This window comes from Vibrio mytili, from assembly GCF_000830505.1.
GTDB classification, from domain to species: domain Bacteria; phylum Pseudomonadota; class Gammaproteobacteria; order Enterobacterales; family Vibrionaceae; genus Vibrio; species Vibrio mytili.
In genome coordinates, this window is sequence record NZ_JXOK01000068.1 from 1 (window position 1) to 57,671 (window position 57,671).

55 protein-coding genes, 1 tRNA gene and 4 pseudogenes (1 of these 60 running past the window's edge) are annotated in these 57,671 nt (G+C 42.8%); 22 read left to right on the top strand and 38 right to left on the bottom strand.

The window, feature by feature from the left end:
- Positions 1-302: 302 nt before the first annotated feature.
- Positions 303-1,556, bottom strand: coding sequence for an HD-GYP domain-containing protein (locus SU60_RS17325; RefSeq protein ID WP_041156635.1), 1,254 nt, complete (start codon positions 1,554-1,556; stop codon positions 303-305).
- 223 nt (positions 1,557-1,779) lie between these two features.
- Here SU60_RS17325 and SU60_RS17330 point away from each other — a divergent pair, with 223 nt between their 5' ends.
- Positions 1,780-2,454, top strand: a complete 675-nt coding sequence (locus SU60_RS17330; RefSeq protein WP_041156636.1) for an SDR family oxidoreductase — start codon at positions 1,780-1,782, stop codon at positions 2,452-2,454.
- Between the two features lie 127 nt (positions 2,455-2,581).
- Here the strand turns inward: SU60_RS17330 and SU60_RS22035 are convergent, their stop codons facing one another.
- From SU60_RS22035 to SU60_RS17355, 6 genes are all read right to left on the bottom strand, one after another.
- Entirely contained in the window at positions 2,582-2,827 is a 246-nt protein-coding gene (locus SU60_RS22035) for a hypothetical protein (RefSeq protein WP_164833054.1), read from the bottom strand.
- A 972-nt stretch (positions 2,828-3,799) separates the two neighbouring features.
- A complete protein-coding gene (locus SU60_RS17335; protein WP_041156637.1) occupies positions 3,800-4,735 on the bottom strand; it encodes a helix-turn-helix transcriptional regulator in 936 nt (311 codons plus the stop codon).
- A 17-nt stretch (positions 4,736-4,752) separates the two neighbouring features.
- The gene (locus tag SU60_RS17340; RefSeq protein WP_041156686.1) at positions 4,753-5,334 is read right to left on the bottom strand and encodes a hypothetical protein; all 582 of its coding nucleotides are present in this window, start codon (positions 5,332-5,334) and stop codon (positions 4,753-4,755) included.
- Positions 5,335-5,336: 2 nt separating this feature from the next.
- On the bottom strand, positions 5,337-6,059 hold the full coding sequence (locus SU60_RS17345; protein ID WP_041156687.1) for an SDR family NAD(P)-dependent oxidoreductase: 723 nt from the start codon (positions 6,057-6,059) through the stop codon (positions 5,337-5,339).
- An 864-nt stretch (positions 6,060-6,923) separates the two neighbouring features.
- Entirely contained in the window at positions 6,924-7,619 is a 696-nt protein-coding gene (locus SU60_RS17350) for a hypothetical protein (protein WP_041156638.1), read from the bottom strand.
- Positions 7,620-8,375: 756 nt separating this feature from the next.
- Positions 8,376-9,935, bottom strand: coding sequence for a sensor domain-containing diguanylate cyclase (locus tag SU60_RS17355; protein WP_128814717.1), 1,560 nt, complete (start codon positions 9,933-9,935; stop codon positions 8,376-8,378).
- A gap of 168 nt (positions 9,936-10,103) precedes the next feature.
- On the opposite strand from SU60_RS17355, the pseudogene SU60_RS17360 reads away from it, so the two are divergent.
- Positions 10,104-11,126 (top strand): annotated as a pseudogene (locus SU60_RS17360) (IS110 family RNA-guided transposase).
- Between the two features lie 285 nt (positions 11,127-11,411).
- Here SU60_RS17360 and SU60_RS17365 read toward each other — a convergent pair.
- Positions 11,412-12,324 (bottom strand): annotated as a pseudogene (locus SU60_RS17365) (IS5 family transposase); the annotation flags it as partial.
- A gap of 367 nt (positions 12,325-12,691) precedes the next feature.
- Between SU60_RS17365 and glgC the strand changes: the two are divergent.
- A complete protein-coding gene (gene glgC, locus SU60_RS17370) occupies positions 12,692-13,948 on the top strand; it encodes a glucose-1-phosphate adenylyltransferase (protein WP_041156639.1) in 1,257 nt (418 codons plus the stop codon).
- 976 nt (positions 13,949-14,924) lie between these two features.
- Here the strand turns inward: glgC and SU60_RS17375 are convergent.
- The 7 genes from SU60_RS17375 to SU60_RS17400 form a co-directional block, all read right to left on the bottom strand.
- Positions 14,925-15,545: a helix-turn-helix domain-containing protein gene (locus tag SU60_RS17375; protein ID WP_041156640.1), complete on the bottom strand. Its 621-nt coding sequence runs from the start codon at positions 15,543-15,545 to the stop codon at positions 14,925-14,927.
- A 98-nt stretch (positions 15,546-15,643) separates the two neighbouring features.
- A complete protein-coding gene (locus SU60_RS17380; RefSeq protein WP_041156641.1) occupies positions 15,644-16,312 on the bottom strand; it encodes a ribonuclease H family protein in 669 nt (222 codons plus the stop codon).
- A gap of 169 nt (positions 16,313-16,481) precedes the next feature.
- Positions 16,482-19,175, bottom strand: a complete 2,694-nt coding sequence (locus tag SU60_RS17385; protein ID WP_041156642.1) for a hypothetical protein — start codon at positions 19,173-19,175, stop codon at positions 16,482-16,484.
- 67 nt (positions 19,176-19,242) lie between these two features.
- A complete protein-coding gene (locus tag SU60_RS17390; protein WP_041156643.1) occupies positions 19,243-19,668 on the bottom strand; it encodes a hypothetical protein in 426 nt (141 codons plus the stop codon).
- A gap of 378 nt (positions 19,669-20,046) precedes the next feature.
- Positions 20,047-20,226: a helix-turn-helix domain-containing protein gene (locus SU60_RS17395; RefSeq protein ID WP_005484891.1), complete on the bottom strand. Its 180-nt coding sequence runs from the start codon at positions 20,224-20,226 to the stop codon at positions 20,047-20,049.
- 10 nt (positions 20,227-20,236) lie between these two features.
- Positions 20,237-20,395 (bottom strand): hypothetical protein, encoded by a 159-nt coding sequence (locus SU60_RS22675; protein WP_280806733.1) that lies wholly within the window; start codon positions 20,393-20,395, stop codon positions 20,237-20,239.
- Positions 20,335-21,393 carry a tyrosine-type recombinase/integrase gene (locus SU60_RS17400; RefSeq protein WP_280806734.1) on the bottom strand — a complete coding sequence of 353 codons (1,059 nt, stop codon included), beginning with the start codon at positions 21,391-21,393 and terminating at the stop codon, positions 20,335-20,337. Before SU60_RS17400 ends, SU60_RS22675 begins: the two co-directional genes overlap by 61 nt.
- Before the next feature lie 184 nt (positions 21,394-21,577).
- Between SU60_RS17400 and SU60_RS17405 the strand changes: the two genes are divergently transcribed.
- The gene (locus SU60_RS17405; RefSeq protein ID WP_041156644.1) at positions 21,578-22,885 is read left to right on the top strand and encodes a hypothetical protein; all 1,308 of its coding nucleotides are present in this window, start codon (positions 21,578-21,580) and stop codon (positions 22,883-22,885) included.
- A gap of 94 nt (positions 22,886-22,979) precedes the next feature.
- Here the strand turns inward: SU60_RS17405 and ltrA are convergent, their stop codons facing one another.
- The 4 genes from ltrA to SU60_RS22680 all read right to left on the bottom strand — a co-directional run bounded on the left by ltrA (position 22,980) and on the right by SU60_RS22680 (position 25,437).
- Positions 22,980-24,272 (bottom strand): group II intron reverse transcriptase/maturase, encoded by a 1,293-nt coding sequence (gene ltrA, locus SU60_RS17410; protein ID WP_209419719.1) that lies wholly within the window; start codon positions 24,270-24,272, stop codon positions 22,980-22,982.
- Positions 24,273-24,873: 601 nt separating this feature from the next.
- Complete coding sequence (locus SU60_RS17415; protein WP_041156645.1) at positions 24,874-25,071, bottom strand: hypothetical protein; 198 nt, start codon at positions 25,069-25,071, stop codon at positions 24,874-24,876.
- Between the two features lie 91 nt (positions 25,072-25,162).
- A complete protein-coding gene (locus SU60_RS22040) occupies positions 25,163-25,300 on the bottom strand; it encodes a hypothetical protein (protein WP_005484894.1) in 138 nt (45 codons plus the stop codon).
- Positions 25,301-25,314: 14 nt separating this feature from the next.
- The gene (locus tag SU60_RS22680) at positions 25,315-25,437 is read right to left on the bottom strand and encodes a hypothetical protein (protein ID WP_256096208.1); all 123 of its coding nucleotides are present in this window, start codon (positions 25,435-25,437) and stop codon (positions 25,315-25,317) included.
- Positions 25,438-25,720: 283 nt separating this feature from the next.
- On the opposite strand from SU60_RS22680, the gene SU60_RS22480 reads away from it, so the two are divergent.
- The 4 genes from SU60_RS22480 (at position 25,721) to SU60_RS17425 (ending at position 27,731) form a co-directional block, all read left to right on the top strand.
- Positions 25,721-25,879 (top strand): DeoR family transcriptional regulator, encoded by a 159-nt coding sequence (locus SU60_RS22480; protein ID WP_245228437.1) that lies wholly within the window; start codon positions 25,721-25,723, stop codon positions 25,877-25,879.
- Between the two features lie 11 nt (positions 25,880-25,890).
- A complete protein-coding gene (locus SU60_RS17420; RefSeq protein WP_245228431.1) occupies positions 25,891-26,520 on the top strand; it encodes a helix-turn-helix transcriptional regulator in 630 nt (209 codons plus the stop codon).
- 396 nt (positions 26,521-26,916) lie between these two features.
- Entirely contained in the window at positions 26,917-27,042 is a 126-nt protein-coding gene (locus SU60_RS22685; RefSeq protein ID WP_256900693.1) for a hypothetical protein, read from the top strand.
- Between the two features lie 230 nt (positions 27,043-27,272).
- Positions 27,273-27,731, top strand: a complete 459-nt coding sequence (locus SU60_RS17425) for a hypothetical protein (RefSeq protein ID WP_041156646.1) — start codon at positions 27,273-27,275, stop codon at positions 27,729-27,731.
- Positions 27,732-28,260: 529 nt separating this feature from the next.
- Here the strand turns inward: SU60_RS17425 and SU60_RS17430 are convergent.
- The 8 genes from SU60_RS17430 to SU60_RS17455 form a co-directional block, all read right to left on the bottom strand.
- Positions 28,261-28,692: a DUF2787 domain-containing protein gene (locus SU60_RS17430; protein ID WP_041156647.1), complete on the bottom strand. Its 432-nt coding sequence runs from the start codon at positions 28,690-28,692 to the stop codon at positions 28,261-28,263.
- 100 nt (positions 28,693-28,792) lie between these two features.
- Positions 28,793-29,293, bottom strand: coding sequence for a hypothetical protein (locus tag SU60_RS17435; RefSeq protein WP_041156648.1), 501 nt, complete (start codon positions 29,291-29,293; stop codon positions 28,793-28,795).
- 44 nt (positions 29,294-29,337) lie between these two features.
- The gene (locus SU60_RS17440; RefSeq protein WP_041156649.1) at positions 29,338-29,721 is read right to left on the bottom strand and encodes a hypothetical protein; all 384 of its coding nucleotides are present in this window, start codon (positions 29,719-29,721) and stop codon (positions 29,338-29,340) included.
- A 102-nt stretch (positions 29,722-29,823) separates the two neighbouring features.
- Positions 29,824-30,063, bottom strand: coding sequence for a tyrosine-type recombinase/integrase (locus SU60_RS22690; RefSeq protein ID WP_250157993.1), 240 nt, complete (start codon positions 30,061-30,063; stop codon positions 29,824-29,826).
- On the bottom strand, positions 30,024-31,058 hold the full coding sequence (locus SU60_RS17445) for a tyrosine-type recombinase/integrase (protein WP_245228432.1): 1,035 nt from the start codon (positions 31,056-31,058) through the stop codon (positions 30,024-30,026). The genes SU60_RS22690 and SU60_RS17445 overlap by 40 nt, the downstream gene beginning before the upstream one ends.
- 255 nt (positions 31,059-31,313) lie before the next feature.
- Complete coding sequence (locus SU60_RS22485) at positions 31,314-31,520, bottom strand: LysE family transporter (RefSeq protein ID WP_245228433.1); 207 nt, start codon at positions 31,518-31,520, stop codon at positions 31,314-31,316.
- The gene (locus SU60_RS17450; protein ID WP_245228434.1) at positions 31,510-31,941 is read right to left on the bottom strand and encodes a LysE/ArgO family amino acid transporter; all 432 of its coding nucleotides are present in this window, start codon (positions 31,939-31,941) and stop codon (positions 31,510-31,512) included. The genes SU60_RS22485 and SU60_RS17450 overlap by 11 nt, the downstream gene beginning before the upstream one ends.
- Before the next feature lies 1 nt (position 31,942).
- Positions 31,943-32,647 carry a B3/B4 domain-containing protein gene (locus SU60_RS17455; RefSeq protein WP_041156650.1) on the bottom strand — a complete coding sequence of 235 codons (705 nt, stop codon included), beginning with the start codon at positions 32,645-32,647 and terminating at the stop codon, positions 31,943-31,945.
- Positions 32,648-32,692: 45 nt separating this feature from the next.
- On the opposite strand from SU60_RS17455, the gene SU60_RS17460 reads away from it, so the two are divergent.
- On the top strand, positions 32,693-33,259 hold the full coding sequence (locus SU60_RS17460) for a helix-turn-helix domain-containing protein (RefSeq protein WP_245228435.1): 567 nt from the start codon (positions 32,693-32,695) through the stop codon (positions 33,257-33,259).
- A 255-nt stretch (positions 33,260-33,514) separates the two neighbouring features.
- On the opposite strand, the gene SU60_RS17465 is transcribed toward SU60_RS17460, so the two are convergent.
- A complete protein-coding gene (locus SU60_RS17465) occupies positions 33,515-35,077 on the bottom strand; it encodes a sensor domain-containing diguanylate cyclase (protein WP_041156690.1) in 1,563 nt (520 codons plus the stop codon).
- A gap of 599 nt (positions 35,078-35,676) precedes the next feature.
- On the opposite strand from SU60_RS17465, the gene SU60_RS17470 reads away from it, so the two are divergent.
- Positions 35,677-37,137, top strand: coding sequence for a putative bifunctional diguanylate cyclase/phosphodiesterase (locus tag SU60_RS17470; protein WP_245228436.1), 1,461 nt, complete (start codon positions 35,677-35,679; stop codon positions 37,135-37,137).
- A gap of 514 nt (positions 37,138-37,651) precedes the next feature.
- Here SU60_RS17470 and SU60_RS17475 read toward each other — a convergent pair.
- The 5 genes from SU60_RS17475 to SU60_RS17485 form a co-directional block, all read right to left on the bottom strand.
- The gene (locus tag SU60_RS17475; protein ID WP_041156651.1) at positions 37,652-38,212 is read right to left on the bottom strand and encodes a hypothetical protein; all 561 of its coding nucleotides are present in this window, start codon (positions 38,210-38,212) and stop codon (positions 37,652-37,654) included.
- Between the two features lie 205 nt (positions 38,213-38,417).
- The gene (locus SU60_RS17480) at positions 38,418-39,089 is read right to left on the bottom strand and encodes a GGDEF domain-containing protein (RefSeq protein ID WP_084735948.1); all 672 of its coding nucleotides are present in this window, start codon (positions 39,087-39,089) and stop codon (positions 38,418-38,420) included.
- Between the two features lie 69 nt (positions 39,090-39,158).
- Entirely contained in the window at positions 39,159-39,329 is a 171-nt protein-coding gene (locus SU60_RS22935) for a PAS domain-containing protein (protein WP_128814718.1), read from the bottom strand.
- Positions 39,330-39,451: 122 nt separating this feature from the next.
- Positions 39,452-39,610, bottom strand: a complete 159-nt coding sequence (locus tag SU60_RS22045) for a hypothetical protein (RefSeq protein WP_023585693.1) — start codon at positions 39,608-39,610, stop codon at positions 39,452-39,454.
- Between the two features lie 217 nt (positions 39,611-39,827).
- Positions 39,828-39,912: transfer RNA gene (locus tag SU60_RS17485), tRNA-Leu, on the bottom strand.
- A 380-nt stretch (positions 39,913-40,292) separates the two neighbouring features.
- On the opposite strand from SU60_RS17485, the gene SU60_RS17490 reads away from it, so the two are divergent.
- Complete coding sequence (locus SU60_RS17490) at positions 40,293-41,561, top strand: DUF2254 domain-containing protein (RefSeq protein ID WP_041156653.1); 1,269 nt, start codon at positions 40,293-40,295, stop codon at positions 41,559-41,561.
- Between the two features lie 202 nt (positions 41,562-41,763).
- On the top strand, positions 41,764-42,243 hold the full coding sequence (locus tag SU60_RS17495; RefSeq protein WP_041156654.1) for an RDD family protein: 480 nt from the start codon (positions 41,764-41,766) through the stop codon (positions 42,241-42,243).
- Positions 42,244-42,345: 102 nt separating this feature from the next.
- Here the strand turns inward: SU60_RS17495 and lptG are convergent, their stop codons facing one another.
- The gene (gene lptG, locus SU60_RS17500) at positions 42,346-43,416 is read right to left on the bottom strand and encodes an LPS export ABC transporter permease LptG (protein ID WP_041156655.1); all 1,071 of its coding nucleotides are present in this window, start codon (positions 43,414-43,416) and stop codon (positions 42,346-42,348) included.
- A gap of 3 nt (positions 43,417-43,419) precedes the next feature.
- Positions 43,420-44,520, bottom strand: a complete 1,101-nt coding sequence (lptF, locus tag SU60_RS17505) for an LPS export ABC transporter permease LptF (RefSeq protein WP_041156656.1) — start codon at positions 44,518-44,520, stop codon at positions 43,420-43,422.
- A 199-nt stretch (positions 44,521-44,719) separates the two neighbouring features.
- On the opposite strand from lptF, the gene pepA reads away from it, so the two are divergent.
- The 5 genes and pseudogenes from pepA to SU60_RS17530 form a co-directional block, all read left to right on the top strand.
- Positions 44,720-46,228, top strand: coding sequence for a leucyl aminopeptidase (gene pepA / locus SU60_RS17510; protein ID WP_041156657.1), 1,509 nt, complete (start codon positions 44,720-44,722; stop codon positions 46,226-46,228).
- A gap of 102 nt (positions 46,229-46,330) precedes the next feature.
- On the top strand, positions 46,331-46,780 hold the full coding sequence (locus tag SU60_RS17515; RefSeq protein ID WP_041156658.1) for a DNA polymerase III subunit chi: 450 nt from the start codon (positions 46,331-46,333) through the stop codon (positions 46,778-46,780).
- Positions 46,781-46,876: 96 nt separating this feature from the next.
- Positions 46,877-49,735: a valine--tRNA ligase gene (locus SU60_RS17520; protein WP_041156659.1), complete on the top strand. Its 2,859-nt coding sequence runs from the start codon at positions 46,877-46,879 to the stop codon at positions 49,733-49,735.
- Between the two features lie 260 nt (positions 49,736-49,995).
- Positions 49,996-50,400: a DUF2061 domain-containing protein gene (locus SU60_RS17525; RefSeq protein WP_041156660.1), complete on the top strand. Its 405-nt coding sequence runs from the start codon at positions 49,996-49,998 to the stop codon at positions 50,398-50,400.
- A 66-nt stretch (positions 50,401-50,466) separates the two neighbouring features.
- Positions 50,467-50,940 (top strand): annotated as a pseudogene (locus SU60_RS17530) (GNAT family N-acetyltransferase); the annotation flags it as partial.
- Positions 50,941-50,956: 16 nt separating this feature from the next.
- Here SU60_RS17530 and SU60_RS17535 read toward each other — a convergent pair.
- Together SU60_RS17535 and rraB are read right to left on the bottom strand one after the other, a co-directional pair.
- A pseudogene (locus SU60_RS17535) lies at positions 50,957-51,756 on the bottom strand (glycosyl hydrolase 2 galactose-binding domain-containing protein).
- 136 nt (positions 51,757-51,892) lie between these two features.
- Positions 51,893-52,306, bottom strand: coding sequence for a ribonuclease E inhibitor RraB (gene rraB / locus SU60_RS17540; RefSeq protein WP_041156662.1), 414 nt, complete (start codon positions 52,304-52,306; stop codon positions 51,893-51,895).
- Positions 52,307-52,852: 546 nt separating this feature from the next.
- On the opposite strand from rraB, the gene arcA reads away from it, so the two are divergent.
- The 5 genes from arcA (at position 52,853) to SU60_RS17570 (ending at position 57,427) form a co-directional block, all read left to right on the top strand.
- Complete coding sequence (arcA, locus tag SU60_RS17545; protein ID WP_041156663.1) at positions 52,853-54,076, top strand: arginine deiminase; 1,224 nt, start codon at positions 52,853-52,855, stop codon at positions 54,074-54,076.
- A 145-nt stretch (positions 54,077-54,221) separates the two neighbouring features.
- Complete coding sequence (locus SU60_RS17550) at positions 54,222-55,226, top strand: ornithine carbamoyltransferase (RefSeq protein WP_041156664.1); 1,005 nt, start codon at positions 54,222-54,224, stop codon at positions 55,224-55,226.
- A gap of 272 nt (positions 55,227-55,498) precedes the next feature.
- The gene (pyrB, locus tag SU60_RS17560; RefSeq protein WP_041156666.1) at positions 55,499-56,428 is read left to right on the top strand and encodes an aspartate carbamoyltransferase; all 930 of its coding nucleotides are present in this window, start codon (positions 55,499-55,501) and stop codon (positions 56,426-56,428) included.
- 17 nt (positions 56,429-56,445) lie between these two features.
- Positions 56,446-56,907: an aspartate carbamoyltransferase regulatory subunit gene (gene pyrI, locus SU60_RS17565; protein WP_041156667.1), complete on the top strand. Its 462-nt coding sequence runs from the start codon at positions 56,446-56,448 to the stop codon at positions 56,905-56,907.
- 130 nt (positions 56,908-57,037) lie between these two features.
- A complete protein-coding gene (locus SU60_RS17570; RefSeq protein ID WP_041156668.1) occupies positions 57,038-57,427 on the top strand; it encodes a RidA family protein in 390 nt (129 codons plus the stop codon).
- A gap of 117 nt (positions 57,428-57,544) precedes the next feature.
- Here the strand turns inward: SU60_RS17570 and SU60_RS17575 are convergent, their stop codons facing one another.
- Positions 57,545-57,671: the end of a 1-acylglycerol-3-phosphate O-acyltransferase gene (locus SU60_RS17575; protein WP_041156669.1), read on the bottom strand. It continues 602 nt past the right edge of the window; only the last 127 of its 729 coding nucleotides appear in the window; its start codon lies beyond the right edge, outside the window; it ends in the stop codon at positions 57,545-57,547.

Here is a 57,671-nt window from a genome sequence, read left to right on the forward strand (position 1 = left end):
GCTTCGCTTTTCGAGATAACTCTCTACAAAGCGGAGGTGAATTCTAGCGAGATAACTGAAAGTGTCAAACACTTTTTTCAACTAATTTTTCTAGAAGATTTTCACCTTACCCAACATTGCTGAAGCCTTATAAGGTCTGCCGTGTCGGTGGATGCGCATTATAGGGAGCAGAATTGTTTTAGCAATAAAAAATCGATTTTTTCGTAAAAAGAACTCAACCGAACACTTTACGTACAACTTAAAAAATACCCCTATATAACCCTCAGCATTTATACAGCTTACCCACAAATACCTGTGGATAATTAGTCATCACTATCAAAAAAGTAGGAAATTCTAGAGCGCGGGTTAAGATACTCTTTTATCTGCTCAGGCAATTTGGCCGGATGAATAGCATTAACTATTTTCAGGCCCTTCTCTGCTAAATTAATAATTGGGGCTTGTGTCCTTGGAACCGATGGGTCATAGACCAACACATTCGGGAATAATAAATTAGAAGCATTAACAGATATGACTAAACCAATCATTTTGTTCGACAGTTGTACAACCGTCCCCGGAGGGAAAACCCCCATAAACTTAATTAAGATATTGAGGTTCTCTTCTTTATATAGGTGTTTACAGTTCTTGTACAAATGAGAAAGTGCAGTGTAAGGAATCTTTTGTTCGGCTAAAACCGAGGTATGACACAAGTTATCGAACGCATTAGCAACGATAATAACTTGTGCAAGCTCATCGATTTCATCCCCTCGGAGTCCCACAGGATAACCAGAGCCATCTCGAAGTTCATGATGCTGAGCTATGACAGTTTTTGCCTCTTCTGGAAACCCTTCAATTTGATTGGCAAGATCCAAACCATACTTTGTATGTAGCTTTAGATAGTTTTCTTCAGGCGTGGTTAGTGCAACTTGTTTTCTTAAAATGGCTGTTGGGATCTTGATCTTACCCATATCATGAAAAAGCGCGGCAAAAGACAGTGCTTTTAACCGTTCTGAGGAATATCCCTTTGCTCGGCCAACCATCATCGCAATGACTGCAACGTTCAACGAATGAAAGTAGATGTCTTCAAATTCATTGTTGCCATTCATTAGATGGAGTGTGACGTTATCATCACTCATTAACTTTTCAACAATATCATCGACCAGCATTTTTGCTTCTTCCACCGCGGCTGCTGGACGATTACGAATTTTAGTCATTACAGCTCGCATACGAGCAAGTGAACGCTCAAACTCCTTTTCACATTGAATAACTCTACGTCGATAGGCACTCAAGCTTTCAATCCGCTTCTGTTTTTCGTTCCACAGCTTCTGAGCCTCCAAATTTAAAGACTCTTCGCTTTTAGAGTGAGTCTCAGACGAACCTTTGGCAGGCAGAGGCTGCGCATCACTTTGCTCTGGGTTGAAGTAGACAAACTTAATACCTAGATGCTTGATTATATCGATCTGAGTTTGATCTTTAATCTTAAAGCTATTAAGTAAGAACGGGTGATCGTTCCACTTTAACGGAAGGCGAATGTGTAGTCCGGGCTGAATACGATCCACTGTAAGTTTAATTGCTGCCACTGTTTTATTACATATAAAGTCATCACTGTAAGTCACGCATAGTAGTCGATTTTAAATGCAAATTCATCAGTAAACTTGGTGCATAAAGACACACTCATTGACCGAATAACCCGTTTGGAAAACATCGTACGCGTGTAGAAAAATATACATAGTTCCTTTTCGAGTTCGAAAACCTAGGCATAATGATATGACAGTGTGTTTAAGATCATCATGGAGTAAAGAAATGAAAGTTCTTGTTACAGGAGCAACAAGCGGTATCGGGTTTGAACTAGTAAAACAGTTGCGAGCTGAGCAACACGAAGTATTTGCTACGGGTAGAACAACAGAAAAGTTAATTGAACTTAAAGACATTACAGGATGCCACATTGGCGCTTACGATCTTTCTGATTCACAACATGTTATTGATATGTTTAATGATGCCACAAACACCTTGGGCGGATTAGATGTACTCGTCAACAACGCAGGCATGAACAGTGCTAAACGTGCAATTGACGAGATCTCAGTAGAAGAGATCGATTTACAGTACGCGATTAACTTGAAAGCACCGATGATACTTTGTAGAGAAGCGCTTTCACTCATGAAAACTCAGCAGTCCGGTTATATCATTAATGTCACCAGTACCGTTGCAAAACGAGCCAGTGAAACAATGTCAGTTTACACTTCAATGAAACAAGGCCTATCAGGGTTCACTGGTGTACTGATGAAGGAAGCCCAACCACACGGCATAAAAGTCACCAACTTACTGCCTGGAGGCACAGATACGAACTTCAGAGAAGCAAGCCGTCCACAATATATGAAGCCAGAGAGCGTTGCTCGAACAGTTATTGGACTACTAAAATTACCAGACGATGTCATCATGCATGAAATGGTATTCAGACCACAGGTAGAAGTAGAGTAACAATCAACAAGCGAGGTGTATTGCGCTACATATCGAGAAACAATGGGCGTACGAGATAATAACTGTGAAAACAGAATGCTCTATAAAAAAGCGGGGCCGCATTGGGCCCCGCTTATTTTGCTGACTATTAACCATGTCTGTGATGGCTTGATTTATAACAGTGATCACCATGGTGACACTTATGATCGTGATGATGACGATCCCCATGATGTTTGTGATGATGCTCACCATGATGTTTATCAACATGATGTTTATCAACATGATGATGCTTATTGGTTTTAACCGCGTGGTGGTTATGATGGTGGTGAAGTGATTTACAACCCGTTAAACTTGCCATTGTAACCAACAAAGCTGCCATTAATAATTTCTTCATGATGTTTCCTATTAATAAAGTTAGTAAATTAGTTCGCGTGTTTAATCTTTTCGTAGTTGTTTATTCAGATCACTTTTTAGCCGAATGATAAGCACGCATTTAAGCCATTTATTCGTTCAACACATAGCCTGTATTGACGGTTAGAGAATCCATTTATGATTAGATTACTAATATTGCAGTTACATTTAGCTTGTTAGATAAATGACATGGCGATATCAGACAAAATTCATTTAGCAATACTCGACTCATTAAGATTCGTCATCGCTAACCTCTGAGCTCCATTAAAGATTGCTTCCTTTCTTTTACCCAAGTGCAACCGGATAACTCTTCGGAACAGCAACAACGATACGCACTCACATCACGTTTTAGAAATTATTAAAATTAATTAACGTAAAAATCATAGAGAAACAAATAAAATCCATATTAATCAATAAAAAGGGATAGATTTTAAAATCTATTTTAAAAATAAAATTATCTTGTTCTGTCAGTTTTTGTCATCAAACATCAAGCATCATTAACCGAAAGCTTCCAACGGGCTGTGCTAAACTGCAGGCGGACCAACAAGGTACTCACAGAGCACATAGAGGATAACGAGCACAAAGAAAAGAATTAAAAATATCATTCTAAAGAAAAGTCTTGGTATTTATAAAAAGAAAAAGTGATAAATATACAGGAGGGAATCTTAAACCATTGCAGAGTTTAATCGATGATGATGAGTTGCTTACCAATATAGATGCTATCCAAAATTAATCATTGCAATTTATTGATAAAAATCTGGTGAATTCATATAAATCAGAGGAGAGGAATAATGTCAAAAACTAACTTGATTTGATAGTACCGGTTATTTATCTAACACTAACTAAGCGGTATATTACTGATAATTTCTGGTTTTTAGGATTGTTTGCTTGCCCAATCCTCTGCAGAGTGGATCCTAAAATATTAGGCTAAACCCAGAATGCTCTCCAAAGAGGTCTACTGGATAATCGCAAGATAAGCCTTAGGCGACATCCCATTCCATTGAGTAAACACGCGAGTGAAATGTGCTTGATCACTGAATCCACATAGAAAACCAATCTCAGCTAAACAAGAGTCCCCCTCCAGCATCATCTTTGCAGCTTGGTTCACTCGCATATTCTGCACCAACTGGGCAAACTTAATCCCTTCAAACGCTAAGTGTCGTTGTAATGAACGCACCGATGTACAGAGATGCGTCGCAACATTCTCTAGACTGCAATCGAACAGCCCGAGCACTCCAATACTTTCTTGAACTCTATATTTCCACGTTTGACCCATTTCTTTCGGCACATCGAAACTTAATTCTTGATCATCGGTATTTTGCCACCTAATTTTCCAATATTTATTAGGTTTTAATGCTTGAGGATTAACTTGATTACTAGTGTAGCTATAAACAAGTTGCTCTAAATTATCTCCAGTAAAAAGCTCGACGTCACTAGCGCCCGATTGAGCGACTAAAGCACATATCAGTCCGAGCACCGCGAGATCCTCTTCCAAGTGTGGTTCTTCTTTGGTTCGAGAAAGATGTTGAACAATCGCATATCTGTCATGCAACTCAATCTCCGTGTAATGATTAGCATGCACATAACGCTCTAGTCTTTGCCATCTAGCAAACAAGCTTGATATTGTCTTTTGCGATAGCAATACACGCCCCAGCGGTTGTTCCAGATGCAAAACAACTCCACGACCAAGTTTTACACTAACATCTAACCCAAGTTCATCACTCACTTTACGTAAAAACTCGCGCTTCGTGGCGAGAGGGACTTTGGCTAAGTTTTGTTCAAATGAAACGCCACAACCATTTAATTGGTGAAGTTTCAGCCCAGATAACATGATGTCCATCATGACTCGACTGGCAAACGGCATAGCGCTGGTAGAGTTAGCTGACCCCATATTGTCTACGGAACCTCCTAGCGAGTTAAGATTGCCTGCAATTTCAGCCCAATCCACGGTAATGACATTAAAAAAGAAGGTGTTTTGATCACTAACATCACCACTAAGCTATACCAAGCTAGCTTTCCAAGGAATACGGTCGCTGCAATATTCAGCCAAGCAATCCCTGACAACAAACTCAAAATAATCAACAACCTTGGTGGCGTTGGTAGCATAGACATAACCAGCAATGTCCATAACCCGTATTGTTCGAGCCAGTTTTGTAGTCGCAACCTATGTTGATATAAATCAGAATCGGGCGGTGAAATTCCAGCTATCAAGTAACCATCAACCGAATAAGCAATCAGTGACAAGACACCAGCCCCTGCCGTTGCAGCAATGGCAAAGGTTAGAATGATCCAAATAGCTCGCTTAGGCTGACACCAAGCCAACAAGATCACAGAGGTTTGCGTAGGTAAAGCTGGAATAAAAAAATCACCAATCGAGAGTCCACCAAGAATGGGCAGAGCTTTCGGCTTGGTAGCGTTTTCACTTATCCAGTTCAAAATACGTTGTGTCAGCGTCGACTTTTTAGAACCTACCTTCGTCCTGTGATTCATCGCTATATCCTCAACATCAAGCTTTCTGCAAAATTGGGAAACCACTTTCTTAAACTCATAAGAGCTTTAGTTTTTCCAACTTGAATTTCCGGCTTCGCTCTATCAACCCCTGCAATAATCTGCCTTGCTGCTTCTTGAGCAGTTATCTTGCCTTTACCTCGCCCACGAACCATATCGGTATCAACCAGTGGCAGAATTGCTTCACAAACATGAATAGGATGCTTCCCCATTTTAGCTTGCGCCCGAAATGACTTAGTAAAAGCTCTCAATCCTGCCTTATTGGCGCAGTACACAGGGGAACTCTGTTTAGGCGCAATAGCCAGACCCGATGTAACATAAACCCATGTGCCTTTATTCGACAACACGTTATCAGATAACTTCTCTGTTAAAATAATAGGTGCGATTAAGTTAATCATAGTCTCATCGTGGCTAGATATTTGCGTTGGTTGTTTATCAAAGTAGTTTCGTAATTGTTGAACCCCTGCATTATGAATCACGAAATGCAAGGGTTTATTCACCAAGTGTTGGCATAGTAGATCAATACTCAAATCACTAGACAGATTACACACGAGCCAATCGGCTTCAGGGGTCTCATTGCGAGCCTTATCTACTGTTGCTTGGCAACTACCAGTTGCAATCACGTTGAACCCCCTCATCAAATACTGCTCCACCAGTGCTGCCCCGACACCTCGCGTTCCACCTGTTATCAGTACTGTTTTCAACATAACCATTCCCCCAACACTTTCACCTGTACAAGCACTGTTCATTAACAGTCATTTTTGTTTACTTGGATAAGTAGATTAGTGATGAAAACAGAAAAAGAATTGAATATTTACGCCAATGTACCCACAGGGTGAAGATTGTGAAAGAAAGGAGGTTTCTACTAGGTTGATTTTAATTTCAAAGATCTGACTTTAAACCAGAATGACAAATTGGAAGTGTGGTAGCTGGTATATATCCCGGTGCACAGAGTCGTCATATGATGCACCATATATGAACCATGAGAGAAATATAAAGGCAGATAAAGCGAGTCTCTTGGAGCGAGAAAAGCGTCGATAACAAGCAAGGGAAACTGAGGTAGCAACCTGAAAAATCGAATATTTTCAAACACCTAAAACGACGAAAGGCCGCTATAAAAGCGACCTTTCTATGTATGGTACCGGTGGGCGACTTGACTGGGCTTGCATCCAAGCCGCCACGCTGGATTTGAATTCACAAACACCAGAAACAACAAAGCCCCGACTTACGTCGAGACTCTGTCTTAAAATATGGTACCGGTGGGCGGACTTGAACCCCCACGCCCGAAGGCAACGGATTTTGAATTCCTCTTAAGCACTTGTAATTACTTGCATTTAAGAGGATTTTTTTGGATATCAAGGACCATGAAATAGGATTTTATTGGATCTTTTTAGCACGCGTTGAGCACAGATTTAAAATTGTGCACAACTAGACCACTCTTTGTAACACGTTTCTGGACAGAAATCATTTAGAGTCAATATACTAGATTTCAGCCTCTGCAGTACTTTAGGTAAGTGTTATTGATAAAAAGAAACATGTTTAGTTCTTGTAAATCTCCACCTAGTAGCTTGTTAGTCATTAATTGAGATAGAAATCGATTGCTTGATGTCACCCGTAATGTACTTTGGTGCAATAGAGAATAAGAGCATTTCAGACCAGTATGGTTCGTGACGTTCGTAGATAGCTTTAGAGAGTTCAATCATCAGGTCACAATATCTATGGTATGCATCTTTATAACTTATTTTGTCAGAATCTCGGCCAGTGAGATTAATGATTGTATCTAGGTCTAATTTGATTAAATCTTTATTTCGACCCGAAGGCATCGGATAGAACTCATTAGTATCAGTATGTTTGAGCAATAGCCAATTAAGTGAGTAGATGACCCTTGAGTCGTAAATAGCATACTTCGTATGATCGAGAAAAGAGGCAACTTTAGACATTGATGAAATTACATCGAATGTATTTTTATCTAGAGCGCCTTTGCTGAGACGAGCATCTAGCTTCGACAATATATCATCATTTTTTTCTGTCGATTTGAGACTTCCAATCCCTCCCCATTTCTGAATAACCCAGTAGCGATTGGTTAAGTCGTTAACTAACAAAGAGCTCAAGTTGTGCTTCATGAAAATATTTCGGTCATAGTTTGAAGTAATTTCGCTTGGAAAATCTAACGGGCAGTCCTCTGGCATCATCCATGTAAAGTATTCTTTGAGAGGAAATTCTTCAGCGATTGATTTTAGTTCTTCTATTAGGGGTTCAAGGTTCATGGTATATAAAATTAAGATTAAGTTTTCTATACGTTATCAGATCTTGAGTTGATGTGCTTAATTTATCGCAAATAAACTGAAAAACCACTTCTCTCACTCGTACTTCAATACCAAGTTACTCTGAAGGAGCGTAGCTATATTCTGGAATTCATCTGACCTTTTAAACTCACTCCGGTGCATTTTCATGCTAGAAGTTTGAGACCTATCTGACACGATGATGGACAAAAGTGTTTTAGCTATTTTACTAACTTAGCGATTCATGATTAGCTCAGGTATGCCAAATGGTCTGCAGTGTTAGTGCATAGCTTAGGTTCCTGACATTGTGTGTTAAAGCATGTGTTTAGTCGACGTTCTGGTGATTTCGCTTTCAGGATGGGAGGCGAAGAGTTTTAGTGGTCATATCTGGATCATCTAGTTTTGAAATCCTTGAGCTAGCGGAAAGAATTCGAAGGAATATTGAAACCATCGCTATCTCTTGTGAAATCATTGGCATCTCCCATCAAATCACAGCTTCTGTCGAAGTATACAGTTAGGTTCCTCAACGTAGAGTACAATTGAGTTTTATTTAGAGCAGGTCGACTCTGCTCTGTACAAAGCAAAAAGTAGCGGTCGCAATAATTATTTATCACCAAGTAATTGTTTTCATTGATTTAAAAAGCACTAATAACTTCAGGCACTGAACGATCGCTCGATGATGTATCCAATCAAATTGGCACATGTCATATGCCAATTTGGTCTGATTTTAGGCGATTAAGATTAAGACTTAATCACACTCCAGCGTGTCGCTTGGTTCCTGCCATTTTCTTTCGAGTGATAAAGTGCTGTATCAGCTCTTTCTATGGCATCTTCTAGACTACTGTCATCTAATTGGAACTCAGAGATACCGATACTTACAGTTATGTTTCTAGGGCCAGAAAAAATATACTGTTCTATTAAACTTCGCAATTTTTCGGCAACTAGCATCGAGCTGTCTTCATCTGTGTTGGGAAGCAATAGAACAAACTCCTCACCGCCCCAACGAGCAAAAGAGTCACTAATTCTTATGTTTCTATGGATTAATTTACTAAACTGAACTAGATAATCATCGCCAACAGCATGACCAAACTCGTCATTGATGCTTTTAAAGTAGTCAATATCAAACATCATTACGGTATATATGGAATTATACCTTTTTGCTTTAACGTATTCCTGTGACAATAGTTCAACCATCTTATTTCTATTTAGCACTTGAGTTAGAAAGTCTATGGTTGACATTTTAAGTAGTTTATTTTGATTTCGATAACTTTGAAAAACAATTACAAAAAATGAGATTAACACTATAAATATCATAAAATTAAACAACAGATAGTTTCTTTTCATAAGCATTAATGTATCGTCTTCTGATATTGAAATTAAATAGGCCACGTGCTCTCTTTTAAAATTTTCAACTGATAAGAAAGATACAATCAGATATTTTCCATTCACATTGAACTCTTTTGAAAAAGTATTACCAGTTTTAATATGAGGATCAAGCTGTTTTTTAAATAGTTCAGTATAACCCTCAAGTTCAGTAAACTTCATGTTTTCCAGGCTTTTATTTAGCACATCTTTATCTACATAGTAATCACTGGCTATTTTACTATGTATGTAGTTATTCTTCGTATCATCAAACACTTTGTAATTCACAACATCCTTATTCATCAAGAAGAAAAAATCTTGTTCAGGATATAGATTAAACAATAAATTGACGATACTACCCATTGATAGGGATACTTCTAAAGTGCCTATCTGAATGTCATTATATACTACTGGATAAACGAATCGATAACCGTTATATATTCTACCTTCTTCAAACCCCTGTACAAATCGCTTTTCTTTATTGGATATCCTTACCGATTCTCTTATAGAGAATAAATTATCACCAAATTTTTCAGGTTTATGGACACGTAAAAAACTATCACCATTTTCAAAGTGAAAATGTAACTGTCGAAAGTTAAAACCTGTAAGAGTTTTATACTTTTCTTCCAGCATCGAGTATATTGAATTTCTATTAGATGTTCTTATGCTCTCATCACCAAAATAGGCTTCACTCATCAACCTAAAAATATCTTGGTCATCCTCAATTTCTTTAAATACGTAATTTGAAAAATCTTTATAAACGCCTAAGCTAGACTCAACTTTAGAACGTAGTTCATGAGAAGAACCAAGTAAAATTCGTTCTCTTTGAGTTTGATATTCATTAAATATGAATGTTATTGCCATCACGACTACAAAAGCTAGTAACAAGCATGAATAAAGCATCTTTTTTATATTTGATTCTCTTGTTTGAGTTATCATTTTATCCACCAAGCCCACGTCTTCAACAAATCATAATTGCACAAATACTTATACGCTTAAAGGATTGAATTGACTATGCATATCGGCTTTGATGTGATGGACGCACCTCCTTTCTAACATTGCTGTACCACACTACAGGTACAGCCATTAAGATCAGGAGTAACAGCCATGTCCATTAAAGTTGTCGGTATCGATTTAGCTAAGAACTACTTTCAAGTGTGCGTATTGAATATTGACGGTACTATCTCGTCAAATCGTAAGGTTGCTGGAGTTAAACTGCTCCATACAATCCGTCATCTTCCAGATAACACTCCACTGGCTATGGAGTCATGTGCTTCATCACACTATTTTAAGGCTTGGTTTTAAGGTATCACTCATTCCAGCACAGCATGTTAAGCCTTTCGTCGGTAGACAAAAGAACGACGCAAATGATGCAAGAGCCATTTGCGAAGCTTATTCGAGACCTGATATTCATTTTGTGCCAGTTAAAACTATCGAACAACAGGACCTGAAAGCTTTGCGAAATGTTCGCTCTCGCTTAGTCGAACAAAGAACTGCTCTTGCTAACCAAATCAGAGGTCTAACAGCTGAATATGGGATAGTTTTCCCAACATCAATAAGAGCATTGCGTAATCACTTACCGTTAATCATTGAAGATGCAGAGAATGAGTTATCTCATGTTATGAGAAACTTACTGCAAAACTTATACTGTGATTTTACCAGCATTAGCAGCAAGATCGATGATGTAACTCAGGACATAACTTCGCTGAGTCAGCAGAGTCCGCGCTACAAGGCGATTAAGAATATCCCTGGCTTTGGTCCGATCTTAACGGCTGCGATTGTTAGTGAAGTTGGCTCTGGTGAACAGTTTCAAAATGGTAGACAGTTTTCGGCATGGTGTGGGTTAGTTCCCAAGCAGAATAGTACAGGTGGAAAGAATAGCCTTGGAGCTTTATCAAAGAGTGGAAACCGAGACCTAAGTACACTACTCATTCATGGTGCTAGAGCTGTACTACGTTGCAGAGCTTCAAGTACGGACCTATGGGAGCTTGGTTACGAGGGTTAATTGAACGACGTGCTAAGGCTAAAGCCATAGTGGCTTTAGCAAATAAGCTTGGGCGTATAGTGAGGCGTGTTCTAGCTACCGATTGTGAATATGACGTTAATTGTGCTTTCAAGCTATATAATTGAAACGTATATGTTTTATAAGAAAATGAGTTTGCAATAGCTGATGAAAAAACGGTGAACCATCCTTACTACACTCTGATTAAGCAACAGGTTAGTTGAAACCGTGGCTTTGAATAGACAGTAAGGGGCGGAATACATCATGGCGCAGGTCGCACAAATGACCAAGAAAGACGTCGGATATATGTTAGCGACCGTATCATTGAATCAGCCATTGCATCCTGAGGTGCGTCCATATATGTTGCTTAATTCGATGAGAAGACATGGTAGCCCCATGTTGTTCAGTTCTTGAACAACATACTGAGTTTCAGGCATACCTAGCCCTGTAAGCTTGTTCAGCGCTTTGATCATAGCGTAAGTCTCACCAACTTGAGCGTTGTAATTCCTCAGGCTTAATTTCCCACCTAACAACTGTTTTACCCGATACATTGCTGTCTCTGAGAGCGAGCGCTTATGATAACCATACCGCTTTTTCCATTTCTTGTTAGAACCTTAGAGCTTCTGGCAACCCACTGCTAAGTTGCGAGGATGTCCTCGTTCCCAGAAGGCTGCCCCTTCTCGTGGCGGAATGAGCGGAACAGCTCGCTTGAGCCGTATGGCATCATGGCAATTCCTTGTGTCATAAGCACCATCGCCTGATATCTCAATGATTTTACGACGTGTCTGCTTAAGCAAGTTGGGAAGTACTTCGGCATCGGTTACGTTAGATAAGCTCTGCTGCGACTATTTCGTGAGTGCTGGTGTCTACCGCTAAATGCAACTTTCTCCAGACTCTACGCTTCCCGTCAGTACCATGCTTCTTGACCTTCCATTCGCCTTCGCCATAAACCTTGAGGCCAGTGGCATCAATGGCTAGGTGTTGTATCGCACCTCTGGTTTTAGTTTTAAATGAAACCTCAACTTCCTTAGCTCGACGGCTTATACAGGTGTAGTGGGGACAAACTAGCGGGATGTTAGCCAGCTTAAATACCGAGTCTAGAAATCCTTGCAGTGCTCTCAACGGCATAGAGAATATGCGTTTCACCATCAGTGCAGTAGTAATGGCTAAGTCGCTGAATTGGCGAGGTCTGCCGCGCTTGCCTTGTTTGTTTTGCTTCCACTCGGCTATCGCTTCCTCATCAATCCAAAAGGTCAGAGAACCACGGTTTATTAAGGCTTTGTTGTACTGCGTCCAGTTAGTTGTTTTGTAACGAGGTTTAGGTATGAGGCTACGACGATTAATGGGTGTAGCCGATCAGATCGTAGCCTCTTGATTTAGTTCCATCGATTTAAGCAAAGCCCGAAGAGCCAGAGGAGTTAGAGATACAGATTATTTTAAGTTGAAGATCAGACAAACATCGGTCCCGGATACCCACTCAACTTTTTACCCAAATATCAAGCTCACCTAAGCGGAGAAGAACCTTTTTGGTAATGCTGAAAGTGGCTACGATACTTGTGGCTATTCAAGTAATAATGCCTAACTTCAGTCACAGTTTATTCAACAATTACCCTATATAGTAACTTGCATATAATCAATACACTGCTCCGATTATAACTACAAGTATATATAAATCGCCCCCATGGAGGTCTCTATGCCCCAGAATTATGACAGACATATCAGTAATTTGACCAAAGACACTTACGCTTTGATATTGGCAGGTGGTCGAGGTAGTCGTTTATTTGAACTCACCGATTTTCGAGCAAAACCTGCTGTATATTTTGGTGGTAAGTTTCGTATTATCGATTTTCCACTATCAAACTGTTTCAATTCAGGTATTCACCGCGTAGGTATCGCAACACAATACAAGTCGCACTCGTTGATCCGTCACATTAGCCGCGGTTGGGGAAGCCTTAGAGCTCAACAATTTGTTGAAATTTTACCTGCTTCACAACGAACGGGCGATGACTGGTATGCTGGTACAGCGGATGCGGTATATCAAAATATTGATATAATTCGTTCACATAGACCCAAGTACATTCTAATTCTGTCTGGTGACCATGTATATCGTATGGACTATGGTACTCTACTAGCGGAGCATGTAGCAAATAACGCAGATATGACAGTCTGTTGCCTAGAAGTTGATACTGAAGAAGCTGCGGGTAGCTTTGGTGTTCTGACCGTAGATTCCAAAAATAAAATAGTTGCTTTTGATGAGAAACCAGCTCACCCCAATGAAATTCCGAATAAACCGAATAAGTGTTTGGCTTCAATGGGCAATTATTTATTCAATGTTGATTTTCTTTTTGACCAGTTATTAAAAGATGTGGATGTCCAAGGATCCACCCGCGATTTTGGCCACGATATCATTCCTTCAATCATTAATGAGAGTAATGTTTTTGCGTACTCTTTCAAAGATCCAGACAGTGAAAATCAGCCCTACTGGCGTGACGTGGGTACACTTGACTCATTTTGGGAAGCCAATATGGAACTTGTTACAACTAAACCACAACTTGACCTTTATGATAAAGACTGGCCGATTTGGACATATCAAGAACAGCTTCCACCTGCTAAATTCATTTTTGATAACGATGAACGCCGTGGTATGGCCGTAGATTCAACGGTTTCTGGAGGGTGCATTATTTCTGGTTCAACTATTAGAAAATCATTGTTGTATTCAAGTGTCCATGCCCACTCATACAGTCTTATTGAAGAGTCAGTATTGTTGCATGGCAGTCACGTTGGTGAACACGCTAAACTGAAGAGAGTTATCCTTGATAGTTATTGTTGTGTCCCGGCCGGCTTGAGCATTGGCTATGATAAGGAACAGGATAAAGCCAATGGTTTTCGTGTTACAGAAAAAGGAATCACCCTAGTAACTAAAACTATGCTGGAAAATCTTGCTAAATAAATGTACTGAACAATTTTTTCTCGAAATACGAGTCAAAGGCATCGCAATGGCGATAAATATGGCAAGCGAGTACAACTAGTCTGACACCCAAATTATGGTCTTATCTTCACCACTCGGAGATAAGACCACGTTTCACCTGAATATATACCTGCGGCTAACAATTTTTTCATCCACAAAAATCGAGAAATTGGTGTGTTAAAAAGCGAATCTTATGTTGTAACATGCCTATGAATAGCCACCGACTTCATAGACACTCTGTCTCATAATAGTGGTATTACATTGAGTAAGCCAAAGAGAAACGAATCAAAGTGACAGCTCTAGCAAACAGTTGAGCATCAATGTTTTAGAGCGGATGTTCTAAGGCGCTACTGTCCCGAAGTGACTCAAAATCATCGTCAGCATATCTCCGGGCAACGGATGTCTAACTACTCACCTTTAATGAATAATTTTGCAAAACCATATATTTCTCTCACATGAATTTTATTGAGGAAAATTTTGAAGCAGGACGACAAGAAATTTAAAGAGCGAAAATGACAATGGGGCAAAACCGACTTAGCACAAGCACCACCCCCGATGTGATCACCAACCCCGAATTTATCACCATCTATCAGGTTCTAGAGCGAGCGAACTGAATGGCAGTTTTCAGGTCCAGAGTTAGAAACTAATTAATAATAACCAGTACAACAGCCGCTACCGCGTTGCTGTTGTACTGGTTATATTACGACTCAACACCCCAGACAGTCTCGTGCCACCACCTAACCATCCCAGCTAAAATCCAACAACAAATTCCCCCTCAGAACCTTCGAGCAGACACTCAGAGCGGAATATTCAACGGTATTGACCCAACGGCTATAAATACCAGTCGCAGTGGTTACAGGCAGAGAATTCGCAGCAGAACCACCAGCACAAAACGCAGACAACAAAAAAAGGGAGCAGCCACTCAACGCAACTACTCCCTTTCAAACACCAATGTGCACTACTTCAGCTCATAGAACAGCTCGGTCAAAGCCGCTTCACCAACCAGATCAACTAACTGCGCAACAAAGCCATCAAACTCATCAGCAAAGCCAATTTTCGCCAAACCAAACTCAGCAGCAACTTGATCCAGTGATAGGTTACGAACTTCACCCTGATTTTTAGCTCGACGAGCTTTATCATTCAGCGAGGTAACGGCCTTATCCAAATCACCACCAGCAACCAGCGCGGGATTAGCAAGCAACAAATGACGCGCAGAAGGGTAAAGTTTGTCACCGTAGAACATAGGCTTGGACTGACCCTTTAACTTCTCACGCTCGGTGTGTGCAGCAGACAGCGCTTCCTCTAAAGATATGCCAGCCTTTATGCGGTTCATCAGCGTACTTTGCGCCACACCTAGCTCTCTAGCCGCTTGGCGCATACTTGAGTATTCAGTGCCACCTATAACAACTTTCTTGCGGTAGTCACCTTTAGGGCGCGCTTCCAGCTCAAGGGCTTGCTCTAGTGTCCACCCGAACTTGGTTACGCGCTCATTAACCAGCTTGGGGTTCAAGCCATAGTGACGCGCAGCAGCAGTGCGAGAAGGGAACTCAACACCCTCAATTTCATAGATATTTTTCATATTGTTATCTCTTTTCAATTTGCTAAGCATAAAACCACACAGAGACCGCCTAGAACAAGCCAGACGACCTCTACATGGTTACTTACTCGAAATAGGTCTTAAAACGGCGCATCGTCGTCTACAGGTGCTTTTTGAGCTATACCCTCGCCGAAGCTGACCTTAGATTTAATCTGCTCATATAGCGCCAGCATTTCGCACACGAGTTCAGCGTTCGGTCGTGGCTGTCCATTAGGTTTCACCCAGTTCTGTTGCTTCCATTTAGGTGCCCATTCAGTGAGGGTTTTTATCGTCGCGGCATCCATCCCTATAATCTCGATAGAACTCACCTCCTGATCTAGCAAACTTTTAGCGATGTGTAGTGTGTGCATACAGAGCTGGTAGCGCATTGCCGAAACTGTAGGTTTCTTAACTTCAAATACTTGCGTGTCACCACCTACAACCGAAACCGTCGACCCTTTACCACCAACACCAAGCTTACAGGTAATGGTCTTTTTCGTAGGTCTTGCTGTGAAAGTACTCAAAAAGCTTAAATCTTCTTTTGGTCGAGAATTGCTGTATCGATTTCTCTTAGGCTTACTGTGCGCAAGGCGAGCATCACGTTCAGACACCAACTCCTGCAAGTATTCTTCGGCTTGTTTGTAGGTGTAAGCCCCCTTCTTTTTACCTCCGGGGTTAGCAATAATTTTCTCACATTCAGTCCATGTTTTTACGATACGAGCTATGTTGTTATTTACCGATGCGTAAAAGTTAAATTTTTTATTAGCCATAATAATGCTCCTTAAAATTTTATTGAGTTAGCCGCCGGAATGACGGCTGTGGATTTGAATAAATGTCATTGCGTGTGAGGTTGGGTTTCTTATATCCCCAACGGTGCAATGGTTGATTGGTAAAAAAGCCTTTGAGATAAGGGCTTTCGATAGGTCAATATTTACGATCTCAACGGGCGTTGAGAGCTTCTCGCAGTGAGGAACGAGATTCAGGGTTGAAGAGGATTTCAACTTCGAAGTCAGGAAACTTCGAGACTATTAAGCGAGCTAAACTGATGGTTAGCTCAGTCATCGGTACAGCGCCTTCAATCAATTTGGCGTTCTTAGCACTACGAACAGCGGTCGCTTTGGTTGGATAGCCAATATCGGTCATCCACTCAGCTAATGCTTTGGCGGTGATCTGTTTCTTACTCATACCGCTTTTTTCATGCGCGTAGAAACGCAAGAATAAGCGTGCCATCAAACTGTCAGAGGCCTCATTAGCCTTTAAACGCAAATTTTTATTACTAGCGGTTTCAGCCATTACCAAGCGGTCTTGCCAGTCATACCAATCCTCAGACGTTTTAAGACAATGCACCTTCCGCCAGTGATCAAAGCGCAATCTTGTAAACAGCATCTCATCCACCGACTTGTGTGGCTTGCTTTCAAGCGCAATATGCTTCCGTCCTTTCACGTCAACCATTACCGGATTTAGGAGCTGTCGCTTCTGATCGAACTCCATGTTCTGGTAGATAGACCGCTTCTCTAGCATCAAATCCTTATGCTCTAAGAAGCGCATTCGGTTCGGTGTCAGGTAGCTACCATCAACTTTATCGCCGGGCTTACGGGTAAGATACTTGTTCACCATATAAGCACTTTGGTCAGTGACCATCGGATCAACCTTAACGCTACCTTTCGCAAGTATCGGCTCAAAACCTTCACTTCCGATAACCGTGTACTGAGCACGAGTTTTAGCACCGATAAGTTGCTTCGCTTGATGCTTGAGTTCCAGTACTTCACCGCCAGTTGGGTCTATACGGTGGTAGAGCTCTCGGAACCGCTGACAAATAGGACCTTTTAAGTCTATTTCATTCAGATCAGCATTAGTCAGGAAGCCGTCTGTCGTCACTGAAACAACAACCTTGTCATCGGGGATGCTATGAAGCATTTCCCCCAACAAGGCTCTTGCAAGTCCAGTGGTATAGGCAGCAAAGAAAGGATTGGTTAAAGTAGATGGCGGTAATTGCTTCGAGTATCCAGCTTGGATATCAAACGAGTTCTTCGGACGAAGTGATTGCGCCAATTTTCCATAACAACTATTTAACATCTCCTTAGTCAATTTCTCGTCAAAAGAGCCTTTAACGAATGACTTACGACGTTCTCTACCCCATTTCATAAATGGTTCAAAAATGCGTATGTCATTCTTCCAGGGCACTACAAACGCTTGCTTGATGGTAATTTCCGCGCCTTGGTTATAAGCAACTTCAAGCTCATGACCAGTGCAGTGCGTTTCACCCGATAACGGAAATATCAATCCATATTCAGATCGAACGGCTAAACTTGGGAAGCGAGTATGTTCAGGGAACTTAAACTCAACCCAAGCCATTGCACATTTATCGCCAAATAATTCATTAAGATCTTGGGTCATGTACATCTGATCGTATGCCAACTCGCGCAGACCTAGCGTAATTGCCGAATAGCAGCTTGGAACGTCATAATCTCGCCATGTATCTATACCCGTCGGGCCAGCAATAAATGACTCGTTGCGACCTCCATGGTAGGCCATGGTCGAAAAATGCTCTAATGTCATGCGAGCTGTTACAGGTACATCACGAGTTATCGTTAGGGGCTTAGTTCGATCAGACGGCCACACTTCTTTAGTCACCTTCTCAAAACCAAACAAACCACGGTAACCGCGCTTATCCTCCAAGCTATTAACAAAGGCTTTAACGGCAATGCCACCGATGGTGAACGGAACCGAATTTAGACCGAGTGTATTTTGACAGAAGGAAGAAACCCGCTCGAAATGACGAGCACTGATAATTGAATCAGTAATTGCATACTCAGCGAATTTCTCCGGTTGTGCTTCCAGAAACTCATCCATCCGGGAGATGGAATACGGCTCTGGAATTTCAACTTTGGGTATAGACAGTAGGTCACCTACGGATGAGAGGGATGAGCCATTAGGCGATAAAAGCATGGTGTCGTAGAAAGTGATGAAGAGTGTTTTCTTGTTACCAGACTTCGAGTAAGCCTGTAGTGGCTCTTTATCGATACGTCGAGACATGACTTTATCAAGTTCCAGTCCGTATACGTCATCAAGACTCGCCACCGTCTTACGTAAACCTTTGACATGTGTTTTCAGTTGGTCAAAAGCTTGGCTGAAGTTAAACAAATCTGCCGATAGCCAATGAGCACACAAAATGATGTCAGTAGGCCACTTATCAAGTACTTCATCTTCCATCGCTTTTTCAATAGCCTGAACCAAGCATTTGTCCAGTGCTAGTCGTCCCGATTTTTTGGTCGATTCTGGGAACAAGATAATCGTTGATAACTTGCCCTTGAATAGAACCGCAAATTGGTAACTCAAGATACGGTTGTAGCCTCCGCATTCAGATTCTACATACTCAGTATCCATAGCTATCACGGGGCGTTCAAAGAACGGAGTTGCCTCTCGTCGCTTTCGCTTAGTTTGCTTCTTCTTTTTGGGCTTACGACCCACCAGAGGTTTGGCTTTGCGCTTAACGCTATCAAAAGGAGTGGGCTCACTAGGTTGAGCTTCACCCCAAGCACTTACCGCTTCGTCCTCAGTCCAACCGGATGTTGCTAGGTTGTCCATACTTAAGTCAGAAGACTGCTCTAACCAATCAAAATTTTCACTCATTAGATTCACTCCAGATACGCAAAAAGATGCCTGATGGCATCTTTTTTAAAAGGTTAAAAGATAGGACTTATCGATATTCTGACCAGTTCACCGCTGGCAAATCACTGCCTTCAGAGAACGCTATCAGCGCATCAACAATCGCATCTCGTAAACCGTCTAGATCTGAGTATTCTTCGGGAGTGAACATCGCGAGTAGGTTATCGCTATTCATCGCCGTGATCAGAAGTGAACCGGACTTAGATGAAATGAAAGCGTTGGAGATCGCACTCGCGTGAATCCAACCGCCACTTTCTAACATTAAGCACTTTCCTTTCTCAGGCTTCACCGCTTTTAAGATCTTATCGAATAGCTCACCAACGTGATCACCTGTTTCGTTAAGAATCAAGTTACAAGTCTTGTCCAAAACCACTAAGCGATCATCAGCCGGTAGTACTGTTTTGCCATTAGCCACATTCGCAACACCAGATTTCGTTTTTACAAACATTGCGTTCATTTTTTTATTTTTCCTTCTAAAATTGAATTGTTAAAGAGCAGCGAAGAAGCTCGCTGCCCCCTCGAAAACAACTAAGCGAGAGAATCGCTGCGTTGCTGAGGTCCATATTAGGGATGAAAGAAAGCACTCAACTAAGAAGGGAATCGAGTCGACAAGCCACAAAACAATTAACTCGTCGCTCAAAGTCCAGCTAAGATTTAACGCAGAACCTAAGTCACGAAAGGCGCTAGAAGAAATATCACTCGTCAAGGTTGTGATAGTAAAAAGAACAAGGTTAGGTACACTTTTGTTTGATTTTTTCAGGTAGAGACTAAAAAGCCCAAAGACGTCCTAACGGACGCCTTTGGGCTTTTATCTGTATTAAGAAATATTATTGTATCAATGCATTGTCATCTCTTTTTCCCAACGCTCAACCTCACTACGCAAGAAGCGCACACTGCGACCTATACGCATCACTGGCGGTAAGCTTTTAGGGTTGCGAGTTACATTGGTTCGTACGGTTGCTGGGTTTAAGCCGTACATTTCAGCAAATTCTTCAATAGTTAGTACTCTGGACATATCGAACTCCTTAATCGATTTGTAAGTTAGGTAGCATAGCGTCAACGGTCTGCTGAGAGGCTTGCGCTAAATGGGTATTTTGATAGTAGGCGTAACGCTCGGTGACATTCACATTGGAATGACCAAGACTTTGCTGCGCGAGACGAATATCGTTCGTTGCAAGTAACATTTGGGTTGCGTAAGTGCGGCGAAGATCGTGGATAGTAAAAGGAGCGTCCAGACAGCTTCTTGCTTCATGGCTTGCTGAATGCGTTCCATACAAGCACGTGGGTAGGCAATATGCTCACCTTGGTTCTTTAACGAAGGGAACACCCAATCGTTGAACGACACTTTGAGACATTTACGGATCAGGCGTTTTGCAGGCTCGGAGAAATAAATGCGCTGCGATTTACCAGATTTCGTCATCGGCAGGAGCGCAGAAGAAAGGTCATCCGCAAGCATAGATCGAGTCAAACTCATCACGTTGCCAATGCGCATACCTGTCAACAAACTCAACATCAGCGCACTCGCATGTAGAAAGTTCGGCTCAGCACACGCATGACGACAAAAGCTTTCCGCTTCTTTCGAGGACAACACTCGGTCTTTCGCATTGTTCTCCACCCGTTTTTTAACGCCCTTTACTGGACTTTTATCAATAATCTCGTGCTCAACCGCCATCGAAAAAAGTTTCGACAAGAAGGCGTGATAACGGTTAATGGACGCATGACTTAAGTCAGTAAGTGAATTGAGAAAACGCTCAACATCACGGCGAGTCACGTCCGTAACACGCTCTTTACCAAACGCAGCTATTACGCGCTTGGAGCGAGATAAAAAGGTCTTAGAATCGCGGTGATGATTACGGCTGTATGGAAGTACAACGTCATCAAAGAACTGCTGAACCGTCATGCGTGAGCCCTTCTGGTATGCCCCAGACTGAACATCAGCGATAAATTGGTAAGCCAACTGATTGAATTCAGCAAACTTCATTTCGGGATAAGTGCCAAACGACTCGTAGTAACGCTTTCCCTTCCAGCCAAGGCGAACTATCCAGCGCATACTCGTCGCGGTCACAAGTACGCGTAGTCGCGGGTTTTTCTTCCAAGGATACTCAACACCTTGCTCGCCCTTAGCTGGACGAGGCAAGGTGTTAAGTACCTTCTGGTTCATTTCTATCGGTGTAGTGCTCACAATATCTCACTCCGTATAAGTAAATCGTGAGCAAAGATTAAGGTGACACTGACTGAAGAGTGCCGACCACACGACTCCCTCTACAGACCATAAAATATGATGCACCGTAAGAAAAAAAGAGTTCATACAAAGAGATTAACTCGTTAGTATGCACAGATTAAGGAACCATTTTGTTTGATTTAATATGCCTAGAAGAAAACCCGTACTCTATGAAAAAACGGTTTACCTTTTCACGCCAAAAGCTAAAACCTTATCAATTCATAACAAGCACTTGCTCATCATTACCCTACAGCGGCTATTTGGCTTCAGTCCTGATAAAGCTACCGCAGCATTGGAAAGTGCCTTTAAAAAAGCAGGGTTACACCAGTCGTTCCCAAAGCGTTCCGCACATTCCACTTATAAAACTAAGCACATTAAAACGCTCAAGCCATTGAAAGAATTGTCAAACAAGAAAAGAATTGCGCTCACTTTAATCGAGAGCAGCATTGTAGAATTGGACAGCAGTAAAGACGAGGCATACCAAGATATAGAGATGCCAATCACGGTAGATATTCTAGACTTCCCACCCTGGTATAAACAAAACCGAGAATTTATCCAGCTCTTGGGAAACTTCATTTCAACCGAGCGAAAGTATGAAGAAGAAAGCCATCACCTGCTTCTTGAAGCCGTACGCAGAGCATCACCACCAGCAGAAAAGCACCTAATAGAAACGAATCTCAAGTTCTACAAAAAACATATTGGTCAACCAAGTACCAATAAAGTAGCTAACAAACAGCTCTTAGATGCCAAACTCGTTATCTTTAACACCATTAACGACGAGGTTGATAACAAAGATCGTAAAGCTGATACCAAAGAAAGCAAAGAGATTGAGACAACCACTCATAATTACTTAGATTATTATGACGATACGCGTGGCGAAACTGACGAGAAAGACGACGAACAGAGCACGTACCTTATCTATCTCTTGGTAAAACCAAGCAAAAGTATCAAATACATCCCGTTCAAAATTACCAACCTAAATCCGCTCTACAAATATCTTGGTAGTAGTGACAGCACTTACTCAGTGTATGCAATTAAAAACCGTAGTCAATTAACGCTCGAACTCGTTATTAGTGACAAAAGTCGAATAAAATATAAAGCCACCATCGAGCAAGACTTTCAGCAAGACGTACCTAACCCGTTTACTGGTCAGATATTATTCAATAAGTTCAACTTTTGGGATCCATCGTTACCTGACAAAAAACACACAATTGTTAGACAAAGAAAAATTCACACATGTAACGTAGAGCTCTCAACATCGGAGGGACATATCGGCAAACGCAGCATAAGGTATATCTTGCAACGTATGCACCAATCGCTCTCGCTGACAGAGTTTCACGATATCGTTACACCCAAAATGTTCATTGAAAGACCTCAAGCATATAAAACGAAACCTATCTTGCTCACGTGGCCGTGTGAAATTAAGAATGGTATTAATTCCCCAACGGACTAAATGAACACAGAGGAAAAAGTCCAACGAGACAAAGGGAAATCACTTCCCATAAGTTACGAATCGAGTAGGAGGAGGCCTCACGGCCTCCGTCCTCTCACACCACCGTACAAGCGTGGGTCGCATACGGCGGTTCCGAATATAATTTTAGTGACTCGTACCCCTCTAATAGCGAGTACAGACCCAACTCTTTGAACCATTCATTCGGCATGGCATGATTTGATTGCGGGGTTCGCGCCAGATGCCACCAACCTTTATCTGACATCGCCAACTTCCAAGCATTATTCTCTGTCACGCCTCGCTGGCGTAACCACGTCGCTATGCTGTATTTCCGTTTGCGTTGCTTCAGGCGATAGCTTCTCAGACGCCGCCTTATCCAACTGTCTAAGTCCGACATCATCCCTTTCCGCAGAGCCAGTTTGAAGTAGTGTTGCCAACCTCGTAAGTATTGAGTTAACTCTCGTATCACGACGCTTAACTCTACTCCTCGGTTTCGCTTTGTTATCCGGCGCACCCGCTTCTTCATCTGAGTTTGTGCTGCCTTTGATAAACGGATCCTCCCGTCTACCTCAAAGCGGTGGCTCAGGTAGCTACGTTCCTTCACTCTTGTCGCGGCGCTTTTCTCACGGTTTACCGTCAGCTTTAGCTTTTGCTCCAAGAACTCCGTTACCGAGTCTTTGACTCGTATCGCAGCCTCCTCACTACTCACGTAGATTTGACAGTCATCTGCATATCGGCAGAACTTGTGACCTCTACGCTCTAACTCTTTATCAAGCTCATCTAACACGATATTCGATAGCAGAGGAGACAGAGGACCTCCCTGTGGGGTTCCTCTTTGTCTGCGCTCCACTAAACCATTTCGCATTAGTCCTGCCTGGAGATATGACCTGATTAACCTCAGCACTCGTTTATCCGCTATATCCTGCGACAACCTGTACATCAGTCTGTCGTGATTAACGGTATCGAAGTATTTGGCTAGGTCTATATCCACCACATAACCTCGTCCTTCTCTTATGTAGCGGCTCGCCGCCGATAAGGCATGATGAGCACTACGGTTCGGCCTAAACCCGTAACTGCTGTTGGAGAACTTCGGCTCATAGATTTCCGTTAGCACTGAAGTGATAGCTTGTTGCACTATCCTGTCCAGAACCGTTGGGATACCCAGTTGCCTCATTCCTCCGCTCGCTTTCGGGATTTCTACACCAAGAACGGGTTGGGGTTGATAGCTTTCATCCAGAAGACTCTGGCGAAGCCCTAACCCATTCGAAGACTGTCGAAGCTTTTCGATTGTCGCGGTGATATCGAGCCTGTCGATTCCCGCGCAACCTTTATTCTTCTTCACCCTCCTCAGGGCTTGATTCAAGTTCGTTGATGAGCAGATTTGCTCCATCAACTGAGTTGGATTCACCAAGACTCGTCCTCCTGTCTACGCCGACCATGCTTGTCACTCTTCGTGTCCACACGCTTTACTTGCGGTATCGCCTGTTGGAACGGAGAGATAAGTTTCATCTTGCTGTGACTCCACATGATTGAGTGTCTAGTGACTGCTTCTTGATATATTCAGTTCAGGCCTTCCCTTAAGTTGTACTTCCTTAAGGGACTATGCCTTCTGCTGACTTCTTACTGCCCGTCACACAGCATTACTGCTGTATTAGTCTCTACCGAGACAGACAATAAGATCTCCCGAGGTAAGACGTTGCTCTTTCCCGTGGTCATGCCTGATTTACTACATCGCACTTCCCGTCGAGTCATTGGGCTATTCTATCTATAGCTAGGTTACCCAAGTCGACATAGCCTACTATCAGGTTTCTGTTCGTCATCACCACGTTTTGCCATTTGCTTCCTTCAGATTTCACCTCACGATGAACACCCTTGCATAGGCTAACGGTTCCCGCTCGACTGAGCCCGTAGAGGACTTTCACCTCCTAGATCAACGCCATGCTCGGCGCACTAAAGAAAAAAGTAGAGGCGGTTGCGCCTCTACTTTTTCACTAGATAACGTCTAGCTCATCCAACGCTCCTCCGATTAATGCGCCAGCAACAAACCCGATCGCTCCACCAATAACGACGCCCTGTGGACCATATCGAGTACCGAGTGTTGCGCCATATTGCGCAAATCGAACACCTGTTGACGCGCAAGGCTTAAACCAACGCTGTTGAGGGTTAGAATGAAAATGTGTTTTCGCCATAATGTTTTTCCTTTTCTCTAGATGCAGATATGAAAAAGGGCGATACCTTTCGATACCGCCCTTGTTGATAAGCCTAATTTATTGATGGGACTTAATCATCGTCATCATCAGCCATGAAGTCGCCGCCGAGCCAACCATCGTCGCCCGGCTCCATGTCGAAGTCCTGACTAAAGCCAGAATCTTCTGTGCCATCATCATAGTCACCTTGGTCTTCTGTCCAGTTGCCCATATGAACGCTCCTTCTTAACTGTAATCCATTGCGCCACATGCATCGCATGACCCACCCTTGGTGACCCAACCGGGACAACCTAAAGAACGACATGAATAACCTGATGCCATAAGTGGCTTAATGAATGTCACTTGCATTACTTGTTTCCTTTAATTGACGCTGTAGTAAATCTACGTTGTGTAGTATCCCACTGCGCTCGGACAGGATGTGTCCAAGACCGCAGAATGAGTGTGAAAATAGGCATCGTCATTGCCCTGCCTTATCCGATGAAAGCTATGCCAAATCTAAGTGCGTGACGGTTAGAAACATTTAAAAATGTTTTGCCCTCAACCTGTCCAAGGGAAACCGTACGCTAGTAGCATGAGCGATAAGAGTGAAAAGCTAGCTTTAAGGCTAGGTGACATATTGACGAGATTGTTTATGGGAGAAGTGCTCTCCCCTGAGCAGTTGGTAGCGGATTACCAGGTAAGCGAGAAAACCCTGAGACGCGATTTCAATGAAAGGCTCGTCAACGCTCCGATTATCCGCACCAATGAGGGTTATCGACTGGACCTATCATTCGAAGTCAGGGCAATTTAAACATCAATAAAATGCTGTACGATATTGGTTTGTCCGAACTATTGCCTAAACACTACAAGCTCAATGGTCACGCACCTGTTCTGTTTAAGAACCCACGCTCTGAACGAACTGACAAATTCGATGCACTGTTTAAGCAACTGACCGAAGTCATCGCTGCTCAAGTTGTCATTGACCTTAACTACAATGAAAAACCGTTTGAATCTGTCCACTGTTATCGGCTGGTCAATGACAGGGGCATCTGGTATCTCGCCGCAACCTACTGTGATCAGTTACATTCGTACCGATTGCGAAATATTTCACAGATTCACCTACGGGAAGATAAATACAAACCCAGTCAAAAGGTCCACAAGGAGATACACAGGCAAGGGATGGAGTGGCTAACTCCGGATGATGCTGAGGTGCTTGTACAGGTTGACAGGGACGTTGCTCCGCGCTTTCTTGAAAGAACGATTCTCCCTCACCAGCAGCTATTGAAAGAACTGAGTGACGGTAGTTTGTTGGTCAGCAGTCGAGTATCAAGATTGAGCGATATCTTGCCTTTGTTGAAGTCTTGGATACCTCAAGTCGAGGTGCTTTCCCCAGTCAGCCTTAAGCTTGAACTTATACGCGACCTCCACGCCACATTGGATCGTTACAAGTAGAAGACACGCTTCAGGTAACCATACCCGATCAGCTTACGGAGTAATTAGATCATGATGATCCAAATGCTTTATTTGCTGTACGTAAGTATTGTGTCATGACGTTGCCACGTTAATTAATGACGCCCTAGCATTCCCTCTAGAAGCACAGCTCCAAAACAACAAAGAACCACGACATAATGTCGTTTCACTGCGCCGAGACCGACCGCTCTACCCATGAACTTGCCACTATGTACCGATTTTGAGCTTACCTATGTGGGATAAGCGAAAGGGGTGATTTAGCGAAACCTCAAACCGATACCGCGCAAGGGAAAACTCAAAATGATGCCATTTTTCGTCGTTAATTAGCAAACACTAAAATAACTCCGGTAGGAGAAGTAATTTAATAGGGGTATAACCATGATGTCTGATGCACGAACTCTGCTCCAAATCACTCAGTCCAGTCCGTATTTTTACCTAGTTGATATCGCTAACTTGTTAAGCTTCACCGTCGTTGGCTATCTACTGGGTATGATGACTGGATAAACAGAGCCATGAATTGAACTTGTCACTATAGATCCCGGTGACAAGTTCCTTTTGTTACACCTAGCCTGTTTTAACTAGCTTCTGAAAATAGGTGAAAAATTTGAGTAAAAGTTCATTTGTGTCAATCCATTCACGAATATCGTTATAAATCTATCAGTTAGACTAGTGTTTTATAAGTGAAGCATGTTTAATCCGCGTATCGAAACCAAAACAAAATAGGTACAAAAAACATGTCTATTTCATTCAATAAAACAGAGCATCTACTTAACGACTGTCAAAGTGAGAAAATTGCCAAGTGTGCGGCAGCAGCTTGGGGACATGAAGCAACGATGGGAACTCAAATGTTTTTCGCAGAGTCGGATCACTACTCGATTCAGATGGCAGAAGAGCATTTGGAAAACCCAGAAAACCAAGAAGTTATCTTCATTGACTTTCTAGCTTACAGCGACCATGAAAAGTCACGCACATCTGCGGTTGTTTACGAGAAAGAAGACCTCGTAATGCTTTGTCATTGGTTTTCATTTGGGGATGATGAGGAAGAGTATTTTGAGCCTGGATACCCTATGACCACTTCCGGATTCTTCAGCTACCTGAACTCTCTACCAAATATAAAGAGACATGTTCACCCATCTGCACTAGATGACAAGTATCAGCTAGGGTTGTCTCTACTGGACGAACTAAGTCAGTAAGTTATACCTAATTCTGTTTGTACTGGGGGGTAAATTGGATAAGTTGTCATTTCGTATGGCAACGTTGAAAATACCCTAATTTTCGCGCCAAACTACGAACATAAGATTAAGGTGCGCTCTTGGCGCTGATATTAAGGGAAGCCTTTATCCCTAGTTGCAGAGATAGCATCAGACAAATTATTCTCTCGGTATTTTATATAGGCTTCCGCCCCTCACTGCTCCCATTGCTTCGACATAGCAATGGGAGCTTTTAATAACAAAACACCAGTGTAAACCAACCAAACTCGTTAAAATTAAGACTCCTTTCCTTGGTGTTTCCACCGTCCATTGCAATCCAGCAACTTCATCCCCTCTGAATCCCTAAGGCAACGGATTGGGTAAACGTTGCTAAAACTTGCCCCAATGAAAAAGGCTTCCCATCACGCCATGATTAACATGGGACAATGGGAAGCCTTAGTTTCACTAGGAAGTGAGTCGACTATTTTATGGTACATACATGGTGCTTTCTACTTGGTTTGTTGCTGATGGACTAATCCACAGTGACTTTTATCTCATCGAACACGCCCATTTCGACGTAGCTGAGAAAGTTTGATTCCCACATCGAGTAGAACTCCATTACCTCACTACTTGTTATCGGCAGCTCCGGAACATAGGAAAAACTAGCTGTTCCAGATGAGAAGTTAAAATCCACCTCTTTAATCAATTCAGGATAAGGACCACCGCAATACGCAAAGTCAGTGATGTAATCAAAGATCCATTGGTCGTAGAGGCGGACAAGCCTGATTTCAACTGGGTGCCAACCGCCGTTTTCCGAACTGTAGGATGAATCTCGGAAGTTGAACACTGCCGATTGGATCATGGGTGTCCATTTGCCTGATTCGCTGATCACTCGGTTTAAAGCATCTTGAAGACTAGTTGATATCGGTAACAAAAGGCGCTCAGTATCAAAGACTAATTTCATAATAAAATCTCGTTTAATTCGTTAGGGAAGCACTCTTGTTAAGTGCTCGATATGAAAGCCAGAATTGGCTTAGTGGGTAAGGAGTGATGTATTTTTGAGGTTATTTAGCTTTGGGTTCAGCGTCCACGAGAGACAACAACTCATCACGACGTTGCTCGTAGTCTGGCGCCAGAACGTGAAGAAACACTGATTTCTCCGACTGGATGATAAGACCAAGCCCCCTGCAACAAGCAGCCATAAAACCCGCGTTGTTCGCTGACTGCCCGGAAAACACACACTTCATCACAGAACTCTTGAACGGCTTATCTCCCTGCACATCTAGTACAGCTGTGATATCTTTAAGCGGGATCCATTCCTTGCTGTGTAGTCCTCCGCCTTCATTACCCGACATGCGGATATGGAGCTCGTTTTCCTCGTCATGTAAGGCGATCTGATAGAACACGTTTTTCTCCGTTTTCGGTGATAGTTTTTTCGCTTTGCCTTCGAGCACGATATGAGTGAAATGGTCAACTGGTAACTCTTCCACGACTGTTACTTGTTCATTACCCTCTACGATTTCAGGTTGAACCGTTTCTTGTTTATTGCTTGGTTTACGTGCCATAGGACACCTCCTTTAAGATGGAATAATTCAGGTTTAATTTGGTTTTAAGATTCAGCTTGATCAGCTAACTTGGCGACAGGGAACGTTGGACTGTTCATAGGAGCGCAACAGTACACACCACCACCTTCCATGGTCACTATGGCGACCGCTATAAGCCAAGGACAGTCAGGAGAGTTAAGAATTAGCACCCACTCGCTAAAGTTACTAAGGAACCTCAGAAAATGCTGGTCTTCCTCAGACTCTTCACTCAAGGTTTCGTCGGTATCCCCTTCCTCAATCAAGTACAAGGTCGTACCGACTTCATCCCAAAACGTTTTTGTGCTTTCTTCATCACCGAATGGCTCTATCAGGTGCTCTAGCAGTTTTGCTTTCACACCATCCGGCATTGGCAGTGATTGAATGTCTTCAAACTTGTTTACTGTTTTCATTTCTAATCTCCGTTTAATAATGAAAAAGCCCCTGTTTAGCTCATCGCTAAACAGGGGCTTTTCTAATGTTATTTCTAAATTAACTGGTTAAACCTAACTTCTTCATTCCCAACGTATCTCTGGCTTTGCAGTCACCATATCCGATAAACGAGAGCCAATCTCTCTCCGACGCCCTACAGTCAATTTTGAGTAGCGCCTTGTTGATGACAGGTCAGCGTGATTTAACTGCTTGGCTATGTCGTGTAACGAGACTCCTTGGCTAGCTAACAAACTTCCAACCGTATGACGAGCTGAATGCAGGGTTAGATTCGCTTTATCTCCGGGTATGTCGGGCAGCCCCATCTTGCTTTGATAGCCTTGAAAGCATGCCTAGGTTGCCCTACTGGTTTACCCTTTTTGCGTCCAGGAAAGAGATACGGATTATTCGCCACATTAGGCACCGACCTCAAAATATCAAGCATGTAATCACTTAGATAAATAACGTGACTACTACCGTTTTTCGTATGCGGAATAGTGAGAGTTTTTTCCTCCCAACTCACATCGGATTTCAAGCGCAAACGCAGTTCCTTATCCCTCGCGCCAGTCAAAAACAACAAAGCTAGGTACGCGCCAATACTTTTATCTTCATGGTTCAGAGCGTGACCGATGAACTCCTTTAGCTGTGATTCGGACAAGTAACCAGTACGCACGTTATCCTCTTTCAACAAGCTCACCTTGTCAGCAATGAGCGGAGCGTCCATCAACTTGTATGCTTGACGATTGATCGTTTTGAGCAGGGCTAGAACACGGTTTATCGAAGCAGGAGCATAAGGCTTACCTTTAATCGTAACGGCATTTTGCATCTCCATTTGAACTTTGATGATATCGGCCGCGGTTAGGTCATGAATCGATATGTGATGAATAGACTTTGCTAAACGAAATCGCGCTGCGTCGTCCTTCCAACTGCGTTTCTGTTTAGCCAGCGGCAAGTAAACTTCATCAAAGAACCGCTCTAGAGTCATTGTCTTCTCGGTAGTCTGATTGTCACGCTCAAGCTTTGGATCAATGCCTTCAATAATTTGCTGGCGATACTCTTTGGCGGTTTTGCGCAATATGGCGAGGTCAGTTTCAGGGTGCTTACCAAGACCAATGCTTGCCTTCTTACCTGTTACCGGACTGGTATAACGCAGCAGGAAGCGTTTCCCGCCGGATTTACCCACTAAGCAGCGAACGCCAGTGGGTAATCCTGAGTCTTTCATAGCAGATAAATTGACTTCGTAATCGGTGGATTTAGCGCTAGCCGGATTGGGTTTAAGGTTGTTGAGGAAAGTGGTGGTGAGTCGTTGTGATTTGCTCATTCAAACCTCCATTAACTAGATATTCAATTAGTTAATATGTGTTTGAATGAGCCTCTGTTACGGGTGAGGTCTGTATGAAAGAACCACTTAGTGCTCACAATGACCGATTGGCCTGAACTAGCTCATTTATGGACAGAAATGATTTAGAGCATTTACTTAAATTAGCAAAATGAGAATAACTTCTGGTATGGAAAATCTGTGTCCAATCTGGCAGGAGCAGTTTAGTTATTGGAAATGCAGCTTTATCGAGACGTTCTATATGTATTGGCTTAACAGAGGTGTTGCGATCTTCAATGCAATACCAAACATGATGCATGAAATCGCAGAATCTAAAATTCTCCATGTTCTTGGCTTACTAAAAAGTGGGATCAACTTGTTAGCCAAATACACTAATCCATAAAACCAGATCCCTGATGCAATCAGTGCCCCTATAACAAACAATAGTTTTTCATCAGGTTCCATTTGAGCAGTCACACCACCAAGGATCACCACCGTATCCAGATAAACATGTGGATTTAAAAAAAGTGATAGCCATCGCCATTAAAACGACTTTTAACCAACTCTGGGCAATGTCCGAATTTTCCAACTCTAGGTGACTTGAACCATTCCATGCTGATTTTGCAGATCGGTAGCCATACCAGAAAAGAAATACTACGCCGCCAAGAGTCAAAAGGTCTTTCCATAATGGTGCTTTATAGAGCAGTGTCCCTATACCAAGTACACCAGTACTGATCAGTAGAATGTCTCCAAGAAAGCAGATAGTGACAACGGACAGTTCGTATTGCTTTTTTAATCCGCACTTTAATAGAAACGCATTTTGGCTACCGATTGCGACAATCAAACTTCCAGAAACAACGGCACCCGTTAACAAAGTATTTATCACATCAAACCTCAATGGATTTTGAAGCAAACACCAACGATTGCTCTATCACTGAATCAGGCATGATCACTTGCAAGTGTTTAATCATTTCTTGCCCCGCCTCCTGCAAGTGTTCTAGTGGCATTTCAGGCAAGCTTTCTAGAATAAACCACATGTTACGTGTGTCAGATTCAATTCGGGTTCTGACACCCTGCCTCCAGTTCCAACGACGACAAGTAACGCCTACTTCATCGCGCCAAATTACTTCCCCAACATCAGGGGTTTCAATTGAAGCCTCACCATTTTTCATGGTGTCAAAGGATTCAGAGCCATCTGCGATAGTGAGTGTTGGCGTTCCTTGATAACTGTCCATATCTTCACCACCTACGGGTATGGCGTATCGAATACTGATGGCATTATAAATATCCACAATAGGGTCAATGCTCTGCATTCCTCCATCTTTCAATACTCGTTTTCGCAGTGCAGCAGCCGAGCAAGGGGTTCGATTTGGTTTAGCGCCAAATTGACGAAAAACATCTCCCCACGCATTGATGTGTGATTCTGCCCATGGATAGTCGTTCTCAATGACAGAAGTACATGCTTCTTGCAGAACCCGTTTTGCATACTCTTGGCTCTGAACTTCCGTTCCTTTAACGGATATGCTCAATGCTTTGAACTCTGGTGCAATCTGGGAAATCCGAGTATCGATTGACGGCACTATAACAACCATTAGATAATTCCTTCAGTGATTCATTTTCATGCAAGATACATTACAATGACCAAAAAAGTCAATATATCGACCGATGGTAGCACTGATGCTGATTTCATTAATCAAGCGGTAGCCGCAAGGATCAAGGAACATCGAAAAAGGCTCAAGTTGTCACTGGATGCCCTGTCAAAAAGAGCAGGGATAAGTAAAGGCATGTTAGTCGAAGTAGAGAAAGGGGCAGCTAACCCTAGCATTTCGACGTTGTGTAAAGTGTCTGCTGCCCTTGGGATTTCAGTTGCCGATATTGTGAATGTTGCGAGTAATCCAACAGTCAACATCATTGATAAAGAGGACATTCCAACACTTTGGACTGGCGAGCACGGTGGTAGCGCAAAACTTCTGGCGGGAACAAGCGGCCCAGATATGATTGAGTTGTGGCGCTGGAATATGAAACCATCAGAAGTTTTTGAATCAGCAGGTCATCCACAAGGCACGTTTGAACTTTTTCATGTTGAGTCTGGAATACTCACTTTGAATATTGATGGGAAAGCCATAGAACTGCATGAAGGTCAGTCCGCTATAGCTAAAACGGATGTCCTCACAGCTACTCAAACCAAGCAGATTCGGATTTAGTTTTCACTATGAGCGTTGCTGAGTTACATCGATAAGCCCACTCATTTAGAGGCGAGTTCAAATAAGATTTATTAAGGCAAAGCCATACTCACAATAGATGGATTAGTAGTAGCCCCAAGTAACAATGGGGCATAGGTGTTTGCCGAGATCTCGCTGACATGTTGATGGACAAAACTGTTTTAGCACAATTAAGTAAAAATTATCTAAAGTATGACAAAATCGCTTAGATGAGTGTTCAGATCAGTATCCATTTTATCATCTGAACTTATGTACCTCAGTCCTATTTCTACCGTTATGTTTTGCTTGGTAAAGTGCATCATCAGCACCTTTAAGAATGGCGCTAGTCGGCTCTCTTTCGGCTAACCATTGGGATACTCCGATAGAAATCGTCACGTGACCTACGACATCAAACTCATTGGATTCAATGGACTTTCGAATTCTCTCGGCAACGTACTCAGCCTGACGTATGTCTGCTTTAACTAAAAGAACCATGAACTCTTCTCCGCCAGATCGGCAGACAATATCCACCTCTCGCGCCTGCGCCTTGATCATATTTGCCACACTGATGAGTAAAGTATCACCGACATCATGACCAAAGGTATCATTCACTTTTTTGAAGTAATCAACATCCAGAGCGAGCACAGAAAATGGAGTGTTTTGTATACGCAAATTATCAATGGCCTTATCTAAACCTCTGCGGTTTAACAACCCAGTCATAGAATCAGTTAAGGTATCGAGGTGCAGTTGATCAATTGTGTTGGATACAATATTGAATGTACTGACGAATGAACGCTTCAGGTGTGACGCTTCAAAATACCAAGGTTTAACTTCATTTAAGTCTCGTTTAGTCGAAGTGTGGCTTTCAAATTTTTTGACGACACTCGCTAATTGCCATAATGGTTTTGAGATAAAAACCGAAGATATCCAAATAATTAAAAGCGTGAGCGCACCAATTGGAAGTGTTTCAACAAATACACTCCACATTTGGTAATTAAGCACTGACAGAGTGAGGCTTTCCGATTTCACAGCAACTATCCCCCAACCAGAATAATTGACTGGTGCGTACCCAGCAAGCATATCAATACCCTGAGAGTTAATGATAGCTTTCCCACCTTTCTCTCCCTGAGTCACCTCATTTATCGCTTCATTATTGACTATGACTTCTCCCACTCGTTGTTTATTAGGGTGATAAATCAATGTCCGATTTTTATCCACAACATAGAGGTATGACCCATCTCTGTAGCCATGGTGCCCAAGTATGCTCATTAATATGTTTTTCTTATCGAGATAAATGCTCCCGCTAACGTAACCTAAATACTCTTTTTGTGCGGAGAAGATAGGGTACGAAATACTTATTAGATAATTACCTGCCGGGGATACGAACGGATTCGTGACGATTGGAGCCTTAGCGTTCAACGATTGTAGCGAACTTTCTGTTGTTAATTGGACACCTTTCACTTGTATTGTTTCTGGTGAAACGGAAATGATACCCCCTTTCGCATTGACGATGACTACAGAGTTAAAAGAGTCAGTTTGGGTTCTTAATCGATCTACTTCTTGTTGCAACGCATCTGAATCACCTATCCTACTCCCAAGCGTAAGCGCGCTATACTCCAATTGAGACAAAGCTGATTCAATGAAAGTGTCCGTCATTTCGGCCATTTTTTCAGCGTAAACACGATTGGATTCAATGGTGTTGGTGACAATGAGGTCATGTTGGACACGATACATGGAGTAAAAAGCGTTCAGAAGAGTGACCAATACACTAAAGATGCTTAGAATCAGAATAAGTTGCCTCAAATTCAACTTGTCTTTCATCCGTTTTGATTCACCCACATATTCCATAAATTAAGTCATCCATTGGTTTATTCGAAGTAATAGTACGTGCTACTGCACATGTGTTAAATCAAGTTTTAGTAGATTTTGACAGTTCTGCATGAGATATGAAACTCTTATACTGACTTATATCTATTTTGAAACTGATATGGCCGACATAGATAGAAAATAGAGCCAGTAGCTGACCAAAAAACCAGCATCAAGATCAAAATGCTAGCCGATACTTGAAGGGTTCAAGAAAGTAAAACTTATATTTAGAGGGTCTTGATGCGACTAAACATTAGTTTTCGTAGTAAAACTATATGTTTAATGTAGCATTTTAAACAGTTTAAGTGATGTGTCACTAGCTTGATACTCGATGTAATGATAGGTTAATCATATAAGTATGACCTTAGTCATGGGCAGTACACGAGTAATACTGTGGTCTATATGAAAAAAACTCCCTCACCTCCGCTAAACTCGTTTTTGCTTACTTTGTATTCGCGTCACTGTGGGTTTTATTCTCAGATAAAGCGGTAGAGCTCCTATCTAGTAATCAAGTATACACGCTGGTTCAGTCACTAAAGGGGATGCTATTTATCATGATCACGTCTCTCTTGCTATGGGGGCTGATAAAAAAGAACAACCGAGATGTTGAACGGGCTAATGACATTGACTATGTGACAGGCCTGCATAGTCCCTACGTCTTTTTTCGCTATTTGGAGCAAAAGTTCAGTAGTGCCAAAGAAAATGAACATTATGTTCTCTTTCTTCTCGATATTGACAACTTTAAGCCCATTGCCGATCAACTCGGCTTTGAAAAGAGCAATCAATTTTTAAAAGACATCGCACAATCTATTAGTTCCTCTACTGTCTCTCCACTTTTCTCTTCAAGGACTCATTCGGATGGGTTTGCTTGCTTGATTCGCATGCACGACGAGAAGCAAATTGACAGGCACCTAGCACTTATTCAAAGGCAGTTTAGCCAGCACTCAAAACGTCATGGCATTGATGTAACGTGCTCTATTGGTGTTGCGCTCTATCCATTTGATGGAGAAAGCGTTAAACAGCTCATGTCGTCAGCCAAATATGCGCTCGCTCAAGCAAAGATAACGAAAAACACTATCCGGTACCACGACAAAAAACTCGCTGAGCAAGATCTCCAAAGAAAACAGATGATTGCAGATCTACGTAACGCAATACGAAAAGAACAAATACAGATCGTATTTCAACCAAAGTATCATCTAAAAGATAAGAGAGTAACTGGAGTTGAAGTGCTCTCTCGCTGGAAACACCACCAACATGGAGATATATCTCCTGCTGTATTTATCACGCTGGCAGAAGAGAACAATCTCTGTAGTGCTTTAACAGCACTAGTTATCAAGCAAGCATCAAAACAACTTAAAGAAACCCAGCTCCTAGGACATTCTATTCAAAGCGTATCGGTGAATATTTCTGCTACTGAGCTGAATAGTGTTGAATACATGCGCCAAATCGAAACTTACTTAAAACAAGACCGTGATTTTGCGCAATACCTATGCTTTGAAATTACAGAGACAGCTACGTTAGAGGATATTGAGCAATGTGCAAGGCTAGTAAAGAAACTGAAGAAGTATGGTGTAACATTCTCTATTGATGACTTTGGTGTTGGCTATACCTCATTTGGCATATTTAATAAATTAGACGTTGATGAAATCAAGATAGATCGTAGTTTCATCAAAGACATTGCTATTGACTATCGATCAAGAGCAATTACTTCCGGCATCGTTGATATAGCCAATGGGTTTGGGATTCAAGTCGTTGCTGAGGGCGTAGAGACCCTTGAACAGCTGTGTATTCTTGAGGAGTTAGACTGTGAACAAGCTCAAGGATTTTATCTAAGTCGCCCAGTCCCTGTTACAGCATTAAATAAAAGCTTAAGTATGTGTAGCATCGCAAAGTTCACACCCAAACTAGCAGCAGAAGAATTACTCACTCATATTGATGTCGATATAAGAGATTCAGTTAAACAATCCCTGCTAGAACATGGCTACATGTTCAGCGACGTCGAGGTTCTAGGGTAAAGGTGAAAACTCTAAGCACACAACTTCATGCGTGCTTATCACTCTGAGAACAGACTCATGGAGTTGGATATCCGCGTTAAAATCCATACTGTTCAAGCACTTTCTCCATCAATGATGTTTTGAAATTCACAGCCAGACTCAAGAACATACTATTAATAATAACCAGTACAACAGCGACCTACGGCAAGCTGTTGTACTGGTTATTATATATTTAATATCAAGATCCTATCCCAACCCTAGCTCTCAGTTCATTTCGCAACATTCGCACAATCACCAAATCACAGACACCCGAAGCAAAGTGAGTCCCTACATCTCGCATAGAAACTCAACCGCAAGCATTCAGCTCAGAGCACACCGAGAGCCGACACACTAATCCCGAACAATTACCACCAGAGGGTACTCTAATCGTCACAGAACGAGCTTAGAACAGCGATATTCACACTCTGATGGTTAGTAGTAGCGATGGAGAATACCGCCATTTATTACACTTTAATGAGGTCGGTAAGTCAGCGTACTAACACCTAACCCATTTTTTCTTGGACCGAGGACTACGCTTGATTTGGTTATTTTTGGAAAGCTCATTGATTGCCTTGGTAAAATCTGACTTTGACAGCCCTAGCTGCTTTTGAAAGCTAGGATCTAAAGCACGAGGAGACTTCAAAGCATGAAGAAGCTTGTCTTCAGGGGATTTTTGGGGTGTCTGTTGTGGCTTAACAATTGGAACAACTGTGTTCTCTCTAGTCCTGATGCTTTGAAAAGGTGCGCCTAATTGCTTGCACTGAAACTCAAATGCTGAAATTAAACTTTCATCGTTACTGTATAGCTCAAAATGAACAGAGCCCAACTGCTTTTTATCTAAAGCAAGTAGTACCCTAGAAAGATATGCAATGATATAGAAATCGGCTTGATTCTGACCTGTCGGATAGTCAGATAAGAACAGGTACAACGACTTTTCACAAACAAGCTTGACTGAATCTGACTTAGAAAAAACAAAGACTTTATCAACAACAGAAGCGTTAATTTTTTCTAGCTCCTTCAGTCCTACATTTTCAGCATCGACGAAAATCATCTTCATAGTTGGCCAAGCTCCATTTGTTCACCACTATAAAGAAGATTACACAGTTGCATATCGATATCAACTTGGAGTTAATTCATCTGTGTGATTGGTTGTTAATGTCTATCCCCGACGAACTAACCACACCCTACCCAACAACGCCCATGACAAAAGGCTTAACGACAACCCAATCAAAACGATCAATCACTTTATTTACTAATACAGATCAACTTAAAGTTGAAGTAAGCACATACGGTAGTTTTTGTTTTTTAGCTACATACATAGCTCTATCCGTCTTATCTATTAACACTGATAATTCACGGTCATCATGCGGATAAATGCCAATTCCAATACTGACTCCAACCGCAATATCACCATCGACCTTATCGACTGAAACAGGCTCTGAAATTAGTTCATGTAGTTTATTAGCTATGCCTTTAGCTTCTTGTTCATAGTTCTTGTGGTCATTAATATTAAACAATATAAGGAGTTCATCCCCACCGACTCGAAAACAGATATCACTACTACGTAACTTCCCTTTCAAGCGAGTAGATATCTCAACAAGAAGCTGGTCACCAATATCATGTCCAAACGTATCATTAATTAACTTAAATCCGTTTAAATCAAGATAGGCAACCCCCAAGCAGCCAGAATCAAGTACGCTTAATGACTGATTTTCCAATACACTCTCAAGGTGACGCTTATTAAATAAGCCTGTTAGTGCGTCAGTATTTGCCTCTTCCTTTAGCTCATCAATTAACTCTTGAACTCTAGAGTAATCATGTAAAGTCGCTATCCCGCATTGCATGCCATTAAAGACAATGTTTGCTATAGAAATCCCGGCGTTAAACCCATCACCACTAGAATTTCGACAAGGCACAATACTTCTAGACATCATAGCTCTTGCTTGTGACTGGTTAAGTACAAAGTTACTAACCTTCGCATCGTGATGATTGACAACATTCGGTTACATCAAGTCGTTCAGCCTAAGAGTTAACAATACATCTCTTTCATAACCAAATAACAGAGCACATGACTTATTCGCAAACACAATATTAGAGTATTGATCAACAATCAAAATTGCATCTACCAGAAAGTCTAAAAACTGAGAAACTTCATCTGATTGTGCCATTACCATACATATCCATACTGATTGACATCAATAGATAATAATTTGATTTCATATACATATCTTTGACTTAAGTACAACATTCACACATAAATACCCCAATGCCCTTCCAAAGCACACTGCAAAACCGCCTAAAACCGACTTTTCGACATATCCATCAAAACGATCAGTTGTCCCATAGAAGAAAAACCAAAACCGCATAGCACCGTAAAGTCACCATGGTCGTACCATGGTTCTTCTCGCTCGAAGCCCTTGGTAATACTGGCTTTCACGACGGCTGTTTTTTGCATTTGTTGGATTTACTGGGATTCCCTTGCGCACAGAATCGTCATGCGATGAACCATATATGGACCATGGGAGAAATTTTAAGACGGATAAAGGGAGTAAAATGGAGCGAGAAAAGCGTTGATAACAAGAAAGGAAAACTGAGGTAAGCACCTGAAAAATCGAACATTTTCAAACACCTAAAACGACGAAAGGCCGCTATAAAAGCGACCTTTCTATGTATGGTACCGGTGGGCGGACTTGAACCGCCACGCCCGAAGGCAACGGATTTTGAATCCGTCGTGTATACCAATTTCACCACACCGGCATCTTTAGGCTATTGCCTTTTGATGATTGGCATTATACGGAAGCTTTTGACCTGCGCAAGCAGAAAAACCTTAAACAACTATCGTTTGCTGATAATTTCGCCACAAAATGTGATATTTAGGTATTATCCGTTTTAACCTAGGGACCCGTCGACTCCGAAATAGCCACCAGCTTAAAAACGCAGAGCCATAATTGCGGCTAAGTTCCTTACCAATACGTAAAAGTTAAGTAAACTTCATCTATGCTTTAACCATTCGACTGTACGCTTTCAGCAAGCCTAGCCAGGTGCTAAGGCGAACTGAAGACATACCTCACAATAGAAGCAACACAGTAAACGCTTTCCAATGTTGACTCGGAAACCGTACAGATAGGAGTACAACAATGACAGGTTCCAAGTGGCAATGGTTATTAACGCGAATAACACGAAAACTATGGGTTCGCACCTCACTTTTCGCCTTACTTGCTGTCGTTACCGCGTTAATCTCTGTCGTTCTAAACAAGTTTATTATTTTACCTCCCACCATTAACGTCAGCTATGAACTCCTGAACAACATTTTAAATATTCTTGCAACATCAATGCTGGCCGTCACCACTTTTTCTTTGAACATCATGGTATCAGCGTACAGTGCAGCCAGCGCAGGCGTTACCCCCAGAGCGACGCAATTATTAATGGAAGACAGCACAACCCAAAACGCACTGGCGACTTTCCTCGGCTCGTTTTTGTTTAGCTTAGTCGGCATTATCGCTCTGGGCATCGACGCTTATCACGATCAAGCTCGTATCTATCTATTCGTTGTCACTATCGTTGTGGTCGTGATGATCATAATGACTCTACTGCGCTGGATTCAGCACCTATCTGTACTTGGAAGAGTGTGTGAAACGACAGCAAAAGTCGAACAAGCATTGCAGAATGCTATCCAAAAGCGCGGCAATGAACCTTGGCTTGGCGCTCGCCCTTGGAGTAACCCGAAACACAAACCCAAGGACAGTAAGCCTATATACAGCAGAGAGATTGGCTACTTACAACATATCGACATGCAACACCTTGATAGCTGCGCTGAATCAAGCCAGTGCACAATATACATTGAGCGGCAACCAGGTAGTTTTGTGTACCATAACCAACCCTTAGCCTGGATTTGTGGTGAGTTGAACGATGAAAGTGACATAACCGTTGCTTTCACTATTCGCGCCGAACGCACATACGATCAAGACCCTCGCTTTGGCTTCGTGGTACTGGCAGAGATAGCCTCAAGAGCACTTTCTCCAGCAGTCAATGATAGTGGAACAGCGATTGATGTGATTGGACGTTCTATACGAGCACTCTCTTTATGGGGTGAACTCACTAATCAAAGACCAATAAAAACTCGATTTCCAAGGTTATTTGTTCCCTCATTAAGCTGCTACGATTTGTTTGATGATGTGTTTCTACCGATAGCTCACGATGGTGCGGCACACCTATCCGTTCAAATTCGCTTGCAAAAAGCGTTGTTGGCATTGTCTACCATGCATCCGACATTATTTGCTACCCCGGCAACTAAACTCTCTGAGAAGGCATTGCAACTGGCATTAACACAACACTTTACTGAAGAAGAAAAACACCAACTCTCACAGCTATCTAATCAAGTTACCGCTCAAAAAGCACGCTATTGAAAAAGCTAAAATCAGCGAAACTCTTTTGAGCTTGGTTTCTTATATACTCTTACCGTCAACCGATTAGGCTGCTAGCCATAGCTGTTAGCGGAGAAATCATTTAGATTTCATCATAATTAAGCACTCTGTGCGTTGCGTCTCTTTTCACATTTAAAGGGAATCTATATTCTGAGCAACAATTTTAAAGGTAAGTACAGGCATTATGACGACTTCTACAACTCTTCCACCCGCAGGTTTATTTCGTCGATTAGCGGCTTTGGTCTATGACACATTGATTATTCTGGCTATAGAAATGATGGCCGCAGGGATCGTGATAGCGATTGTGTTTGCCTTAAACGCGGCTGGCGTATTAAGCTACGGTGAATATGTGGATGCAGCGGACATGCTAAGTAAACATCCGGTCATGAGCCCACTCTTCACACTGTATTTAGCCGTAGTATGGATTTATTTCTTTGTCTTTTTCTGGACACGGGCGGGTCAAACTTTGGGGATGCGTGCTTGGAAACTTCAGGTTCGTGATGCAAAAAATGGCTCCCCCATAACCGTAACACAAGCGTTAATTCGTTTAGCAACGTCTGGATTTGGCTTGGCAAACCTAACCGTGCCGATTGATCCGAAGAAACGAGGCTTTCACGACATGTGGGCCAAAACGGAAGTCATCGTTTTACCCAAGGCGAGATGACGACATTTAGAGTTTAATATAGAAAAGAGGAAGGCTCCGAGCCTTCCTCTTGCTTTATCAACTGACATTCGTAAGAAAACACTTGTCTACGTATTTTTCACGCTAGAGCTTTCTTCTCAATAATCCGACCGCTATCGCTAAAAAGACCAAACTTGGCGCTAAAGCACCGAAGACTGGCGGTATGCCATAAACCAAAGTTAACGGTCCAAAAAACTCGCTGGAGATATAAAAAGTGAATCCGGCCACAACGCCCGATAAAACTCGAGCTCCCATGGTCACACTTCTTAATGGACCAAAGACAAATGACAACGCCATCAGCATCATAACGGCTATTGACAGCGGTTGACTGAGCTTACGCCAGAAAGCAAGTTCATAGCGTGATGCATCTTGTTCTGAAGCTTTAAGATAGGTAACATAATCATATAAGCCACTTAGTGACAGCTCTTCTGGCTTCACAGTCACAACGGCAAGTTTATCCGGAGCCAATGTTGTATCCCACTCCATCTGATCAACCTCTTGCTTGGCTATCACATTTTCATTTTCCATATCGGTAATCTGAACATCACGCATTACCCAAGTATTGTCTTGACGGTAATCCACTTCCTCAGCAAAAATGACTTTCTTCAAGTTCTTATCTTCATCGAAACGCCACATATTCAGTGCGTACAGCTTGTCGTCTTCCACTTTCCCAATAAAGATAAAGTCATTCGCATCACGCGCCCATACCCCAGAACGCACCGAAACAATATTACCGCCAGAAATAGCAAACGTACGCAAATCACGAGCCATTTTCTGCGCTTCTGGTGCTCCCCATTGACCCAACGCCATGACGATGAGCATCAAAGGTACAGCAGTTTTAAGCACAGATAGACCAATATCCAGTTTGGAAAAACCAGCCGCTTGCATTACCACCAGCTCAGAACTTGACGCCAACATTCCTAATCCAATCAAAGCACCAAGTAGCGCCGCCATTGGAAAGAACATCTCAATATCACGCGGAACACTCAGCAAAACAAAATAGAGTGCATGGCTAAGATCATAAATGCCTCGACCGACTTTTCGTAGCTGTTCGACGTATTTAATGATGCCCGATAAACCAACAAACGTTGCCAACACTAAGGCCGAAGTAGAGATTATGGTTCTACCTATATACAGGTCTAAGATTCTAAACACAGCTTACGCTAACCTCTTCTTGCGGAACTTTTCTTTCATTTTTCTTACTGGGACACTATCCACCATATTCGCAAGTACAGCGACGATGAGTAACATCGCATTGATCGGCCACAAACCGATCTCAACTGGGATGGCACCATCTTCTAAGGCTGACTTCGTTGCACTAATGGCTAAGAAGTATGCCAAATAAATTAGAATGGCAGGTCCCATTTTAGCAAAACGTCCTTGTCGCGGATTTACTGCAGAAAGAGGAATCACCAACATCGTTAATAAAGGAATACAAACAAACAACGAGATACGCCATTGTAACTCCGCTTGCGCTTCTCTATCTGGATGGCCGATTAACTCTCTGGTTGGGTAAGCTTCCCAGTCTCGCCCTTTCTTTTTAACTTCTCGTTGGCCAATCACGCCCTCGTATTCATCAAACTTAGTGATCATGTACTCAACGCGGGTTGGAACACCTTCATAACGCGTGCCTTTTTGCATGGTAATGATCTGTCGACCATCTGACAGCTCTTTGACTTCGCCTGAGGAAGAGAACATAACACTAGGTAAAACAGAATCTCTTGGACGCATTTGGGCGACAAACACATTACTTAATGTACTGTCTTTTATGTCATCAATGAAAACCACAGACGATCCATCGGGTGTCCCTTGGAACTGCCCTTTTTTCAGCAGATCGACACTATTTTCAGATGCGACTTGTTCATACAACCCTTCAACACGATCTTGAGACCACGGGGACAACCACAACGCATTAAAAGCCGCAACCCCTGATGTGATCAACGCCAAGTACAATGCCGCTTGTACAAGAAACTTATTGCCTATACCTGTCGCATTCATGACAACTATTTCACTTTCGGCATACAAGCGACCAAAAGTAATCAATATGCCAATATATAAACTTAATGGCAGCATTAAGAGCCCCATTGCTGGCATGTTTAGTCCAACAATTGAGAAAATCAGCCCGGCAGGTATGTCACCATCGGATGCGTCAGCTAAGACGCTGATGAACTTCTGACTCAAAAACACTAAAAAAAGCACGAAAAAAATCGCAAATTGGCTCTTCAATGTTTCGCGGATCAAATATCTAACAATAATCACGCTGAAATTACCTATACAAAACTTGTTTTTTTGGTCGAATCACTATAGTTTCCCGTTGAACCATTTATTTTTTAAAAATTATAAACTAGATGTTAGTCGCTTAATCAGCTCCGCATGTAAGACTGGAGCCAAAATTCAACAAGTCAGCGATCATTATCTAACATTTAGAACTATTTGTCTTCAGGATGTAGGAGTACGCATGGAGTTCAGTGTAAAAAGTGGCAGTCCAGAGAAACAACGTAGCGCATGTATCGTTGTTGGTGTGTTTGAACCACGTCGCCTTTCTCCAGTAGCCGAACAACTTGATAAAATCAGTGACGGTTACATCAGTTCACTACTTCGCCGTGGTGATCTAGAAGGTAAACCAGGTCAGATGCTACTACTGCATCAAGTACCAGGTGTGTTGTCGGAGCGCGTTTTGCTTGTCGGTTGTGGCAAAGAACGTGAACTTGGCGAACGCCAGTACAAAGAGATCATTCAAAAGACGATCAGCACACTTAACGAAACTGGCTCAATGGAAGCCGTTTGTTTCTTAACAGAACTTCACGTTAAAGGCCGCGATACATACTGGAAAGTACGTCAAGCAGTAGAAGCAACTAAAGATGGTCTGTATACGTTTAACCAATTTAAAAGCGTAAAACCAGAGACGCGTCGTCCTCTACGTAAGCTTGTTTTCAACGTGCCAACTCGTCGCGAACTTAGCCTAGGTGAGAAAGCCATCTCTCACGGTTTAGCGATATCCTCGGGCGTAAAAGCATCGAAAGATCTAGGTAACATGCCACCGAATGTTGCCAACCCAGCTTATCTTGCTTCGCAAGCTCGCCGCCTCGCCGACGATTACGAGACGGTCACCACCAAAATCATTGGTGAAGAAGAGATGGAAAAACTGGGCATGACATCATACCTAGCAGTAGGTCGCGGTTCGAAAAACGAATCCATGATGTCTGTTATCGAATATAAAGGCAACCCTGATTCAGACGCAAAGCCTATTGTACTTGTGGGTAAAGGTCTTACCTTCGATTCAGGCGGTATCTCACTGAAACCTGGTGAAGGTATGGATGAGATGAAGTACGACATGTGTGGTGCAGCATCCGTATTCGGCACAATGAAAGCCCTCGCAAAGCTGAACCTACCAATCAATGTGATTGGTGTGCTAGCTGGTTGTGAAAACATGCCGGGTAGCAACGCTTACCGTCCAGGGGATATTCTGACAACCATGTCTGGTCAAACCGTTGAAGTACTGAATACTGATGCGGAAGGTCGTTTAGTATTGTGTGATGCACTGACTTACGTAGAACGTTTCGAACCAGACTGTGTGGTTGACGTTGCAACACTAACGGGGGCTTGTGTGATTGCACTCGGCCACCACATTAGCGGCGTTATCTCTAACCATAACCCTCTTTCTCACGAATTAGTGAATGCCTCTGAGCAAGCCAGTGACCGAGCATGGCGCCTACCAATGGCAGATGAGTACCACGAACAGTTGAAGAGTCCATTTGCTGATATGCAAAACATCGGTGGACGTCCTGCTGGTACTATCACTGCAGGTTGCTTCTTGTCTAAGTTTGCGAAAAAGTACAACTGGGCACACATTGATATCGCAGGTACCGCTTGGAAATCAGGCGCAGCAAAAGGCTCTACAGGCCGCCCTGTCTCGATGCTCGTCCAATTCCTTTTGAACCGCAGCGGCCAAGAGACAGAAGAGTAATTTCTGAATCAAATAAAAAGGGCCGCAAGGCCCTTTTTTATTGTCGCCATGTTCTCTATAACATGAATGGTAGACAGAGGTCAGAACAGAGCGAGAGAAACGATGCAAACTGCGACTTTCTACATCATTAAACAAGATAGCCCACAAGCACACACCGTAGGCTTTGAAGAATACGTTGTGTTTTTAGCTCAGCACTTTGCCCGTCAAGGCGCTAAAGTCTACCTGAACTGCCAAGACAAAACGCACGCAGAGCAACTGGCAGAAGTCTTCTGGCAAATTGATGCAGATAAGTTCATGGCACACAACCTCGTTGGTGAAGGGCCTAAATACGCGACCAACATCGAAATCGGCCACCAAAACGTAAAACCATCGTGGAATCGCCAATTAGTAATAAATTTGGCGGAAAATGAGACAACCTTTGCGAACAAGTTTGCTCAAGTGGTAGACTTCGTGCCCTGCGAAGAAAAAGCTAAGCAACTCGCAAGAGAAAGATATAAAATTTACCGACAAGCAGGTTACCAACTGCAAACGTTCGAAATTCAATATCCTTAACGGTCAATCCTTATAGTTAAGGCGATCTTGTTAAGATCCCTCACTTATAAAGATTGACTAAGATTCAACCATCAACGTATCCATTTAAAGAGCGCTATGGAAAAGACATACAACCCAACTTCAATCGAACAAGCTCTGTATCAGACTTGGGAAGAGAAAGGCTACTTTAAGCCACACGGTGACACCACTAAAGAATCATACAGCATCATGATCCCGCCACCGAACGTCACTGGTAGCTTGCATATGGGCCACGCGTTCCAAGATTCGATCATGGATACGCTGATCCGCTGTGAGCGTATGAAGGGTAAAAACACCCTTTGGCAAGTCGGTACTGACCACGCGGGTATCGCCACTCAAATGGTTGTAGAGCGTAAGATCGCGGCAGAAGAAGGCAAAACCAAGAACGATTATGGTCGTGAAGCTTTCATCGACAAGATCTGGGAATGGAAAGGTCAATCCGGTGGAACAATCACAAAACAGCTACGTCGTCTTGGTGCATCTGTAGACTGGGAGCGTGAGCGCTTTACAATGGATGACGGCCTATCCAACGCTGTTCAAGAAGTGTTCGTTCGTCTCTACGAAGATGACCTTATCTACCGTGGCAAACGTCTTGTTAACTGGGATCCAAAGCTGCATACAGCGATTTCAGATCTAGAAGTAGAAAACAAAGACACCAAAGGCAACATGTGGCACTTCCGCTATCCACTCGCAGATGGTGCTAAAACAGCAGATGGCAAAGACTACATCGTTGTTGCAACCACACGTCCTGAAACCATGCTAGGCGATACTGGTGTAGCGGTTAACCCAGAAGACCCACGCTACCAAGATCTGATCGGCAAAGAAATTATCCTTCCTATCGTTGATCGTCGCATCCCAATCGTGGGCGATGAGCACGCCGATATGGAAAAAGGGACTGGTTGTGTGAAAATCACACCGGCGCACGACTTCAATGACTACGAAGTGGGCAAGCGCCACCAGCTACCAATGATCAACATTCTGACTTTTGACGCGAACATCCGTGACGCAGCGGAAGTCTTCAATACAAACGGTGAAGCAAGCGACGCATACTCGACAGAGCTTCCTGCTAAATACCGTGGTATGGAGCGCTTTGCTGCACGTAAAGCTATGGTTGCCGACTTCGATGAACTTGGTTTACTTGAAGAAGTAAAAGATCACGATCTACAAGTACCTTACGGCGACCGTGGTGGCGTGGTTATCGAACCAATGCTGACTGACCAATGGTACGTCCGCACGGCTCCCCTTGCGAAAACAGCAGTAGAAGCCGTTGAAAACGGTGACATTCAGTTTGTTCCTAAGCAGTACGAAAACATGTACTTCTCTTGGATGCGTGACGTTCAAGACTGGTGTATCTCTCGTCAGCTATGGTGGGGCCACCGTATCCCTGCTTGGTACGATAACCAAGGCAATGTTTACGTAGGTCGTACTGAAGAAGAAGTTCGTCAGAACAACAACCTAGAATCTGTAATTGAACTACACCAAGACGAAGACGTACTGGATACCTGGTTCTCTTCTGCACTTTGGACGTTCGGTACTCAAGGTTGGCCAGAGCAAACCGACGATCTGAAAGTATTCCATCCTTCAGACGTACTAGTCACTGGTTTCGATATTATCTTCTTCTGGGTTGCACGCATGATCATGATGACCATGCACTTCGTGAAAGACGAAAACGGCAAGCCACAAGTACCATTTAAGACTGTTTACGTTACGGGTCTAATCCGTGACGAAAACGGCGACAAGATGTCGAAGTCGAAAGGTAACGTACTTGACCCAATCGACATGATTGATGGTATCGATCTTGAGTCTCTCGTTGAGAAGCGTACTGGCAACATGATGCAGCCTCAACTGGCGAAGAAAATCGAGAAGAACACACGCAAAACGTTTGAAAACGGCATCGAAGCCTACGGTACAGACGCGCTGCGTTTCACGCTTGCAGCCATGGCATCAACAGGTCGCGATATCAACTGGGATATGAAGCGTCTTGAAGGCTACCGTAACTTCTGTAACAAACTATGGAACGCGAGCCGTTACGTAATGATGAACACAGAAGAGCAAGATTGTGGCTTTGGTGAAGGTGACATCGAGTTTTCCCTTGCTGACAAGTGGATCGAATCTCAGTTCGAACTCGCTGCGAAAGCGTTCAACAACCATATCGACAACTTCCGTCTAGATATGGCGGCGAACACGCTATACGAATTCATCTGGAACCAATTCTGTGACTGGTACCTAGAGCTAACTAAACCGGTTCTATGGAAAGGTACTGAAGCACAGCAACGTGGTACACGTCGTACGCTCATCACCGTTCTTGAGAAGACACTACGTCTAGCTCATCCTGTGATTCCTTACATCACTGAGACTATCTGGCAAAGCATCAAGCCGCTGGTTGACGGTGTTGAAGGTGAAACCATTATGCTACAGGCCCTGCCTCAATACGACGAAGCGAACTTCCACCAAGAAGCGCTGGACGACATTGAGTGGGTGAAAGCCTTCATCACAAGTATCCGTAACTTACGTGCTGAATACGACATCAACCCAGGTAAGCCTTTGGATGTGATGCTAAAAGCAGCAAACGAAAAAGATGCCGCTCGTCTAGAAGCAAGCAAACAAGTCCTCATGTCTCTAGCCAAACTAGAAGCGGTACGTGTGCTTGAAGCGGGCGAACAAACACCAGCGTGTGCAACGGCACTAGTTGGTAAGTCTGAGCTGATGATCCCAATGGCAGGTTTGATCGACAAAGACGCGGAACTTGCTCGTCTAGATGGCGAAATCAAGAAAACGCACGGAGAGATCAAGCGTATCGAAGGCAAACTAGGTAACGAAGGCTTCGTGGCGAAAGCACCTGAAGCGGTGGTTGCCAAAGAGCGTGAGAAGCTAGAAGGCTATAAAGAGACGCTGACTAAGTTAGAAGAGCAGAAAACAACCATCGCTGCACTTTAATACGAATTTAGTTAATGCGTTAATTCGCTAATACATCAAAGCCACTTCAATTGAAGTGGCTTTTTTATCCACATCAGTAAGTGATACCAACACCACACACCGAGATATTCGATTTTACCAACCGTTATAAGTCCTTCTGTCACGTCTTAACTCATCGATACCGCCTATCACAACCATTGCAAAAACTTAATTGAAAATCATTATCATTTGCAATATAGTTAAATCATCAAAGTAAAGGCAATCCTAGAAAGGGGTTCATTATGAAAAAGACACTAACTTTCGCAGCGCTACATTTCACTATCGCATTTAGTGTGGCTTATATACTAACTGGCGACATCTTAATTGGTAGTCTAATCGCAATGATCGAACCTTCAGTAAATACGGTAGCTTTTTACTTTCATGAAAAAGCATGGTCAAAGGTACCTGCCCTGAAAGCTCGACAGTTTATGACCAAACTGAAAACGGCAAGCTTTGCAAGCGTGCACTTTAGTGTTGCGTTTACCGTTGTTTACTTATTAACTGGTGATGCGTTTATCGGTGGGGTTATGGCGATGATAGAGCCAAGCTTGAATACGGTCGCTTACTACTTCCACGAGAAAGTATGGATGCGTAAATCATCAGCAAAAACTCCAGCACCGCAGTTTTGTTTGCATCGACATGCTTAAACGCCATATATTGAGTCCAACAGGGCTCAATACTTTAGGCACAACATGGAACAAATCGCTGATTTTCTACTTCGTCCACTCACCCCGCAAGACAACACCGGAATTGCCAACGTCATTCGCCAAGTTTCAGCAGAATATGGCTTAACTGCAGACAAAGGTTATGGCGTGGCAGATCCGACGCTTGATGATATGTACTCGGTTTACAATCAAAAAGGGGCTGCCTACTGGATTATTGAACGTCACGGAGAGATCGTTGGTGGCGGTGGCTTTGCTCCTTTAGTAGGAGAATCGAATGTGTGTGAACTACAAAAGATGTACTTCTTACCACAAACACGAGGGCACGGTTTAGCCAAACGTATTGTTGCATTGAGTTTACAACTGGCGAAACAGTTTGGGTATCAGCAATGCTATTTGGAAACGACGGAATGTCTAAGAGAAGCCGTAGGATTATACGAAAAGCTTGGTTTTAAACATCTTGATGCCCCGCTTGGACAAACAGGGCACGATGCGTGCGAAGTCGTGATGCTCAAACAGCTTTAATAACTGGAGAGCAACATTAAAGAACCATATGGGTAACGCAAAGCTCTTGGCTTAGTGCAACAGTAAAGTTTTGACGCTGCCCATCCAGTTCAACTGACAACTGATAGAGATCATTAGGATCGGGATCATTAAGATCGGCGTACTTTGGCGCTTCAACCTGAAAGAGTGCACTGGCATGTTCAGCTCGAACATCAATCGGAATGTGGTAAGTCATACCGTTAAACTTAACAGCGGCGGACACCAACCCCGGTGCGAATGTCTGATAGTAGAGATCTACCTTAAACTCACAGCCGCCACCATGGTGCCAAATCTGCTCTGTTGCAACTCGCTCTAAGCGTACGTTACGAATGAACTGTAAGTATGGTTCTTGCCACACACCGAGTCGGTCGTCGCTTTTCTTATACTGATGCTCAGAAAGCGGACACAACTCAGGTTTATCCTCATCGAATAAAAGATCTTCATCTTCTTCTAGAAACAAAAGTTCAAAGCGGTTACGTCCCATTTGCATGAAGGGGCGAATGTCTTTCTTATATACATTTTGCGTCCCATCACAATCAAACACGGCAATCCCGTTTAGACGCACTTCAGCATGGTAATCAACCCCAGCTAATATCAACTCCACGCTGGAAACGCCAACATAGATTCATCGACTTCGATGTCATGCATCAAGTGCCACTCTTGCTGGCGAATCTCGTCTTCGCTTAACTCATCAGGTAACACTTGACTCAAAGGAGCAGGTAATAGGATGTCATCCTGAGGAATCGTAAGGTCAGTAAGTGGAGAGACTTGCCATAAGCCGGCGAGAGAGAGTTGCATATGCACCTTGAGCTAGATCAATTTTATGCATTATAAAGAAAAAAGCCTAATAAACTCAATGTGAATCGAAAGCTCATACCAGAGGCCAAAAAAAACCAGCGATCAACGCTGGCTTTTCAACGATTAGTCAAAGACTTTACTCGTCGTCTTCATCTTCGTCAGGGTAAAGTGCATCTTCGCCTTCGTAATAAGTACCCCAACCATCATAGATGATGTCGTACTTTTCGGCTAAGTGGACCAATTTTTCTACTTGAGCATCAATTGCTTCTGCATCCAGAGTCGACTCCATGGTCGCGTCACAGCAAAGTAGTTTGTTGCCGTCTTCATCTTCTGTTTCCTCAGCTTCCAAAACTTCAAAGCCCATTTTAAATGCTTCAACGACCGCTTTCTCCAGCGTGCTAAAGTCTTCAGCAAACAGATGATGCTCAATCTCATAGAGTGAATCTGGATCACTGCCATCTTCCAATAACGCAGCAATGATATCGCGAGTCTCTTCCTTTTGAATCTCAATTAATTCTTCTACTGATAGATATTCATCTTCATGAGACATGTTTTAGCTCCAGATTAGTGACTTAGGTATTCTGATCCGTGAAATATGGCATGGATTGCGACGAAAAGCCACAAGCAAACGCCAAACCATCGCGCTATTCCTCAATCAATATTGAAACCCGCTCACAAGTAAACAAAAACTTAACAAGGATTCGAATTTTTTAATATTCAGAACATCCTAATCTGGCAAAGATTGCACCACATCGGAAGTTCATGCGTGTTTATGAGGTTTTATTGAATAACTGCATGTCAGCATCTCGCTTAATAACGAATAAAGAAGAGCTCAAAGTGAACCCATTCGAATATTAATGCCTATTTTCTATACTAAACATGTAATCTCTGCTCATACTTCGAAAAGAATAAAAACGCACTTTAACAAAACACATTGAATAAAAACAAAACTCCAAAAAAATCAATAAAACAATAAAAAAAAGAATAACAAACCACAAACATAATAATTTATAGAATATAAACAAGAAAACAACACTTGCATCTTTGCTCCTTGCTTGTCATAACTGATCGTTGGAAAAATCAGTAAGGATACAAAATGAGTAAGTTGTACGTTGGATCTGAAGTGGGTCAGCTTAGGCGAGTGCTATTAAATCGCCCAGAACGCGCCCTCACCCACCTGACCCCTTCTAATTGCCATGAACTGTTGTTTGATGATGTTCTAGCCGTAGAAGCTGCAGGCAAAGAACATGATGCATTTGCTCGCACTCTGCGCGAGCAAGATGTGGAAGTGTTACTACTTCACGATTTGCTGGTTGAAACACTTGCCGTTCCAGATGCGAAGCTGTGGCTATTAAACACTCAGATATCAGATTTCCGTTATGGCCCTACGTTTGCGCGTGATTTACGTCAGTATTTCTCTGAAATGGACAATGAACACCTCGCAACGATCTTATTAGGTGGCTTGGCTTACTCAGAGCTACCAATTCAGTCTCCTTCGATGCTACCGAAGATGAGACGACCGCTGGATTTTGTCATCGAGCCGTTGCCCAACCATCTATTTACCCGAGATACCTCATGTTGGGTATACGGTGGTGTCTCTCTCAATCCAATGATGATGCCCGCGCGTCAAAGAGAAACCAATCACCTACGCGCGATCTACCGCTGGCACCCTATCTTTGCTGGACAAGACTTCATTAAATACTTTGGTGACGAAGACCTTCATTACGATAACGCCAATGTTGAAGGGGGAGATGTTTTGGTCATTGGGAATGGGGCGGTACTCATTGGTATGTCTGAAAGAACCACGGCTCAAGGTGTAGAGAACCTGGCAGCTAGCCTGTTTAGAGCAGGGCAAGCCACTGAAGTGATTGCTATTGATCTGCCTAAGCATCGCTCTTGCATGCATTTAGACACTGTCATGACCCACATGGATGTTGATACGTTCTCCGTCTACCCTGAAATCATGCGTAAAGATTTAGACACTTGGCGCCTAACACCAAAAGGTAATGAGGGCGAGATGAATGTTGAAGCGTCACACAACTACCTGCATGCGATTGAAACCGCGTTGGGTGTCGAGCAACTGAAAATCATTACCACAGGCGGTGACAGTTATGAAGCAGAACGTGAGCAATGGAACGATGCGAACAATGTATTAACCGTAAAACCCGGAGTCGTAATTGGCTACGAGCGAAATGTATACACCAATGAGAAATACGATAAAGCGGGCATTGAAGTTCTGACCATTCCAGGCAATGAACTCGGACGTGGCCGAGGCGGCGCACGTTGTATGAGTTGTCCGATTGAACGTGACGGTATTTAATCCCAATCGCACTAAACCAAGCACACGGGCCAATGTGAATACATTGGCCTTTTTTATTGCCAAATAATAAATACTTATTCACAAATATAGCATTTATATGTTTTAATATCTTAAGTTATTCGATCACACATTTAAAGGACGAGCTATGGCTTTCAATCTACGAAATCGCAACTTTTTGAAGCTATTGGACTTCTCAACCAAAGAGATCCAGTTCTTGCTCGAACTGTCTGCTGAGCTTAAAAAAGCCAAATACGCAGGAACAGAGCAAAAGAAACTTCAAGGTAAAAATATTGCACTGATTTTCGAGAAATCTTCTACCCGAACTCGATGTGCGTTTGAAGTTGCCGCCTTCGACCAAGGTGCTCAAGTCTCTTATATCGGCCCTTCTGGCTCCCAAATTGGTCACAAAGAGTCGATGAAAGATACCGCTCGAGTATTAGGCCGTATGTATGATGGTATCGAATACCGTGGCTTTGGTCAGGCAATCGTAGAAGAGCTAGGTGAGCATGCGGGCGTCCCAGTTTGGAACGGATTAACTGATGAATTTCACCCGACGCAAATTCTTGCTGATTTCTTAACGATGCAAGAGCACGGACGAGGCAAACCTTTACACGAGATAACATTTGCTTACCTCGGTGACGCGCGCAACAACATGGGGAACTCTTTGATGGTTGGCGCTGCAAAACTGGGGATGGATATTCGCCTTGTCGCTCCCAAAGCATTCTGGCCAGAAGAAGAGCTCGTAGCTACTTGCCAAGAAATCGCAAAGCAAACAGGGGCTAAAATCAATCTAACTGAAAGCGTTGCCGAAGGGGTCAAAGGCTGTGACTTTTTATATACCGACGTTTGGGTGTCTATGGGTGAATCAAAAGAAGCATGGGATGAACGAGTGGCATTAATGACACCATACCAAGTTAACATGGATGTTGTTAAACAAACGGGTAACCCACATGTTAAATTTATGCACTGCCTGCCCGCTTTCCATAACGATGAAACCACGGTAGGAAAAGAAGTGGCAGAAAAGTACGGAATGAAAGGCTTGGAAGTCACTGAAGATGTGTTTGAATCAGAGTATTCCATTGTCTTTGATGAAGCTGAAAACCGAATGCATACCATCAAAGCCGTCATGGTCGCAACCTTAGGCAGTTAACGCATTTTCGAGACGAAACGCATGATGTAATCGCTTGCACTGAGCAAAGTTAGGCGTATAATGCTCGGCAATTTGTCCGAGGATTACGAAATGACCATGCTAATTGCCGACGTAAAAATGCGATTTGCGCTAACTAAGCGACTACGCTTACGTGGTATTGTTTTCGTTAATTTTATTGATTTTTAAACCTCCCCATTTGGGGAGGTTTTTTTATGTCCAAAGTCCACTACGGTTACTTGGGTATAATCATCACAGTTATAGGGAAGAAGATCATGGCGAACTCGCTTTACCAGAAGCACATCATCTCTATTCCAGAGCTTTCTCGTGAAGAGCTGGAACTTATCGTCGAAACAGCGGGGAGTCTGAAAAAGACACCACAACCAGAGCTGATCAAGAATAAGGTTGTTGCTAGCTGCTTTTTTGAACCATCAACACGTACCCGTTTGTCTTTTGAAACGGCCATTCAGCGTGTCGGTGGCGATGTTATTGGCTTCGATAACGGTGGTAACACCTCGTTAGCCAAAAAAGGAGAAACACTGGCTGATTCGGTACAAGTGATCTCCTCTTACGTTGACGCGTTTGTCATGCGTCACCCTCAAGAAGGGGCTGCACGTCTAGCTTCTGAGTTTTCAAACGGCATTCCGGTGATTAATGCTGGAGACGGAGCAAACCAACACCCAACTCAAACCTTGCTTGATCTGTACACCATTGCAGAGACGCAAGGCCGCCTAGATAATTTAAACGTCGCCTTTGTCGGTGATTTAAAATACGGCCGTACGGTACACTCACTGACTCAAGCTCTGGCAAAATTCAATAATATTCGCTTCTTTTTCATCGCGCCAGAAGCACTCGCAATGCCAGATTACTTGTGTGAAGAGCTAGACGAAGCAGGCATTGAATATAGCCTGCACACCGATATGGAAGCCGTTATTCCTGAACTGGATATTTTGTACATGACCCGAGTGCAAAAAGAACGTTTTGATGAGTCTGAATACGCGCACATTAAGTCAGCGTACATCCTAACCGCCGCACTACTGAAAGACGCGCGTGAAAACCTCAAAGTTCTACACCCATTACCTCGTGTAGATGAAATCACCACTGACGTTGATAAAACACCACATGCGTATTATTTCGAGCAAGCACAGAACGGCGTTTACGCTCGACAAGCTTTACTGGCATTGGTTTTAAACGAAACACTGTAATCGAGGGAGAAATAAACATGGCTAAAGAAACTCAATTGCAGGTAGAAGCAATTAAAAACGGCACCGTCATAGACCACATTCCCGCTCAAATTGGCATCAAGGTGCTAAAACTGTTCGATATGCATAATTCTTCTCAGCGTGTCACCGTAGGCCTCAACCTACCATCATCCGCGCTGGGCCATAAAGATTTGCTCAAAATTGAAAATATCTTCATCAATGAAGAACAGGCCAACAAATTAGCCTTATATGCACCGCACGCGACAGTGAACCAGATCGAAAACTACGAAGTGGTGAAAAAACTCGCCTTAGCGTTGCCGGAAAAAATCAATGATGTATTCGAATGCCCGAATTCAAACTGTATTTCTCATGATGAGCCCGTAGAAAGCAGCTTTAGCGTATTGGAAAAGAAACACGAGATCCGCCTAAAGTGTAAATACTGTGAAAAAGTATTCTCTCGAGAGATCGTTACAGAACGCTAATCGCGTAAACGATTAATGCAGAATATCTGTTCAAATACCCTGTCTTTACAGGGTATTTTGCTCTTTACCTGCTGCCGGTTTAAAGGCACACTGAGGTTCTTTATTCGCTATAAGAAATGGAACAAATACAATGACAAAAGTACTTCACACTGAGTCTGCACCCGCAGCAATCGGTCCTTACGTTCAAGGCGTCGATCTAGGTAATATGGTTCTGACTTCTGGCCAAATTCCAGTCAACCCTGCGACTGGTGAAGTGTCTGCAGACATTGCAGAACAAGCGCGTCAATCTCTAGAAAACGTAAAAGCGGTTGTTGAGTCTTCTGGTCTAACAGTTGCAGATATCGTTAAACTCACTGTTTTCGTTAAAGATCTGAACGACTTCGGCACAGTCAACGAAGTATACGGTAAATTCTTCGATGAACACCAAGTAGCAAACTACCCTGCTCGTTCTTGTGTTGAAGTGGCTCGCTTACCTAAAGATGTCGGTATCGAGATTGAAGCCATTGCCGTTCGTAAATAATGGTTAATCGTTCGTAAATAATGGTTAATATAGTTAAAAAAATGGGCAGCCTAAGCTACCCATTTTTTATTGTTCTTTCGCCGCTATAAGCCCTCAAGCTCTCAAGCTCTCAAGCTCTCACTTTGCAGCGTTGCGCTGTTTAACTTCTTCGTCTAACGCTTCCAGCTTAGTTTTCATTTGCTCTCGACACATATTGGCAAGCTCACGAACTTTATCTTTGCCATAGCCTTCTGTGCTAATTGGC

What these genes read in the sequence shown, in the direction of transcription:
- SU60_RS17330 (WP_041156636.1), top strand. Translation starts at nt 1,780, where the DNA reads ATGAAAGTTCTTGTTACAGGAGCAACAAGCGGTATCGGGTTTGAACTA.
- SU60_RS22035 (WP_164833054.1), bottom strand. Translation starts at nt 2,827, where the DNA reads ATGAAGAAATTATTAATGGCAGCTTTGTTGGTTACAATGGCAAGTTTA.
- SU60_RS17335 (WP_041156637.1), bottom strand. Translation starts at nt 4,735, where the DNA reads ATGGGGTCAGCTAACTCTACCAGCGCTATGCCGTTTGCCAGTCGAGTC.
- SU60_RS17340 (WP_041156686.1), bottom strand. Translation starts at nt 5,334, where the DNA reads ATGAATCACAGGACGAAGGTAGGTTCTAAAAAGTCGACGCTGACACAA.
- SU60_RS17345 (WP_041156687.1), bottom strand. Translation starts at nt 6,059, where the DNA reads ATGTTGAAAACAGTACTGATAACAGGTGGAACGCGAGGTGTCGGGGCA.
- SU60_RS17350 (WP_041156638.1), bottom strand. Translation starts at nt 7,619, where the DNA reads ATGAACCTTGAACCCCTAATAGAAGAACTAAAATCAATCGCTGAAGAA.
- SU60_RS17355 (WP_128814717.1), bottom strand. Translation starts at nt 9,935, where the DNA reads ATGATAACTCAAACAAGAGAATCAAATATAAAAAAGATGCTTTATTCA.
- glgC (WP_041156639.1), top strand. Translation starts at nt 12,692, where the DNA reads ATGCCCCAGAATTATGACAGACATATCAGTAATTTGACCAAAGACACT.
- SU60_RS17375 (WP_041156640.1), bottom strand. Translation starts at nt 15,545, where the DNA reads ATGAAAAATATCTATGAAATTGAGGGTGTTGAGTTCCCTTCTCGCACT.
- SU60_RS17380 (WP_041156641.1), bottom strand. Translation starts at nt 16,312, where the DNA reads ATGGCTAATAAAAAATTTAACTTTTACGCATCGGTAAATAACAACATA.
- SU60_RS17385 (WP_041156642.1), bottom strand. Translation starts at nt 19,175, where the DNA reads ATGAGTGAAAATTTTGATTGGTTAGAGCAGTCTTCTGACTTAAGTATG.
- SU60_RS17390 (WP_041156643.1), bottom strand. Translation starts at nt 19,668, where the DNA reads ATGAACGCAATGTTTGTAAAAACGAAATCTGGTGTTGCGAATGTGGCT.
- SU60_RS17395 (WP_005484891.1), bottom strand. Translation starts at nt 20,226, where the DNA reads ATGTCCAGAGTACTAACTATTGAAGAATTTGCTGAAATGTACGGCTTA.
- SU60_RS22675 (WP_280806733.1), bottom strand. Translation starts at nt 20,395, where the DNA reads ATGTTACTTGCAACGAACGATATTCGTCTCGCGCAGCAAAGTCTTGGT.
- SU60_RS17405 (WP_041156644.1), top strand. Translation starts at nt 21,578, where the DNA reads ATGCCTAGAAGAAAACCCGTACTCTATGAAAAAACGGTTTACCTTTTC.
- ltrA (WP_209419719.1), bottom strand. Translation starts at nt 24,272, where the DNA reads ATGGAGCAAATCTGCTCATCAACGAACTTGAATCAAGCCCTGAGGAGG.
- SU60_RS17415 (WP_041156645.1), bottom strand. Translation starts at nt 25,071, where the DNA reads ATGGCGAAAACACATTTTCATTCTAACCCTCAACAGCGTTGGTTTAAG.
- SU60_RS22040 (WP_005484894.1), bottom strand. Translation starts at nt 25,300, where the DNA reads ATGGGCAACTGGACAGAAGACCAAGGTGACTATGATGATGGCACAGAA.
- SU60_RS22680 (WP_256096208.1), bottom strand. Translation starts at nt 25,437, where the DNA reads ATGCAAGTGACATTCATTAAGCCACTTATGGCATCAGGTTATTCATGT.
- SU60_RS22480 (WP_245228437.1), top strand. Translation starts at nt 25,721, where the DNA reads ATGGGAGAAGTGCTCTCCCCTGAGCAGTTGGTAGCGGATTACCAGGTA.
- SU60_RS17420 (WP_245228431.1), top strand. Translation starts at nt 25,891, where the DNA reads ATGCTGTACGATATTGGTTTGTCCGAACTATTGCCTAAACACTACAAG.
- SU60_RS22685 (WP_256900693.1), top strand. Translation starts at nt 26,917, where the DNA reads ATGATGTCTGATGCACGAACTCTGCTCCAAATCACTCAGTCCAGTCCG.
- SU60_RS17425 (WP_041156646.1), top strand. Translation starts at nt 27,273, where the DNA reads ATGTCTATTTCATTCAATAAAACAGAGCATCTACTTAACGACTGTCAA.
- SU60_RS17430 (WP_041156647.1), bottom strand. Translation starts at nt 28,692, where the DNA reads ATGAAATTAGTCTTTGATACTGAGCGCCTTTTGTTACCGATATCAACT.
- SU60_RS17435 (WP_041156648.1), bottom strand. Translation starts at nt 29,293, where the DNA reads ATGGCACGTAAACCAAGCAATAAACAAGAAACGGTTCAACCTGAAATC.
- SU60_RS17440 (WP_041156649.1), bottom strand. Translation starts at nt 29,721, where the DNA reads ATGAAAACAGTAAACAAGTTTGAAGACATTCAATCACTGCCAATGCCG.
- SU60_RS22690 (WP_250157993.1), bottom strand. Translation starts at nt 30,063, where the DNA reads ATGGGGCTGCCCGACATACCCGGAGATAAAGCGAATCTAACCCTGCAT.
- SU60_RS17445 (WP_245228432.1), bottom strand. Translation starts at nt 31,058, where the DNA reads ATGAGCAAATCACAACGACTCACCACCACTTTCCTCAACAACCTTAAA.
- SU60_RS22485 (WP_245228433.1), bottom strand. Translation starts at nt 31,520, where the DNA reads ATGGAACCTGATGAAAAACTATTGTTTGTTATAGGGGCACTGATTGCA.
- SU60_RS17455 (WP_041156650.1), bottom strand. Translation starts at nt 32,647, where the DNA reads ATGGTTGTTATAGTGCCGTCAATCGATACTCGGATTTCCCAGATTGCA.
- SU60_RS17460 (WP_245228435.1), top strand. Translation starts at nt 32,693, where the DNA reads ATGACCAAAAAAGTCAATATATCGACCGATGGTAGCACTGATGCTGAT.
- SU60_RS17465 (WP_041156690.1), bottom strand. Translation starts at nt 35,077, where the DNA reads ATGAAAGACAAGTTGAATTTGAGGCAACTTATTCTGATTCTAAGCATC.
- SU60_RS17470 (WP_245228436.1), top strand. Translation starts at nt 35,677, where the DNA reads ATGATCACGTCTCTCTTGCTATGGGGGCTGATAAAAAAGAACAACCGA.
- SU60_RS17475 (WP_041156651.1), bottom strand. Translation starts at nt 38,212, where the DNA reads ATGAAGATGATTTTCGTCGATGCTGAAAATGTAGGACTGAAGGAGCTA.
- SU60_RS17480 (WP_084735948.1), bottom strand. Translation starts at nt 39,089, where the DNA reads ATGATGTCTAGAAGTATTGTGCCTTGTCGAAATTCTAGTGGTGATGGG.
- SU60_RS22935 (WP_128814718.1), bottom strand. Translation starts at nt 39,329, where the DNA reads ATGGTAATGGCACAATCAGATGAAGTTTCTCAGTTTTTAGACTTTCTG.
- SU60_RS22045 (WP_023585693.1), bottom strand. Translation starts at nt 39,610, where the DNA reads ATGCAAAAAACAGCCGTCGTGAAAGCCAGTATTACCAAGGGCTTCGAG.
- SU60_RS17490 (WP_041156653.1), top strand. Translation starts at nt 40,293, where the DNA reads ATGACAGGTTCCAAGTGGCAATGGTTATTAACGCGAATAACACGAAAA.
- SU60_RS17495 (WP_041156654.1), top strand. Translation starts at nt 41,764, where the DNA reads ATGACGACTTCTACAACTCTTCCACCCGCAGGTTTATTTCGTCGATTA.
- pepA (WP_041156657.1), top strand. Translation starts at nt 44,720, where the DNA reads ATGGAGTTCAGTGTAAAAAGTGGCAGTCCAGAGAAACAACGTAGCGCA.
- SU60_RS17515 (WP_041156658.1), top strand. Translation starts at nt 46,331, where the DNA reads ATGCAAACTGCGACTTTCTACATCATTAAACAAGATAGCCCACAAGCA.
- SU60_RS17520 (WP_041156659.1), top strand. Translation starts at nt 46,877, where the DNA reads ATGGAAAAGACATACAACCCAACTTCAATCGAACAAGCTCTGTATCAG.
- SU60_RS17525 (WP_041156660.1), top strand. Translation starts at nt 49,996, where the DNA reads ATGAAAAAGACACTAACTTTCGCAGCGCTACATTTCACTATCGCATTT.
- rraB (WP_041156662.1), bottom strand. Translation starts at nt 52,306, where the DNA reads ATGTCTCATGAAGATGAATATCTATCAGTAGAAGAATTAATTGAGATT.
- arcA (WP_041156663.1), top strand. Translation starts at nt 52,853, where the DNA reads ATGAGTAAGTTGTACGTTGGATCTGAAGTGGGTCAGCTTAGGCGAGTG.
- SU60_RS17550 (WP_041156664.1), top strand. Translation starts at nt 54,222, where the DNA reads ATGGCTTTCAATCTACGAAATCGCAACTTTTTGAAGCTATTGGACTTC.
- pyrB (WP_041156666.1), top strand. Translation starts at nt 55,499, where the DNA reads ATGGCGAACTCGCTTTACCAGAAGCACATCATCTCTATTCCAGAGCTT.
- pyrI (WP_041156667.1), top strand. Translation starts at nt 56,446, where the DNA reads ATGGCTAAAGAAACTCAATTGCAGGTAGAAGCAATTAAAAACGGCACC.
- SU60_RS17570 (WP_041156668.1), top strand. Translation starts at nt 57,038, where the DNA reads ATGACAAAAGTACTTCACACTGAGTCTGCACCCGCAGCAATCGGTCCT.